The sequence below is a fragment of the Amycolatopsis sp. NPDC051371 genome (genome assembly GCF_040682155.1).
Lineage (GTDB): Bacteria > Actinomycetota > Actinomycetes > Mycobacteriales > Pseudonocardiaceae > Amycolatopsis.
The window spans coordinates 1-55,772 of the sequence record NZ_JBFBAG010000051.1; the positions used below are offsets into that span (position 1 = coordinate 1).

General features: G+C 71.4%; 55 protein-coding genes (1 of these 55 running past the window's edge). 23 read left to right on the plus strand and 32 right to left on the minus strand.

What is annotated here, in order from left to right:
• The 7 genes from AB0M59_RS42930 to AB0M59_RS42960 all read right to left on the minus strand — a co-directional run.
• Positions 1-1,025 (minus strand): IS630 family transposase (locus AB0M59_RS42930; RefSeq protein ID WP_364627321.1); only part of this gene is annotated, 1,025 nt, incomplete at its 3' end.
• A gap of 95 nt (positions 1,026-1,120) precedes the next feature.
• Entirely contained in the window at positions 1,121-1,717 is a 597-nt protein-coding gene (locus AB0M59_RS42935) for a hypothetical protein (RefSeq protein WP_364627323.1), read from the minus strand.
• A gap of 408 nt (positions 1,718-2,125) precedes the next feature.
• Complete coding sequence (locus AB0M59_RS42940) at positions 2,126-2,440, minus strand: DUF2637 domain-containing protein (RefSeq protein ID WP_364627324.1); 315 nt, start codon at positions 2,438-2,440, stop codon at positions 2,126-2,128.
• A gap of 653 nt (positions 2,441-3,093) precedes the next feature.
• Positions 3,094-4,254, minus strand: coding sequence for a tyrosine-type recombinase/integrase (locus AB0M59_RS42945; protein WP_364627326.1), 1,161 nt, complete (start codon positions 4,252-4,254; stop codon positions 3,094-3,096).
• Positions 4,251-4,643, minus strand: a complete 393-nt coding sequence (locus tag AB0M59_RS42950; RefSeq protein ID WP_364627328.1) for a hypothetical protein — start codon at positions 4,641-4,643, stop codon at positions 4,251-4,253. Before AB0M59_RS42950 ends, AB0M59_RS42945 begins: the two co-directional genes overlap by 4 nt.
• 459 nt (positions 4,644-5,102) lie before the next feature.
• A complete protein-coding gene (locus AB0M59_RS42955) occupies positions 5,103-6,125 on the minus strand; it encodes an aldehyde reductase (RefSeq protein ID WP_364627329.1) in 1,023 nt (340 codons plus the stop codon).
• A gap of 50 nt (positions 6,126-6,175) precedes the next feature.
• Positions 6,176-7,225 carry an aldo/keto reductase gene (locus tag AB0M59_RS42960; protein ID WP_364627331.1) on the minus strand — a complete coding sequence of 350 codons (1,050 nt, stop codon included), beginning with the start codon at positions 7,223-7,225 and terminating at the stop codon, positions 6,176-6,178.
• Positions 7,226-7,298: 73 nt separating this feature from the next.
• On the opposite strand from AB0M59_RS42960, the gene AB0M59_RS42965 reads away from it, so the two are divergent.
• Positions 7,299-7,841: a TetR/AcrR family transcriptional regulator gene (locus AB0M59_RS42965; RefSeq protein WP_364627332.1), complete on the plus strand. Its 543-nt coding sequence runs from the start codon at positions 7,299-7,301 to the stop codon at positions 7,839-7,841.
• On the opposite strand, the gene AB0M59_RS42970 is transcribed toward AB0M59_RS42965, so the two are convergent.
• The gene (locus tag AB0M59_RS42970) at positions 7,804-8,343 is read right to left on the minus strand and encodes a M50 family metallopeptidase (RefSeq protein WP_364627333.1); all 540 of its coding nucleotides are present in this window, start codon (positions 8,341-8,343) and stop codon (positions 7,804-7,806) included. The two genes, AB0M59_RS42965 and AB0M59_RS42970, sit on opposite strands and share 38 nt — an antisense overlap.
• Before the next feature lie 36 nt (positions 8,344-8,379).
• Positions 8,380-8,910 (minus strand): hypothetical protein, encoded by a 531-nt coding sequence (locus AB0M59_RS42975; RefSeq protein ID WP_364627334.1) that lies wholly within the window; start codon positions 8,908-8,910, stop codon positions 8,380-8,382.
• A 430-nt stretch (positions 8,911-9,340) separates the two neighbouring features.
• Here AB0M59_RS42975 and AB0M59_RS42980 point away from each other — a divergent pair, with 430 nt between their 5' ends.
• From AB0M59_RS42980 to AB0M59_RS42990, 3 genes are read left to right on the plus strand one after another with little or no spacing between them, the layout of a single operon-like run.
• Positions 9,341-12,115: a ricin-type beta-trefoil lectin domain protein gene (locus tag AB0M59_RS42980; protein ID WP_364627336.1), complete on the plus strand. Its 2,775-nt coding sequence runs from the start codon at positions 9,341-9,343 to the stop codon at positions 12,113-12,115.
• 36 nt (positions 12,116-12,151) lie between these two features.
• Positions 12,152-13,891 carry an SGNH/GDSL hydrolase family protein gene (locus tag AB0M59_RS42985; RefSeq protein ID WP_364627337.1) on the plus strand — a complete coding sequence of 580 codons (1,740 nt, stop codon included), beginning with the start codon at positions 12,152-12,154 and terminating at the stop codon, positions 13,889-13,891.
• A 35-nt stretch (positions 13,892-13,926) separates the two neighbouring features.
• Positions 13,927-16,308 (plus strand): glycoside hydrolase family 32 protein, encoded by a 2,382-nt coding sequence (locus AB0M59_RS42990; protein WP_364627339.1) that lies wholly within the window; start codon positions 13,927-13,929, stop codon positions 16,306-16,308.
• A gap of 46 nt (positions 16,309-16,354) precedes the next feature.
• Here AB0M59_RS42990 and AB0M59_RS42995 read toward each other — a convergent pair whose 3' ends face one another.
• The 4 genes from AB0M59_RS42995 to acnA are packed head-to-tail and all read right to left on the minus strand — an operon-like array spanning position 16,355 to position 22,432.
• Positions 16,355-17,020 carry a GntR family transcriptional regulator gene (locus tag AB0M59_RS42995; RefSeq protein WP_364627340.1) on the minus strand — a complete coding sequence of 222 codons (666 nt, stop codon included), beginning with the start codon at positions 17,018-17,020 and terminating at the stop codon, positions 16,355-16,357.
• A 9-nt stretch (positions 17,021-17,029) separates the two neighbouring features.
• Positions 17,030-19,240, minus strand: a complete 2,211-nt coding sequence (locus AB0M59_RS43000; RefSeq protein WP_364627342.1) for an aminotransferase class III-fold pyridoxal phosphate-dependent enzyme — start codon at positions 19,238-19,240, stop codon at positions 17,030-17,032.
• Positions 19,237-19,875: an MBL fold metallo-hydrolase gene (locus tag AB0M59_RS43005; RefSeq protein WP_364627344.1), complete on the minus strand. Its 639-nt coding sequence runs from the start codon at positions 19,873-19,875 to the stop codon at positions 19,237-19,239. The genes AB0M59_RS43000 and AB0M59_RS43005 overlap by 4 nt, the downstream gene beginning before the upstream one ends.
• Positions 19,868-22,432, minus strand: a complete 2,565-nt coding sequence (gene acnA / locus AB0M59_RS43010) for an aconitate hydratase AcnA (RefSeq protein ID WP_364627345.1) — start codon at positions 22,430-22,432, stop codon at positions 19,868-19,870. The genes AB0M59_RS43005 and acnA overlap by 8 nt, the downstream gene beginning before the upstream one ends.
• A gap of 40 nt (positions 22,433-22,472) precedes the next feature.
• Here acnA and AB0M59_RS43015 point away from each other — a divergent pair, with 40 nt between their 5' ends.
• From AB0M59_RS43015 to AB0M59_RS43025, 3 genes are read left to right on the plus strand one after another with little or no spacing between them, the layout of a single operon-like run.
• Positions 22,473-23,432: a threonine/serine dehydratase gene (locus AB0M59_RS43015; RefSeq protein WP_364627347.1), complete on the plus strand. Its 960-nt coding sequence runs from the start codon at positions 22,473-22,475 to the stop codon at positions 23,430-23,432.
• Position 23,433: 1 nt separating this feature from the next.
• The gene (locus AB0M59_RS43020) at positions 23,434-24,249 is read left to right on the plus strand and encodes an SIS domain-containing protein (RefSeq protein ID WP_364627349.1); all 816 of its coding nucleotides are present in this window, start codon (positions 23,434-23,436) and stop codon (positions 24,247-24,249) included.
• On the plus strand, positions 24,246-25,172 hold the full coding sequence (locus tag AB0M59_RS43025; RefSeq protein ID WP_364627351.1) for a hypothetical protein: 927 nt from the start codon (positions 24,246-24,248) through the stop codon (positions 25,170-25,172). The genes AB0M59_RS43020 and AB0M59_RS43025 overlap by 4 nt, the downstream gene beginning before the upstream one ends.
• Positions 25,173-25,237: 65 nt before the next feature.
• Here AB0M59_RS43025 and AB0M59_RS43030 read toward each other — a convergent pair whose 3' ends face one another.
• The 4 genes from AB0M59_RS43030 to AB0M59_RS43045 are packed head-to-tail and all read right to left on the minus strand — an operon-like array spanning position 25,238 to position 28,460.
• Positions 25,238-26,095, minus strand: coding sequence for an amino acid ABC transporter permease (locus tag AB0M59_RS43030; protein ID WP_364627353.1), 858 nt, complete (start codon positions 26,093-26,095; stop codon positions 25,238-25,240).
• Positions 26,092-26,736, minus strand: a complete 645-nt coding sequence (locus AB0M59_RS43035; protein WP_364627355.1) for an amino acid ABC transporter permease — start codon at positions 26,734-26,736, stop codon at positions 26,092-26,094. The genes AB0M59_RS43030 and AB0M59_RS43035 overlap by 4 nt, the downstream gene beginning before the upstream one ends.
• Positions 26,737-26,748: 12 nt before the next feature.
• Positions 26,749-27,690, minus strand: a complete 942-nt coding sequence (locus AB0M59_RS43040) for a transporter substrate-binding domain-containing protein (RefSeq protein ID WP_364627357.1) — start codon at positions 27,688-27,690, stop codon at positions 26,749-26,751.
• A gap of 32 nt (positions 27,691-27,722) precedes the next feature.
• Positions 27,723-28,460 (minus strand): amino acid ABC transporter ATP-binding protein, encoded by a 738-nt coding sequence (locus AB0M59_RS43045; protein ID WP_364627358.1) that lies wholly within the window; start codon positions 28,458-28,460, stop codon positions 27,723-27,725.
• Positions 28,461-28,607: 147 nt separating this feature from the next.
• Here AB0M59_RS43045 and AB0M59_RS43050 point away from each other — a divergent pair, with 147 nt between their 5' ends.
• The 8 genes from AB0M59_RS43050 (at position 28,608) to proC (ending at position 36,688) form a co-directional block, all read left to right on the plus strand.
• The gene (locus AB0M59_RS43050; protein ID WP_364627360.1) at positions 28,608-29,435 is read left to right on the plus strand and encodes an alpha/beta hydrolase; all 828 of its coding nucleotides are present in this window, start codon (positions 28,608-28,610) and stop codon (positions 29,433-29,435) included.
• Between the two features lie 34 nt (positions 29,436-29,469).
• On the plus strand, positions 29,470-30,372 hold the full coding sequence (locus AB0M59_RS43055; RefSeq protein WP_364627362.1) for a MurR/RpiR family transcriptional regulator: 903 nt from the start codon (positions 29,470-29,472) through the stop codon (positions 30,370-30,372).
• Positions 30,373-30,547: 175 nt separating this feature from the next.
• Positions 30,548-31,753, plus strand: a complete 1,206-nt coding sequence (locus AB0M59_RS43060) for a DUF4149 domain-containing protein (RefSeq protein WP_364627364.1) — start codon at positions 30,548-30,550, stop codon at positions 31,751-31,753.
• 32 nt (positions 31,754-31,785) lie between these two features.
• The gene (locus AB0M59_RS43065; RefSeq protein WP_364627366.1) at positions 31,786-32,628 is read left to right on the plus strand and encodes a PHB depolymerase family esterase; all 843 of its coding nucleotides are present in this window, start codon (positions 31,786-31,788) and stop codon (positions 32,626-32,628) included.
• Positions 32,625-34,028 (plus strand): serine hydrolase, encoded by a 1,404-nt coding sequence (locus AB0M59_RS43070; RefSeq protein ID WP_364627367.1) that lies wholly within the window; start codon positions 32,625-32,627, stop codon positions 34,026-34,028. Before AB0M59_RS43065 ends, AB0M59_RS43070 begins: the two co-directional genes overlap by 4 nt.
• The gene (locus tag AB0M59_RS43075) at positions 34,021-34,947 is read left to right on the plus strand and encodes a pyridoxal-phosphate dependent enzyme (protein WP_364627369.1); all 927 of its coding nucleotides are present in this window, start codon (positions 34,021-34,023) and stop codon (positions 34,945-34,947) included. The genes AB0M59_RS43070 and AB0M59_RS43075 overlap by 8 nt, the downstream gene beginning before the upstream one ends.
• Positions 34,944-35,918 carry a proline racemase family protein gene (locus AB0M59_RS43080; protein WP_364627371.1) on the plus strand — a complete coding sequence of 325 codons (975 nt, stop codon included), beginning with the start codon at positions 34,944-34,946 and terminating at the stop codon, positions 35,916-35,918. The genes AB0M59_RS43075 and AB0M59_RS43080 overlap by 4 nt, the downstream gene beginning before the upstream one ends.
• Complete coding sequence (gene proC, locus AB0M59_RS43085) at positions 35,915-36,688, plus strand: pyrroline-5-carboxylate reductase (protein WP_364627373.1); 774 nt, start codon at positions 35,915-35,917, stop codon at positions 36,686-36,688. The genes AB0M59_RS43080 and proC overlap by 4 nt, the downstream gene beginning before the upstream one ends.
• A 596-nt stretch (positions 36,689-37,284) precedes the next feature.
• On the opposite strand, the gene AB0M59_RS43090 is transcribed toward proC, so the two are convergent.
• Both AB0M59_RS43090 and AB0M59_RS43095 read right to left on the minus strand, forming a co-directional pair.
• Positions 37,285-38,172 carry a MurR/RpiR family transcriptional regulator gene (locus AB0M59_RS43090; protein ID WP_364627374.1) on the minus strand — a complete coding sequence of 296 codons (888 nt, stop codon included), beginning with the start codon at positions 38,170-38,172 and terminating at the stop codon, positions 37,285-37,287.
• Between the two features lie 19 nt (positions 38,173-38,191).
• Positions 38,192-39,193 (minus strand): NAD-dependent epimerase/dehydratase family protein, encoded by a 1,002-nt coding sequence (locus tag AB0M59_RS43095; RefSeq protein ID WP_364627376.1) that lies wholly within the window; start codon positions 39,191-39,193, stop codon positions 38,192-38,194.
• Positions 39,194-39,257: 64 nt separating this feature from the next.
• Between AB0M59_RS43095 and AB0M59_RS43100 the strand changes: the two genes are divergently transcribed.
• The gene (locus AB0M59_RS43100) at positions 39,258-39,815 is read left to right on the plus strand and encodes a helix-turn-helix domain-containing protein (RefSeq protein WP_364627378.1); all 558 of its coding nucleotides are present in this window, start codon (positions 39,258-39,260) and stop codon (positions 39,813-39,815) included.
• Between the two features lie 107 nt (positions 39,816-39,922).
• On the opposite strand, the gene AB0M59_RS43105 is transcribed toward AB0M59_RS43100, so the two are convergent.
• Entirely contained in the window at positions 39,923-40,252 is a 330-nt protein-coding gene (locus AB0M59_RS43105; protein ID WP_364627380.1) for a hypothetical protein, read from the minus strand.
• Positions 40,253-40,365: 113 nt separating this feature from the next.
• Here AB0M59_RS43105 and AB0M59_RS43110 point away from each other — a divergent pair, with 113 nt between their 5' ends.
• Both AB0M59_RS43110 and AB0M59_RS43115 read left to right on the plus strand, forming a co-directional pair.
• On the plus strand, positions 40,366-41,874 hold the full coding sequence (locus tag AB0M59_RS43110; protein WP_364627381.1) for an MFS transporter: 1,509 nt from the start codon (positions 40,366-40,368) through the stop codon (positions 41,872-41,874).
• Between the two features lie 67 nt (positions 41,875-41,941).
• Positions 41,942-42,265 (plus strand): hypothetical protein, encoded by a 324-nt coding sequence (locus AB0M59_RS43115; protein ID WP_364627383.1) that lies wholly within the window; start codon positions 41,942-41,944, stop codon positions 42,263-42,265.
• 45 nt (positions 42,266-42,310) lie between these two features.
• Here AB0M59_RS43115 and AB0M59_RS43120 read toward each other — a convergent pair whose 3' ends face one another.
• Genes AB0M59_RS43120 through AB0M59_RS43130 form a run of 3 tightly spaced genes read right to left on the minus strand, consistent with a single transcriptional unit; the run spans position 42,311 to position 44,270 of the window.
• Entirely contained in the window at positions 42,311-42,487 is a 177-nt protein-coding gene (locus AB0M59_RS43120) for a hypothetical protein (RefSeq protein ID WP_364627384.1), read from the minus strand.
• Positions 42,460-43,311, minus strand: coding sequence for a helix-turn-helix domain-containing protein (locus AB0M59_RS43125; RefSeq protein WP_364627386.1), 852 nt, complete (start codon positions 43,309-43,311; stop codon positions 42,460-42,462). The genes AB0M59_RS43120 and AB0M59_RS43125 overlap by 28 nt, the downstream gene beginning before the upstream one ends.
• A 56-nt stretch (positions 43,312-43,367) precedes the next feature.
• A complete protein-coding gene (locus AB0M59_RS43130) occupies positions 43,368-44,270 on the minus strand; it encodes a LysR family transcriptional regulator (protein WP_364627387.1) in 903 nt (300 codons plus the stop codon).
• A gap of 87 nt (positions 44,271-44,357) precedes the next feature.
• Here AB0M59_RS43130 and AB0M59_RS43135 point away from each other — a divergent pair, with 87 nt between their 5' ends.
• Positions 44,358-45,146 carry an SDR family NAD(P)-dependent oxidoreductase gene (locus tag AB0M59_RS43135; protein ID WP_364627389.1) on the plus strand — a complete coding sequence of 263 codons (789 nt, stop codon included), beginning with the start codon at positions 44,358-44,360 and terminating at the stop codon, positions 45,144-45,146.
• Here AB0M59_RS43135 and AB0M59_RS43140 read toward each other — a convergent pair.
• Positions 45,073-46,047, minus strand: a complete 975-nt coding sequence (locus AB0M59_RS43140; RefSeq protein WP_364627391.1) for a LysR family transcriptional regulator — start codon at positions 46,045-46,047, stop codon at positions 45,073-45,075. The genes AB0M59_RS43135 and AB0M59_RS43140 overlap by 74 nt on opposite strands.
• 117 nt (positions 46,048-46,164) lie before the next feature.
• On the opposite strand from AB0M59_RS43140, the gene AB0M59_RS43145 reads away from it, so the two are divergent.
• Genes AB0M59_RS43145 through AB0M59_RS43155 form a run of 3 tightly spaced genes read left to right on the plus strand, consistent with a single transcriptional unit; the run spans position 46,165 to position 47,538 of the window.
• A complete protein-coding gene (locus AB0M59_RS43145; RefSeq protein WP_364627392.1) occupies positions 46,165-46,872 on the plus strand; it encodes an SDR family oxidoreductase in 708 nt (235 codons plus the stop codon).
• 5 nt (positions 46,873-46,877) lie between these two features.
• Entirely contained in the window at positions 46,878-47,225 is a 348-nt protein-coding gene (locus tag AB0M59_RS43150; protein ID WP_364627394.1) for an SgcJ/EcaC family oxidoreductase, read from the plus strand.
• A 13-nt stretch (positions 47,226-47,238) separates the two neighbouring features.
• Entirely contained in the window at positions 47,239-47,538 is a 300-nt protein-coding gene (locus AB0M59_RS43155; RefSeq protein WP_364627396.1) for a muconolactone Delta-isomerase family protein, read from the plus strand.
• Between the two features lie 155 nt (positions 47,539-47,693).
• Here AB0M59_RS43155 and AB0M59_RS43160 read toward each other — a convergent pair whose 3' ends face one another.
• The 7 genes from AB0M59_RS43160 to AB0M59_RS43190 are packed head-to-tail and all read right to left on the minus strand — an operon-like array spanning position 47,694 to position 54,103.
• Positions 47,694-49,199 carry an FAD-dependent oxidoreductase gene (locus AB0M59_RS43160; protein ID WP_364627398.1) on the minus strand — a complete coding sequence of 502 codons (1,506 nt, stop codon included), beginning with the start codon at positions 49,197-49,199 and terminating at the stop codon, positions 47,694-47,696.
• Entirely contained in the window at positions 49,196-49,903 is a 708-nt protein-coding gene (locus AB0M59_RS43165; protein WP_364627400.1) for a class I SAM-dependent methyltransferase, read from the minus strand. The genes AB0M59_RS43160 and AB0M59_RS43165 overlap by 4 nt, the downstream gene beginning before the upstream one ends.
• Entirely contained in the window at positions 49,900-50,220 is a 321-nt protein-coding gene (locus AB0M59_RS43170) for a lycopene cyclase domain-containing protein (protein WP_364627456.1), read from the minus strand. Before AB0M59_RS43170 ends, AB0M59_RS43165 begins: the two co-directional genes overlap by 4 nt.
• Complete coding sequence (locus tag AB0M59_RS43175) at positions 50,217-50,573, minus strand: lycopene cyclase domain-containing protein (protein ID WP_364627402.1); 357 nt, start codon at positions 50,571-50,573, stop codon at positions 50,217-50,219. The genes AB0M59_RS43170 and AB0M59_RS43175 overlap by 4 nt, the downstream gene beginning before the upstream one ends.
• A 1-nt stretch (position 50,574) precedes the next feature.
• Positions 50,575-51,519, minus strand: coding sequence for a phytoene/squalene synthase family protein (locus AB0M59_RS43180; protein WP_364627403.1), 945 nt, complete (start codon positions 51,517-51,519; stop codon positions 50,575-50,577).
• Positions 51,516-52,988 (minus strand): phytoene desaturase family protein, encoded by a 1,473-nt coding sequence (crtI, locus tag AB0M59_RS43185; protein WP_364627405.1) that lies wholly within the window; start codon positions 52,986-52,988, stop codon positions 51,516-51,518. The genes AB0M59_RS43180 and crtI overlap by 4 nt, the downstream gene beginning before the upstream one ends.
• Positions 52,985-54,103 (minus strand): polyprenyl synthetase family protein, encoded by a 1,119-nt coding sequence (locus AB0M59_RS43190; protein ID WP_364627407.1) that lies wholly within the window; start codon positions 54,101-54,103, stop codon positions 52,985-52,987. Before AB0M59_RS43190 ends, crtI begins: the two co-directional genes overlap by 4 nt.
• 178 nt (positions 54,104-54,281) lie before the next feature.
• Between AB0M59_RS43190 and AB0M59_RS43195 the strand changes: the two genes are divergently transcribed.
• Positions 54,282-55,292 (plus strand): DUF5914 domain-containing protein, encoded by a 1,011-nt coding sequence (locus AB0M59_RS43195; protein ID WP_364627409.1) that lies wholly within the window; start codon positions 54,282-54,284, stop codon positions 55,290-55,292.
• A gap of 166 nt (positions 55,293-55,458) precedes the next feature.
• Here the strand turns inward: AB0M59_RS43195 and AB0M59_RS43200 are convergent, their stop codons facing one another.
• On the minus strand, positions 55,459-55,772 hold the 3' portion of the coding sequence (locus AB0M59_RS43200; RefSeq protein WP_364627411.1) for a hypothetical protein. 49 nt of this gene lie beyond the right edge of the window; 314 of the gene's 363 nt are visible here — the last part of the coding sequence; its start codon lies beyond the right edge, outside the window — the gene reads right to left on this strand; the stop codon is at positions 55,459-55,461.

The following is a 55,772-nucleotide window of genomic DNA, read 5'->3' on the forward strand; positions in this document are numbered from 1 at the left end:
GGGTGGCAGTGGCGGTTGCGCCAGCGGAGGTAGCCGGCGATGGCGGCTTCCTGAGCAGCGTGGCTGGGGTAGTCGCTGCCGTCGAGGGTGAAGTAGCGGATCGCGGTGAACTCGCACTCGATCCAGTTCAGCCACGACGCGTTGGTGGGTGTGTAGACCAGCTCGATGTCGTTGGCCGCGCACCAGGCCCTGACCTCCGCCTTGCCGTGGGGACCGTAGTTGTCGCAGATCAGATACAGCTTCCCAGCGGGGAAGCGGCGGCGGGGTTGCTTGCAGAAGTCGAGGAACTGCGGCCGGCGTTTGCGGTCACGGAACCGGTGGAACATCTGACCGGAGGCCAGGTCGAGCGCGGCGAGCATCTGCCGGACCCCCTTGGTGCGGGTGTAAGTCGCGCGCTGCCGGGCCGGGCGGCCGGTGGGGAACCAGCCGCGGCCGGGTCGGGGTTGCAGGTTCAGTGGCCCGAACTCGTCGACACAGATCACTCGCCCATCTTTCGGCGGGTTGTCGTAGAGGTCGAGGATGCGAGTCTTCTTGGCCACGAAGTCCGGATCCTTGCTGGCTTTCCAGGTCTTCGTCGTCTGCCAGGACACGCCCGCCTTGCGCAGGATCTGCCGGACGGTCTCGGTGCTCAGCACCAGCCGCGCATGCTTGGCCAGGTGGTCGACCAGCTTGGTCAGGCTCCAGGTCGTGAACGGCAACCCCAGCTCAGTCGGTTTGCAGGCGGCGATGCGACAGATCTGATCACGGGCGGCCGGCCCGAACTTAGCTGGTCGGCCGCCCCTCCATTTTGGGGACAACGCCGCGAACCCGGACTCGTTGAACGCGTGGATCACCTCCCGCACATACCCTTCCGTCGCCGCGAACATCACCGCGATCTCACCCGCGGGCCGGCCCTGCGACGAGGCCAGCACGATCCCGGACCGTCGCAGCCGCACCCGATCCTTCGCCGACCTCGTGATCTTGACCAGCCGCTGCGCCTCCTCCGGCTCCAACGACCGCGCGAACACCTCCGGCTGACGCGCCATCGGCCTCACCTCCACAGCCAGCCTCGCGATCACCAGCCCGGATGTCCACGCGACACGATGACAACGTCAACGTTTCTTGATGCGGCACTAGCAAACTAATCTCGACGCCGTCGAGCTGCATGCTGTTGGCGTATAGTGAACCACTTTCGAACCTGCCGCGGTCGAGCTTTGTTGCTATTGCGGGGTGTCCTCGTTTTTAGCTCAGGTTCTTCCGTTGTGGGCGAGTCCGTATTGAATGTCTGGGCAAGTATCTTCCGTTCCGAGACTTGGTTCTGCCTCCGGATTGCCGACACGTTCTCATGGAACGTGTCGAATCTGGTTGCGGGGTCTTTGTAGGGCGGCACGGCGGCCACGTATCTTCGATGTTCGAGCAGTAAGGCATCTGCCTTCAGGTTCTGGGCGATCGCGTGCTCCCCTGGCTTTATGGTGCGGATGGCGACCTCAGCGAGGAAGACTGCGGCGCCCGTAAAGGCGGTTACAAGACGCTGCGCTTCGTACAGTGCGAGCACGGGTACGATAGCTGAACCGCTCAATGCAACGATCCGGCATATCAAGAAGAAGTAGTAGAGCGCGCTGGCGAAAACATGGGTAAATCGGGCGTCCAAGCCGACAATTCGAATAAATCGCCCCCTTGATTGCAGGATTTTCACTCTCGTTTCGTTGATTTCGTCGGGTGCCTGGATCTGGGTCATCTGTCATGATGGCCAGATCTCAACGTCAAGTGCAAGACAATTTTGGAAGTCTCATGAATAGGCGATCTTCGTGGCAAAGTCTGCCCTTCGGGTGGCAGTAGGTGCAATGCCGACCTTGTCGCCCAGTTGATCAGGCGGGCTGCCGGTAGTACGTAGAGCAGAAATAGCCTGGAGGGTGGGAGACAGCGACCTCGCCTGGGAGATCGGCGGCTACGACTCGGCCTGGTTCGAGCCTCACGTCTGGGACGAGGATGTTGTCGGCATGCCCGACGGGAGGCCGGATCTGACTTCGGCTGATTGACCGTCACTGGGATCATGCTCGAAGCCGCTCGATGACGTTTGTGTCCGCAGGTCGGGACCTGGTGGTGGGTGCGGTGGCACGCGCCGCCGCACCCACCAGCTACAGCGTCAGTTCGTGACCTTCGCGGCCTGGTTCCCGTCGTAGCTGAGCTTGGCGGTGAGGAGGGCGAAGCCGCTGATGGTCATCAGCCCGTCGAGGACGAGCGGGCCGATGGCGGCGGCGATCGGGTCGTAGTGCCATGCGATGAGGACCGCGTGGATGTGGCCGTAGGAGATCGCGAAGGACCCGATAGCGACGATGCTGCCGATGCCGTAGCGGACCGTGTTCCAGAACCAGGCTCGTCGCCAGTTCACTCTAGTGAGCACCTCGACCGTGACGATCAGGGCGATCGGCCACACGCCGGCGCCGATCTGGGGGCCCAAACCTGGCGGCTGCGAGCTGGCGGGCAGCCAGGTGTGGAGGACGTTCGCGGCGATCGAGGTGACCGAGCCGAAGGCGAAGCCCAGCCAGCTGACGGCGGTTCCGCCGGGCTGTACCCCTTCTCGTGGTGAGGCGGTGGGCTCGCGGGACGGACTTCTCGGGGCGCTGGAGCCTGGTGACGGTTGAAGTGCGCTGGCCGCAGACGCTGTGGTCCGGCGTGTTGGCGAACCACCGCCGCCAGCAGGCCGACCTGGCGCACCCTGGCGTTCGCCAGCTCCAACGTGGTGCTGGCGGCGGTCGTAGGCACCTGGAGGCCAGCTGGCGGAGCTGGTCGGCGTCCCTGGTGCCTGAGTCAGGCCAGCTGGCGAACCAGCTGCGGTCGCCGTCCAGGGTCCGGTTTTGCCAGCGACTGTCGCTGCTCGACTGGCAATCTGGTGATCGTCGGCGGTGTGCCCGGGGTTGGCGCGTGGCGACGGCGGAGCTGGTTCTGGCGCGCTAGCGGCATTGATCTTGTCGATAGCTTGGCGGACATGGTGCGGACTGAGCCCGGTAGCTTCGGCCAACTTGCCGCGCCCGGGCTTCGGCGCACGTTGCTGTCGTGCGATCTCGTACTGCGCCAGAACCTGCTCAACGGCGTCGAGGTCCGCGGGGGCAGTCATCGGTCACCTCGAAGCCGAGCGGACCCGTCGGCGCGCTTGCTCGTGCCGCCCGCGACTGCGAGAAGCGGCCCGGCCTGACGCGTGCCGAGGTCGACCACCTCGGCCTCGTGGGTCGCGAGCTCGGCTAGGGGATGCGGCTCGCCGGTGAGCGCGGACAGGGCAGCCGCAACTTCGTGGATCGTTGCCGAGGTGTAGGTCAGCGTCGCGCCGCCGCGATCGCTCGATGCGCTGGGGCCGGAGTGTCCGGCATACGCTGCCGCGACCGCGTAGCCGAAGGAGCGTTCGACCCAGGTCAGCGTCGTGTACCGCAGCCAGTGCGACGTGACGCCGAGCGCTTTGGCCCACGGCAGGATCCGCCAGATCCGGTTCCAGAACGTTTGGTAGTTGTGGTAGCGGAACGGTCCGCCGTTGCGCAGGCGCAGTACCTGGTCGTTCGGCTCACGACCGGGTACACGGGAGCCGACGTGCTCCAGCAGCGCGTTGAATAGAGTCGGTGAGACAGGTTGGCGGCGGCTCTTATCTCCCTTCTCTCGCAGCAAAATGGTGACGTCCATCGGGTTGAGGTCCCGCCGCCGCAAGCTGAGCGCGCCGCCGGCCCGGCACGCTGTCTCGCTGTGCAGCCGCAGCAAGAGGCTGTCGAGGAGCGGGTCAGGACCGAAGCCGGCGGCGACTGTGTTGATCTCGGCGAGCTCGTGCGGTGTGAGGGCACGTCGGCTGGTGCTTCGGTGTTTGACGTTCTTGATCGCGGCGACCGGGCTCTCCGCCAAAGTGATCAGCTTGTCTCCGGCGGCGCACCGGTAGAGGCACTTCACGGCGTCGATGAAAAGCGACCTTGCTCCCCGGCCGGTGGAGGACTGAGGTTTCGCGGCGGCCCGCTGTTGAACCAGGTTGGCCAGCTGGTTGATCTCCGAGGCGCGGGGCTCGTCGATCGGCCGGTCACCCCATTCGTCGACCAGCACCTGCCAGTAGTACCTCCAGGTCTTGCTCGAACTCTCGGGCATGGTCTTCGCGACCTGGGGTACGTACTCGGCAAAGGTCGGCATCACCCGGGTCTTGCTCAAGCCGGCGATCTGGTCCAAGGACAAGCCGAGCTTCGCCAGCACGATCTCGGCCGCCGCGGCGACGGCTCGCTCGTCGAGGGAGGGTTGCTCGTTCACGAAAGACCTCCCTGCAGGTTCGCATCGTGATGAGGCGCGAGCAGGCGATCGAGTTCGGGCATCGTGTAGATGACGAGCGCGTCGTGGACGCTGCTGGCGGCCAGCAAGAGGCGGTCGCCCCGGGTGATTCCGCAGCGTGCGCGCATGGGGCCGGGGATGCGGATCTCGCGCCGGGGTGTGAGGCGGTACCAGCCGGACGCCGCGCGGCGATAGGTCCCGACGCCCGCGCCGACCGTGGTGAGGGCGAGGGCGTCGTCGACGGTCCAGCCGAGTGTGTCGACGATCGACTGCTCGGAGACCCGGCCCGACCGATCGACGCGCGCGATCGCGTAGGTCCAGGTGGCCTCGACCGGCAGAGACGGTACTTGCACGAGCGTGGGGGCAGGCACAGACCCTCGACGGTGAAGTTCGGCGCGAGGAGGGTCGAGGGCGGGAACGACGTGCTCAGACATGGGCCCACCGCCGCAGCCCCTCGGAGCGCGCGACGCCGCGCGCATGACCGTCGGCGATCAGACGGTCGCAGGCAGGGAGCGAAACACCGCTTCGTTGGTGATGTGTCGCGCAAAATGCAGGCTTAACGGTCGGTCACCCGACGATACGCGGTATCAGACCCCGAAGTGGTGACACCATGCGCAGGATCATAGCGATGGCTGACGGCAGGGAACTGGCTGCTCCACTTGGGTGAACCGCTTCAGGTAGTCCGGCCCACTGGGCTCTTGACCTGTCGCGGCAGGCTGCAGTATGAGGGACCCGCGGAGCGGCGGAGAGTTGTGGCCGGCCGGTTTCCGCGTGATGCGCCCTATGCCTTCTCCTGGAGCGGAACGCGACGGGGTCCGCCCGGCGAGGGATCAGACGGTCACGGTGTGCAGCGCGAGCAGGCTTTCCGCGGTGTCGGCGATGGTGTCCTCGATCGGCCGCGGTGACCAGCCGAGCAGGTGGTGCGCCTTCTCCGAGGTGGCGTCGTAGTTCCGGCCCAGCTGGGGGCGCAGGATGCGCAGTCCCGGGTTGACGCGCGCGAGGGCGCGCGCGGTCCACACCGGCAGTTCGCGGGTGGGGACCTTCGAGGCGCGGTCGCCGAGGCGGGCGCGCAGGACGTCGGCGATCTCCCGCACCCACAGGCTGTGCCCGGAGATCGCGAGGAACCGTTCGCCCGCCGCGGCCGGGTCGGTCATCGCGCGCAGGTGCAGGTCCGCGACGTCGCGGACGTCGACGTACCCCATCGCGAACTTCGGCAGCGCGGGCAGTTCGCCGTCCAGCATCCGCTGCACCAGCCCCAGCGACGGCGAGTAGTCCGGGCCGAGAACCGGTCCGAGCACGCCCACCGGGTTCACCACCGCCAGCTCGAGCCCCTCGTGCTCGGCGACGAACTCCCACGCGGCCTTCTCCGCCAGCGTCTTGGACTTCTGGTACGGCGCGATCCCACCGTCCACATTGCTCCAGTCGGCTTCGGTGAACACCCGCGACTTCTCGGGGTGTCCCATCCCGACCGCTCCGAACGCCGAAGTCAGCACGACCCTCTTCACCCCGGCTTCGCGGGCGGCCCGCAATACGCGCAGCACCCCGTCCCGGGCGGGTACGACCATTTCGTCGTCGTTCTTGGGCAGGCTGGTGAGGGTCGGCGAGGCGACGTGCAGCACGTAGTCGCACCCCTCGACCGCTTCGCGCCAGCCGGCGTCGTGCTGGAGGTCCGCTTGCACCACGGTCAGGTTCGCGTCCTCGGGCGCTCCTCCGGCGCGCAGCATCGCCCGCACCGCGGGTTCTTTCTTCAGGTCCCGCACCGTGGTGAGGACCGTGTACCCCTGTGTCAGCAGGGCGAGAACGCACCAGCTGCCGATGTATCCGGAGCCGCCGGTGACCAGTACTTTCGTCATTGGAGCTACCTCGCGAATTCTGAGCGGAGCGATGTCGTCTTTTCCGGGAATCAGGCGTTCGCGTAGCCGGGAACGCTTTCCCGGATCCGCTGCATCTCGGCTTCGTCGGAAACGCCTTGGAAGTCGTAGCGGGGGGTGTACGGCCGCTCGAGGGCGGCGAGTTCGGCGTCGGTGAGCTCGATGTCGAGCGACGCGACCGCGTCGTCGATCTGGGCGGTCGTGTTGGCGCCGACCAGGGGAGCGGTGACGACCGGCTTGCCGTGCAGCCAGGCCAGGGCGACCTGGGCGCGGGTGACGCCGCGCTGTTCGGCGACCGCGCCGACGGCGTCGATGATCGCGTGGTCGCTGTCGGCGGTGAGCGGGCTGTAGAGCATGTCTGCGTATCCGCCGTCGGTTTCCGAGCGGGCGGTCGACTTCGCCTCGTCCCAGGCGCGGGCGAGCCGGCCGCGGGCGAGCGGGCTCCAGATGATCGTGCCGACGCCCTCGTCGAGGCAGAGCGGGATCATTTCGCGTTCTTCTTCGCGGGCGAGCAGGTTGTAGTGGTCCTGCATCGAGACGAATCGGGCCCAGCCGTGCCGCTTCTGCAGGTGCAGGGCTTTGGCGAACTCCCAGGCGTGCATCGAGGACGCGCCGAGGTAGCGGACCTTGCCGGACTTGACGAGGTCGTGCAGGGCTTCGAGGGTCTCCTCGAGCGGCGTGGTGTTGTCGTTGCGGTGGATTTGGTAGAGGTCGATGTAGTCGGTCCCGAGCCGTCGCAGGCTGTGCTCGGCTTCGGTCATGATCGCCTTGCGGGACAGGCCTTTGCCGTTCGGTCCCGACCGCATCGGGTGCCGCAGCTTGGTGGCGATGACGACGTCGTCGCGGTCGGCGAAGTCCTTGAGCGCGCGGCCGAGGATCTCTTCGCTGGAGCCGTAGGAGTACATGTTCGCGGTGTCGAAGAAGTTGATGCCCGCCTCGAGCGCGTGCCGGACGAGCGGACGGCTGGCCTCTTCGTCCAGCGACCAGACGGGGTGTCCGCGGTGCGGATCGCCGTAGGTCATCGCCCCGATGGCGATCGGCGAGACGTCGAGACCGGTGGTGCCGAGCTTGATAGAGCGCACGATGCTCCTCTAAGGTTGTGGAGAGGTCTCCGCTTACTGTAGTGGAGACCTCTCCGGATAGCAAGGAGGGCATGTGGTCCGCTCGGACGCCCGGGAAAACCGGGCTCGCATCCTGCAGGTCGCTCGCGAGGCTTTCGGCGAGAGTGGTGACATCTCGATGAACCAGATCGCGCAACGCGCCGGCGTGGGGCCCGGCACCCTGTACCGCAACTTCCCGACCCGCGAGGCTCTCGTCCTGGCCATCTACCAGCACGAGGTCGACCGGCTCATCGAGTCCGTCCCGGTGCTGCTCGCGGAGCTGGCGCCGCTGGAGGCGCTGCGGCAGTGGACCGTCGACCTGGTGGCCGCCATGCGGAAGAAGCACGGCCTCGGCGACGCGCTCAGCCCCGGCGCGCACCAAGTGATCACCGAGCAGACCTACGGCCCGGTGATCGCCGCCATCACGCAGCTGCTCGACGCGGGTAAGCGCGACGGCGTGATCCGCGCGGACGCCGATCCCCGCGACTTCCTCCAGCTCACCGGCGCACTGTGGCGGGCCGCCTCGGGGCCGGAAGACCGGTCGCCGTTCATGCTCGCACTCATCCTCGACGGGTTGAGTGCTCGTTCGCCTCGCTGAACGGCCGCGCTACTGCAGCGAGCCCCCAGGGGTGAGCAGCCGTATCCGGGTGAACTGCTGAACTGTCCCGATCGGGGGAGGTGCCGGCATCCGTGGTCCGCCCACCTGCGGATCTCGGCGTCGACGGCCGAGCGCCCGGCGGCGACCAGGCACAGCGCGTCGGAGCCGAGCCCCCGAGCCCGGCCAGCGACGGCATCGCGTAACCGGCTGCGGAGGTGAGGATCGAGGAGAGCCGCGAGGGGACCCAGGACCACGTCACGCCGGAGTCCGGGCTGAAGATCGCGACCCGGTACACCCCGCCGCCGGTCAGCACGCTCATCAGCGCGTGGCCGCCTTCGTGCACGAACGTTCCCAGCACGGTGAACCGCGTGAGCAGGCGCGGTTGTCCGGTCATCAGCATGGACACCGAGGCCAGCGCCACGGCGACGGCGGCCAGTCCGGTCGCGGCGACCAGCCACCAGCTGGGCGCCGGCACGATCTCGTCGAGTTTGCCGCGCTTCACGCCGCGGCAAGCCGTTGGCGGCCAACTCCTTGGGCGTCAGGCGTTCAGATCGAAACCCGTGACGTACCAGGATCCTGCGTGCTTCTCCACCTTGAAGCTGAGGCTGAACGAGCCGGTGTCGCCGGTGGCACCGATGAGTTCGAGACTGCGCAAGGTGCGGCCGTCGAGCTTGACCGCCGTGTCCGGCACCGTGACCTTGTCGCCCTTCGCCGTCACGGTGGCGACTTCGACCTTTCCCCCGGGCGGCAGTTCGACGCCCGGCTTCGCCCAAGCCTCGCGCAGCGACTTGGCGCTCGCCGAGGCTTCGGACCTTTTGCACAGGGACTCGGCGTCTTGACCGGCGGGCATTGCCGGAGCGCTGGACAGGCACGCCTCGGTGTACTGCTCCTGCAGGATCTGGGTGACCCAGCGCTCGACGGCGGTGGCAGGGGTCTTGGCGCCGGAAGTGGGCTGCGCCGCGGATGTCGGGGCCGTGACGCTCGCAGCCGAGGTGACCGGGCTGATCGTGGCCGGCTTCGCCGATCCGGCCACGCGCGCCGAACCACACGACGCCACGAGCAGAAGCATCGGCGGCACCAGCGGGAAAAGCCACCGCGCCGGCCGCCGAACGGTCACCATCGGAACGCTTGTTCCAGCAGGCAAAGACTTTCTCCTCGTTCAGCCGGTGTGTTCCGGCTTCGGGCCTCGTCGGCGGCATCTTCGTGTCCGGCGCCTGTCGACGTCAACCGACGACGGGGAAGTCTGCCTCTTCGGCCACTTTCAGGCGGCGTCGACGCTTCCGCGCCGGGCTTCTCGCCGGAAACAAGACCAATGACGAGACATGATCGCCACTGTGTCTTGACTCCACGCCAGGCCGGGGACTGTGCTGGTACTGCCTTTGCGCTGGGGACCGGCCGGGCTCGCCCGGTCCGCGCACTCGTCCCGGGCCTGTGGAGCGCCGGCGGCCCCGGCCGTCGTCCTGAGCACCTTTCTCCGACGAGACCGAAGGAGACCTTCCATGTGCCCGCGACGCCGCGACTCGACGCTCCATCGGCTTTTCCTCCTGTTCTTGTCGGCTCTGCTCGCCACCGCGGCGCTGGTGGTGACCGCGCTGCCCGCCGGCGCGGCCACCACCACGATCGCCGTCAACGGCGGCAGCACCGACCGGACCTTCGATGGCGTCGGGGCGATCAGTGGCGGTGGCGGGAACTCCCGGCTGCTGATCGACTACCCGCCCGCGCAACGGGCTCAGCTCCTCGACTACCTGTTCAAGCCGGGGTACGGGGCCGCCGTGCAGTTGCTGAAACTGGAGATCGGCGGGGACGCGAACTCCACCGACGGTTCCGAACCGAGCCACCAGCACGTGCGCGGCGAGATCAACTGCAGCGTCGGCTACGAGTTCTGGCTCGGCGAGCAGGCGGTCGCCCGCAACCCGGCGATCAAGCTGGTGGCGCTGCCCTGGGCCGCGCCGGGCTGGGTCGGTGGCGGGAACTTCTGGTCCCAGGACATGATCGACTACGACATTTCCTGGCTGGACTGCGCGAAGCAGCACGGCCTGACCATCAGCTACCTCGGCGGCTGGAACGAACGCGGCCACGACAAGACCTGGTACGAGAACCTGCGTTCCGCCCTGAACGCCCGCGGTTACAGCGCCGTGCAGATCGTCGGCGACGACACCGGCTGGAACACCGCCGATGACATGCTGGCCGACAGCCGCTTCAACGCGGCCGTCGGCGTCGTCGGCTCCCACTACCCGTGCGGCTACCTCTCGGAGGCGACCACCTGCGCTTCGTCCGCGAACGCCGTCGCCACCGGGAAACCGCTGTGGGCCAGCGAATCCGGCTCCCAGGACTTCACCACCGGCGCCGGCGCCTACATCCGCACCATCACCCGGGGCTACCTCGACGGCCTGCTGACCGGCTTCATGAACTGGCCGCTGGTGGCCGCGCTGTACTCGAACCTGCCCTACAGCACGGTCGGCCTCGCCACCGCGAACACGCCGTGGTCCGGCACCTACCAGCTCGGAAAGAACCTGTGGGCCAACGCGCAGGTGGCCCAGTTCACCCAGCCCGGCTGGAAGTTCCTCGCCGGCTCGGCGAGCGGCTACCTCGGCGGGAACCGCACAGGAGGCAGCTACATCTCTTTGAAGTCCACCAACGGCACCGACTACTCGACCATCTACGAAACCACCGGCGCGACGGCCGCCCAGACGGTCGACGTCACCGTTTCCGGCAATCTCGACGGCGGCACCGCGCACGTCTGGTCCACCGACCTGGGCTCCTCCAACGCCGCCGACTACTTCGTGCGGCAGGCCGACGTCATCCCTTCGTCGGGGAAGTACTCGTTGACGCTGCAGCCGAACCGGATCTACACGGTCACCACGACCACCGGCCAGGGCAAGGGCACCGCGACGAGCCCGGCGGCCGGGACGCTGAGCCTGCCCTACTCCGACAACTTCGAGAGCTACCCGGCGCACAGCGCCGCGAAGTACTTCTCCGACATGCAGGGCTCGTTCGAGGTTCGCCCGTGCGCCGCCGGCCGCGGCGGGCAGTGCCTGCAGCAGGTCGCTCCGGTCCGGCCGATCAACTGGCAGGACGACAGCGACGCCTTCACCCTCGCGGGCGATCCGCACTGGAGCAACTACACCGTCAGCGCCGACATCGACCTGCAGCAGACCGGCACGGTGACCCTGCTGGGGCGAGCGAACACGCAGAACCGGCCGCAGAGCCGGCAAGCCGCCTACCAGCTGCGCATCGCCGACACCGGCTCGTGGTCGATCGCCAGGAACAGCAGCGGTGGGGTGCTCACCACCCTCGCGTCCGGCGCCCGCGCGGCGCTGGGCCTGAACACCTGGCACACGGTGAAGCTGGGCTTCAGCGGCAACCGGATCACCGCGAGCCTCGACGGCGCCGTGCTCGGCACCGTGACCGATACGACGTTCACCACCGGGCTCGTCGGCGTGGGTGTCGTCGGCTACCAGACGAACCTCTTCGACAACGTCTCCGTCACCCCGAACGCCGACGGCGACTTCGGTGGCATCCTCAAGGGTCAGGAGTCGGGGCTGTGCGCCGACGTCCCCGCGGCGAGCCAAGCCAACGGCACCGCCGTCGCCTTGTGGGACTGCACCGGCGGCGCCAACCAGAGCTGGACCGCGACCCCGGCCAAGCAGCTGATGGTCTACGGCAGCAAGTGCCTGTCCGGCGGCACGGCGAACGGAACACCGGTTCAGATCGACGACTGCGACAACTCCGCCGCGCAGCAGTGGACCGTCAACGCCGACGGCTCGGTCGTCAACGCCGGATCGGGCCGGTGCCTCGACGCGAACGCACACGGCACGGCCGGCGGCACCGCGCTGGTGCTCTGGGACTGCAACGGGGGCGCCAATCAGAAGTGGGCACGCGGCGACACCGTCGGCATCCTCAAGTCCGCGGAGTCGGGCAAGTGCGCCGACGTTCCGGCGGCGAACCAGGCCAACGGCACGGTGCCGGCGCTGTGGGGCTGCAACAACGGCAGCAACCAGACGTGGACCTCGACCACGACGAATCAGCTCAAGGTGTTCGACACCAAGTGCCTCGAGACCGCCGCCGGCGGAACGGCCGACGGCACCCCGGTGCAGATCTACGACTGCACCGGGGCCGCCACGCAGCAGTGGCGGGTCCAGTCCGGTGGCGCGGTCGTCAACGTCGGGTCCGGCAAGTGCCTCGACGTGAAAGGCCACGGCACCGCCGACGGCACACCGTTCGTCATCTGGCCCTGCGACGGCGCGGCGAACCAGCGGTGGTCACGTGGCTGAGCGCGCGAGTCTCGCGGGGACCCCTGGGAGGACCTCGTGAAACGGATCCTGCCGGCCGCCGTGCTGGCCGCCGGGCTGCTCGTCCCGGCCGGGCCGGCGGACGCGGCGGTCACCTACCCCGGCCTCGCGGCCGCGTTCGACAACGCCGGCACCAGCCCGGCCGGCGCGCCGGCGTCGGCGAACCTGGACGGCAGCGGGCACAGCCTCGTCGCCGAGGACCTCACCGCCGCCGGCTGGGACCGCAGCCGGGTCATCACGGTCGACGGCGCGCCGCTGCGGCTGCCCGCCGCCGCGCCGGGGACACCCGACAACGTGGTCGCCGACGGCCAGCGCATCGGCGGCCGGTTCGGCGGCGCCGCCTTGTCGTTCCTCGTGACCAGCACCGGGACGGCGACCGAGGGCACCGGGCAGCTCGAGTACGCCGACGGGCACGTCCAGGACTTCCGGCTGGGCGCACCGGACTGGATCGTCGGGCCGAGCAGCCGGCTGACCGTGGCGTTCCCGCACTGGAACACCCCGGACGGCCCGAGCGCGCTTTCCGCCAAGCTCTACACCGCCTCGGTGCCGCTCGACCCCGGCTTCCCGGTCACCGCCGTCACCCTGCCGAAGACGACTTCGGGCGGGGCCCTGCACGTCTTCTCGATCGGCACCCGGCCCGCGGCCGGACAGTGGACGGCGACGTGGGCCACCGCCACGGACGACGGCCTCGCCGCCGGCCCGTGGATTGAACGCACCCTGCGGATGGTCGAGCACACCAGCCGCGGCGGCTCCCAGGTGCGGATCCGGCTGGACAACGCCTACGACCCCGGCCCGCTGGTCGTCGGCCACGCGACCATCGCCGTCCGGGGCGCGGGCGCGGTCCCGACGCGCTCACCGGTGACGCTGACCTTCGGCGGACAGCGTGAAGCGGCGCTCCCGGCGGGCGGGCAGGCCGTCAGCGACCCCGTGCCGTTCGCCGTGCCCGCCGGCGCGGACCTGCTGGTCAGCCTGTACCTGAAGGGCACCGTCACCAACGCGCCCATGCACAGCGTCGCCGTGCAGGACATGTACACCACGGCGGACGGCACCGGGGACCACACGGCGGACGTCGCCGAGTTCCCGTCCGCGGGCACCTTCGGCTTCTGGACGATCCTCTCCGGCATCGACGTGACCGGGCCGGGCGGCACCGGCACCACAGTCGCGTTCGGCGACTCGATCACCGACGGCTATCTGTCCACCCCGAACACGAACAGCCGCTGGCCGGACTTCCTGGCCCGGCGCCTGCCGGGCCGCGCCGTCGTCAACGAAGGCATCTCCGGCAACCGGATCCTGCAGGACGCCTTCAGCGGTGTGCCCGACGGCCGCACGGCCGGCGTCAGCGCCCTGGCCCGGCTGAACCACGACCTGATCAGCCGGCCGGGCGTGCGGACCGCGATCGTCCTCGAAGGCATCAACGACATCAACAGCGGCGCGAGCGCCGCCGACGTCATCGCCGGGTTGAAGGAGATCGCCGCCGAGCTGCACGCGGCCCGCATCCGGGTGCTGGCCGGCACGCTCACCCCGATCAAGGGGTGCACCTGCAGCAGTGACGCGCACCTGGCGGCGCGCGATGAGGTCAACGCCTTCATCCGCGACACCGGCGGGGTGTTCGACGGCTGGGCCGACTTCGACGCCGCCATCCGCAACCCGGCCGACCCGGAGACGATGCTCGCGGGCTACGACTCCGGCGACCACCTCCACCCCGGCGACGCGGGCTACCGCGCGATGGCCGCGGCCGTCCCGCTCGACCGTCTGTGAACGTCCACTTCGGAGTGTCGTGAAAGGGTGATCCCATGATCCGCCGGATCCTCGCCGTCGTGCTCCTGGCCGCCTCGGCGGTCCTGGCCATCGGAGCTCCGGCGAGCGCCGGAACCGCCTGGGACTACCCGGAGTTCCCCTACCCGGCCACCACCTACTCGGAGCCGTTCCGGGGTCAGTTCCACTTCAGCTCGCAGTCGGGGTGGATGAACGACCCCACCGGACTGGTCTACGCGAACGGGCACTACCACTTCTTCTACCAGCACAACCCGCACGGCCTCGAATGGGACACGATGCACTGGGGCCACGCGACGAGCCCTGACCTTGTGCAGTGGACGCAGAAACCGGTCGCGCTGGAGCCCGGTGTGCACCCGGGCACGCTGTTTTCCGGCGGGGGAGTGGTCGACAAGGCGAACACGTCGGGACTCAAGACCGGCTCGCTCGACCCGATCGTGGTGTTCTCCAACACCAACGGCGTCAGCGTGTTCTACAGCAACGACGACGGCCGCAGCTTCCAGGCCTACGACCAGGGGCGCAAGCAGATCGACATCCCGGAGGAGAGCCGCGACCCGAAAGTGGTGTGGGACGCCGCCCGCAACCAGTGGGTGATGGTCGTCTGGTCGAACCGGGGCGGCAACGGCGTCGACCTCTACACGTCGCCGAACCTGCTGAAGTGGACGTTCGCCAGCCGGTACGCGGCCGACTGGCTTTTCGAGTGTCCCGATCTGTACCCGCTGGGCGGGCAATGGGTGCTGACGTCGGCGTCGAGTGACTACGTCGTCGGCACGTTCGACGGCCGCACGTTCCGCACCGACCGGCCGCAACCGAAGAAGATGAACCTCGGGACCACGTACGCGGGCGGCACGTTCTACGCCGCGGAGACGTTCACCGGCACGCCTGACGGTCGCGTCGTGCAGATGGCGTGGCAGGGCGGAAACCGTGGCAGCACCTGGACCGGCAACGCGACCTTCCCGGTCACGCTCGGCCTCGTCGACTCGCCGGACGGTCCGGTGGTGACGCGCACGCCGGTCACCGAGTTGAGCGCGCTGCGCGCCGACAGCCGGACGTGGCGCAACGAGACGGTCCGGGACGGGCGCAACCTCTTCGACGGGATCCGCGCCGACACCTACGAGATCACCGCCACGTTCGACCTGGCCGGGGCGACCGCGAGCCAGTTCGGGTTCGCGCTGCACAGCCGCTCCGACGGCACGGCCGACCGGGTTGTGGCCTACGACCGCGCCGCCGGCACGCTCTACGGCAAACCACTGGCTACCGGCGGGAACGAGGTGAGCGTGCGACTGCTGGTCGACCGCGGGCAGCTCGAGGTGTTCGCCGACGGCGGGAAGTTCTCGCTGGCCGACAACGTCAACTTCGACTCCGCCGCGGTGAGCCAGGGAATCCGGCTGTTCGCCACCGGTGGCCAGGTACGTCTCAAGAACGCGACGTTCACGCGGCTGAGCACCAGCTGGGGCACCGACCAGTCCACTTTGGAAAGCACCCTCGCCGGTCCGTGGCACGCCGCCGGCGGCGCGTGGACCGACACGAGCGGCGGCAAGCGGGCGCAGACCACCGGAGACGCGTTCTACCTGAGCGCGAGCAGCGCGTCCGACGGCGTTTACCAGGGCGATGTCCGGCTCGACACCGCCCAGGCGGCGGGCCTGACGTTCCGCGCCGGCTCCGAAGGCGCCGGCTACACGGCGAACATCGACAGCAGCGGCGTGGTCAAGCTCTGGCGACCGGGACGTGACATCGCGACGTACGCGACACCGATCGCCAAGGGGCAGACCCACCACCTGCGAGTGGAGACCACCGGCTCGCACATCCGGGTCTGGTTCGACCACGGGGGCGACCCGGTCATCGACGCCACGGATACCGCGTACGCGTCGGGACTGTTCGGCGCGAACGCTTACGGGGGAGCGGCGACCGTCCAGAACCTGAACACCGGCCCAGGCGGTTTCACCGCCTTTCCCTCGGGGCCTTGGACAGCGCCGAGCGGCACGTGGACCACGACGCCGGCCGGCCTGCGCGGGAACGCGGCCGGTGACGGCTTCTTCCTCAGCGACCGCACCGGAACGGACTTCACCTACCAAGGCGACCTGTCGGTCACCAACGGGACCGCGGCGGGCCTGACCTTCCGGGCGGCGGCCGACGGAGCCGGCTACACGGCGGCCATCGACACCAGCGGCCTGGTCAAGCTGTGGCGGCCGGGCAAGGACATCGCGATCCACGCGACGCCGATCGTCGAGGGCCGCACTTACGATGTGAGGGTTGAGACCGCGGGATCGCGGATCCGGGTCTGGCTGGGCGACGGCGCCGACCCGCTCATCGACACGACCGACACCGCCTACGCGTCCGGGCGGCTCGGTGTGAACGCCTACGCGGGCAACGTGATCGCGCAGAATCTCAAGCTTGGCTGAACCATCGTCGCCCGGCTTCTCGTGCGGACGGGTGGGAACCGGGCGCTCAGCTCTCCAGCGCGGCGATGGCCCGGCGGCCGAGGCTTCCCCGCACATGGTTTTTCATCGCCCGCTCCGCCGCCTGCGCGTCCCCCGCGATGACCGTCTCCGCGATCTCCACGTGCTCGCGGCGCACTCGCTCGCGGTCCTCGTCCGAATCCGGAGTGGACCGCAACCCCACCAGGCGGTACCGGTCGGCCTTGTCCCAGAGCCCTTCCAGCAACGACGACAGGAGCGGGTTGTGCGACGCCGTGTACACACTGCGGTGGAATGCCCGGTGCACCAGCAGCGCGTCGAAGCCCGTCGACGTGCTGAGGGGCTCGAGACCGCGAAGCGCCGCTTCGATGGTCGCGATGTCGGTGTCCGTGCGGCGGCCGGCGGCGAGCTTCGCGGCCAGCGGGTCGAGGTTCTCGCGGAGCTCGAACAGGCTGCGCGCCTCCGCGGCGTCGAGCTCGGTGACCCGCGCGTCGCGGTGGGACGCCAGCGTCACCAGGCCCTCCGCGTCCAAGCGCCGGAGCGCCTCGCGCAGCGGCGTCGTGCTGACCCCCAGCTCGACGGCGAGCTGCTCCTGGGAGATGGTCTGCCCGGCGGCCAGCTCGCCGGCGAGGATCCGGCGGCGCAGCTCCTCGTAGGCGTACGCGTTCTTGGTGAGGGCTGGACGGGGGCTGGTCATCCGGCCAGCCTATAGCCCATAGTCCCGCGTCGCGTCCGCGAGCCGCGAGACGAACTCGTCCGCGTGGGCCGTGTCCCAGACCAGCGGCGGGCGCACCTTCAGCACGTCACCGCCGGGACCGGTCAGGCCTGCGAGCACACCCCGGCCGACCAGGTCGTCCAGCAGCTTCCGCGCCACCTCGCGGGACGTCGACCCGCCGGACGGCAGCACGTCGACGCCCGCCAGCAACCCCGTGCCCCGCACCGAACCCAGCACCGGCGAACTGTCCGTCAGCGAGCGCAGGCCGCGACGCAGGTGCTCGCCGACCGTCACCGCCTGGGCCGGGAGACCCGTCAGCTCCAGGACGTCGAGCACCGCATGGCCCGCGGCCGCGGCGGCGGGGGTCGCCGCGAACGTCGAGAAGTACTCGTACTTGTCCGCCAGCACGTCGGCGATCTCGCGCCGCGTCACCAGCGCGCCGATCGGGTAGCCCGCGCCCATCGGCTTCCCCAGCGTCACCAGGTCCGGCGTGATCCCCGCCAGCGCGAACCGCCACAGCTGCGGCCCGCTGCGTCCGTAGCCCGACTGGACTTCGTCGGCCAGGTACAGCGCGCCGGCCGCGTGGGCGCCCTCGACCAGCCCGGCCAGGAACTCGGCGGGCACGTCGAGAATGCCCTCCGACGTGAACTGCGAGTCGGCGAGCACCAGCGCCGGACGCAGGCCCGCGGCCTCGATCCGCGGCACCGCACCGGGTTCGCGCGGCGCGGCGAACGTCCCCACGCCCGCGGGCCGGTACCCCGGCGGCCACTCGTTCGAGCTGAGGTCCGCCATCCACTTCGACGAACCGTGGTAGGCGTGCTCGGCGATGATCGCCGCGTCGCCGCCGGTGTACTCGGTCGCCAGCCGCCAGGCCAGCTCGTTCGCCTCGGTGCCCGAGGTCGTGAACAGGCACGTGTCCAGCTCCGGCGGCATCGTGGCCAGGATCCGCTCGGCCAGCCCGACGATCCCGCCGTGCAGGTACCGCGAGTGCGTGTTCAGCTCCGCCAGCTGCCGCCCGACGGCCCGGGTGACGGCCGGGTGCGCGTGCCCGATGACCGCCACGTTGTTGTACGCGTCGAGATAACGAGCGCCGTCGCGGGCGTAGAGCCAGGCGCCTTCGCCGCGGACCAGCTCCAGGGGCCGCCGGTAGAACAGCGGGGACAGCCCGCCGCCCATCGCCGCCGTGCGCCGGGACGGCAGCTCATCGGCCGGGATGGCCGCGGCGAGGTCGCGGGTGCCGGCCAGGCGGGCCAGCCGTTCGCCCAGTTCACTCGGGTTGAGCGCGCCGAGGAGGTCCAGCACACGCTCGCTGGTGTCGTCGTACTGCGTGATGTAGCGCTCGTTGTCGCTGTGTGCCTCGCGCCGTGTCGCGGACACCGCCAGCGTCGTGAGCAGCCGGGCGATCACCAGCTCGCCGAGCACGGCGACCTCGGCCGCGCTCAGCTCGCGGTGGCGCTGGTAGCCGCGCAGCACGGCCTCGGTCGCGCGCCAGACGTCCTCGGCCCGGCGCAGCACCGAGGTGAGCGTGACGGCCAGGTCGGTGACGGCGGCCGTGTGGTGCATGTCGCCGAAGTCGATCACGCCGGTGACCGCGCCGGCTTCGGCCAGCACGTTGGTGAGCGTGACGTCCGCGTGCTGCACCCCCGCCGGCAGGGTCGCCGTCGCGGCCAGCGCCGGGGCGACGCGCGCGACCAGTCCGTCGAAGCCGGCGAGACCCGAAGCGGCCACCACGGCCGGCATCCGGCGGACGTCCCACAGCAGCTCCCGGCCCGCCGCGGGGTGGAAGAACCCTTGCAGTGCCACGGAAACCCGTGCGGCGACGGCGCCCACCCGCGTAGCTGTCGCGTCGTCGACCCAGCCTCCCTCCAAGGGAGCGCCGGGCAGGAGCGTGATCAGCCGGGCGAGGCACGAGCGGCCCGTGTCGTCCGTGAGCCGCGCGATGTCCCCGACCGACTCCGGCACCGGCAGGCCGGGGTCCGCGACGTGCACGTGCTCCAGCGCGCGGACCTCCATGTCGACGACGTCGGCGCGCTCGGCGGGGTTGGAGATCTTGAGCACGAACCGGTCGTCGACGAGGATGTTGAGGTCGCGCTCGCTGTCCAGGGGTTTCAGCACCGGGTTCGTCAGCCGCCAGTGCTCGCGCAGCGCGGTGCGCAGGCTCTCGGCGGAGAAGGCCGGGGCCGGTTCGATGAAGGTGCTCATGCGGGGAGATCCTTTCCGGGGGTGCCGGCTTCCAGGGTGAACGGCTCGTCGTGGCCGGGGTAGACGACATCGGCGCGGGTGCGGACCAGGGCCATCGAACGCGCCGCCGCCTCGTCGTCGACGGCGCTGCTGCAGCGTCCCCGCCGCAGGGCACCGGCGGACCGCACGGCATCGCCGGTCAGCAGCGCGGTGCCGTCGGCGGTGGCGACGGTCAGTCCGATCGAGCCCGCGGTGTGCCCGGGCAGCGCGGTGACCGTGACGCCGGGGGCGAGCTCGAGCCCGTCCGACGCGGGCGACAACGACAGTCCACTGAGGATGGCCGCCGTCCACGGTGGCAGGACGGGGTTTCCTCGTGGCGAGAGGTCTTCGTCCGGGTGGATCAGGACTTCCGGGAAGAGGTCCGCGTTCTGGATGTGGTCCCAGTGTGCGTGGGAGAGCACCAGGAGGTCGATGTCGCGCGGAGTCAGCCCGCGGTGGTCGAGGGCGCGCAGCAGGGCCCGCCGCCGCCCGGTGTGGCCGCAGTCGAAGAGGATCCGCCGTCCCGGGGCGTGCACCAGGTACACCCCGCAGAACCCGGTGCTGCCCTGGTCCGAGCTTTGCCCCTGGCCGCGGAGCACGGGATCGACGTCAGGCACGGAACCGGCCGAGCGTGTAGGGGAGGACGCCACCGTGGGCGTAATAGACCGCCTCCTGCGGGGTGTCCAGCCGCGCGCGGACCTCGAACTCGAACGCGGGTGCCGCGCGCGGCCGGACTCGCACGGTGACCGGCCGCGTCGGATCGTCGACGGCTTCGGGGATGCCGAGCAGGTCGAACTCCTCGGTGCCCTCCAGCCCCAGCGAGTCCGCGCTCTGCCCGTCGGCGAACTGCAGCGGCAGCACGCCCAGCTGCACGAGGTTCGAGCGGTGGATCCGTTCGAACGACTCGGCCAGCACGACCCGCACCTTCAGCAGCGCGGTGGCCTTCGCGGCCCAGTCGCGCGAAGAACCGGTGCCGTACTCGCGGCCCGCGATGACCAGCAGGGGAGTGCCGGCGTAGGACCTCGCGGCTTCGTACACCGGGACGGTGGCGCCCTCGGCGTCGACGGTCGTGCCGCCGGGCGCGAGCCGGTTCTTCAGGCGCGGGTTGGCGAACCCGCCCCGCACCATCACCTCGAAGTTGCCGCGGCGGGAGGCGTAGGTGTTCAGGTCCTTCTCGCCGAGCCCGGTCAGGTACTTCCCGGCGCAGCTCGTTTTCGGGATCCGCCCGGCCGGGCTGATGTGGTCCGTGGTCACCGAATCGCCGAGGAGCAGGAGCGCCCGGGCCCCGAGGAGGTCCGCCGGCGCGGTCGCGACCTCGTCGAGGAACGGCGGCCGGCGCAGGTAGGTCGAGTCCGCCTGCCAGTCGAACCGCGCCCCGCCCGCCGCGGGCACACCGGCCCACAGATCGTCGCCGTCGAAGACGTCCGAGTAGGCGTCGCGGAACAGCTCCGGGGTGAGGTGGGCGGTCACGACGGCGTCGATCTCCGCGTCGTCCGGCCAGAGGTCGGCGAGGAAGACCGGCTCGCCGCCGGCGTCGCTGCCGAGCGGCTCGGTGGTGAGGTCGTGGGTGATGGACCCGGTCAGCGCGTAGGCGACGACCAGGGGCGGCGATGCGAGGTAGTTGAGCGAGACGTCGTTGTTGATCCGGCCGTCGAAGTTCCGGTTGCCGGAGAGGACCGAGGAGACGACCGTGCCGTCGGCGGCCGCCGCGGCGGCCGCCGGCAGCAGCGGCCCGGAGTTGCCGATGCACGTCATGCAGCCGTAGCCGACGAGCTGGAAGCCGAGTTCGTCGAGCGGCTCGGACAGCCCGGCCCGTCGCAGGTACTCCGTGACGGTCTTCGAGCCCGGCGCGAGACTGGTTTTCACCCACGGCTTGGCCGTCAGGCCGCGCGCGCGGGCGTTGCGGGCGAGCAGGCCCGCGGCGACCATCACGTGCGGGTTGGACGTGTTGGTGCACGAGGTGATCGCCGCGATGGCCACGGCACCGTCCGGAATCGTGCTGTCCGTTGTGGATCCGATGGCGGCCCGCGCGTTCGCCGGGACGTCGGCCAGCGCGACGCGGTCCTGCGGCCGCCGCGGCCCGGCGAGGGACGGGATCACGGCGGTGAGGTCGATCCGCACCCGCTCGTCGTAGTGGAGGCGGGCGCCGGGGTCGTGCCAGAGGCCCTGTTCCTTCGCGTACGTCTCGACCGCGCTGACGTGCCCGGGCGCGCGTCCGGTGAGCCGCAGGTAGCCGAGCGTCGCGTCGTCGATCGGGAACATCGCCGCGGTGGCGCCGAACTCGGGGCACATGTTCGAGATCGTCGCCCGGTGGGCGAGCGGGATCCGGGCGACCGCGGGCCCGGTGAATTCCACGAACTTCCCGACGACGCCGTGCGCGCGCAGCGTTTCGGCGATGGTGAGCACCAGGTCGGTCGCGGTGACGCCGGGGCCCAGCTCCCCGGTCAGCTCGACACCGACGACCGGCGGGACGAGCATGCTCAGCGGCTGCCCGAGCAGCGCGACCTCGGCCTCGACCCCGCCGACGCCCCAGGCCAGCACGCCCAGCGCGTTGACCATCGTGGTGTGGGAGTCGGTGCCGGCGCAGGTGTCCGGGAACGCCCAGCCGTCGCGGCGCTCGACCACGCCGGCGAGGTACTCGAGGTTGATCTGGTGCATGATGCCGGTGCCGGGCGGGATGACGTGCACGCCGTCGAGCCGCTCGCCCCACTTGAGGAAGCGGAACCTCTCCGCGTTGCGCGCGTACTCGATCTCCACGTTGCGGCGCAGCGCGTCCGGCCGGCCGGACACCTCGGTCGCGATCGAGTGGTCGACCGTCAGGTGGCTGGGGATCCGGGGCCGCACCGCCGCCGGGTCGCCGCCCGCCTCGGCCACGGCGTCGCGCAGCGCGGCGAGGTCGGTCAGCACCGGGACGCCGTTGGTGTCGTGCAGGAAGACCCGGGACGGCGAGAAGGCGACGACGTTTCTTTTCCCGTGCACGAGCGAGGCGATCTGCTCAGCTGTGACGGTGTGACCGTCTTCGTGGCGCAGCAGGTTTTCGAGGAGGATCTTGTGGCTCAGGGGCAGCCGCTCCGCGCCGGGGACGGCGTCCAGGCGGTGTATCCGGTACTGCTCCCCGGCCAGTTCGAGCCGGGCGAGGCTGGCGTAGCTGTCCGCCCTGCTTGTCGTCTTCACGCTGACCCCTTCCGTATAGCTTATAGGATATAATATCAGCATGGCTTCTCTTCTGGAACGGATCATGGACGCGCACCGCGGTATCCGCCCCGACGTGCCGGTGAGCACCCTCGAACGCAGCAGGCTGCTGTCGGACGAGCTGGGGGCCGACGTGTGGCTGAAGACCGAGCACCTGATGCCGACCGGCTCGTTCAAGGTGCGCGGTTCGGCGAACAAGATCCGCGTACTCGGGGAAGCGGCGAAGCGCACCGGAGTGTTCACGGCGTCGACGGGCAACCACGGCCAGGGCGTCGCGCGGGCCGGGAAGCTGGCCGGCGTCGCGGTGACGGTCTACGTCGGGGAGACGACGACGCGAGCGAAGATGGCGGCGATCGAGGCGCTGGGCGCGGAACTCGTCGTGGTCCCGGGCGGGGCGCTGGACGCGGAGGTGGAGGCGCGGCGGCAGGCTTCGTCGCAGGGTAAGCCTTACGTGGCGCCGTACAACGACCTCGACACGGTGGCGGGCCAGGGCACGCTGGGCGTCGAGCTGGCCGAGCAGGCGCCGGACCTGGACGCGGTGTTCATCTGCGTCGGCGGCGGCGGTCTGATCGGCGGCGTGGGGACGGCGCTGAAGGCGCTGAGTCCCCGCACGCAGGTGGTCGGCGTCTGGCCTTCGGCATCGACGTGCCTGCTGGATTCGTTGAAGGCGGGCGAGATCGTGGAGACGCCGGAGTTCCCGACGCTGTCGGACGGTTCGACGGGGGCGGTGGAGCCGGGGTCGGTGACGTTCCCGATCTGCCAGGACGTGATCGACGAGACCCTGACGGTGTCCGAGGACGAGATCGCGCGCGCGATGCGCCGGATCGCGGAGGGGGAGCGCTGGATGATCGAAGGCGCGGCGGGCGTGGCGGTCGCCGGGCTGGTCCAGACGGCGGAGCGCTACCGGGGGAAGAAGGTCGCGGTCGTCCTCTGTGGACGCAACGTCACGCTGGAGACCTTCCTGCGCGCCGTGGCCGTGTGACGTGGGTGCGCCGGAACCGCTGGTCAGCCGGGTCAACCACGCGTGGAGCCGGCTGAGCGAGCCGGAGCGGGCGGTCGCGGAATACCTCGTCACGTCACCTCCGCGCCAGGTGGTGCTCGCGACGGCGGACGACCTCGGCCGCCGGACCGGCACGAGCGACGAGACGGTCGTCCGCACCGCCCGCCGCCTCGGCTACGCCGGGTTGCCGGCGTTGAAGGCGTCGCTCGGCGGGGCCGGCGGCGCGCCGCAGGTCGGCTTCCGGCGGCAGGTGGCCCGGGACCTGCCGAGCGCGACGACGCACGTGGTGCGCGACGCGCTCGGCCGGATCAGCGCGTTCGGCCGCGGGCTCGACGTCGGCGAGCTGGCCGAGGCGCTGCGGATCGTCGGGTCGGCGTCGCGGGTGTTCTGCTACGGCTGGGGCGTCAACGAGCTGAGCGCGCGCTACCTGGCGCTGAAGCTGACCCGGGCCGGCAAGGCCGCCTCGGCGTCGGGGGCCACCGGGGTGGCGTTCGCGGACGACCTGGCGGACCTCTCGCCGCGGCACGCGGTCGTCGTCTTCGCGCCCGGCCGGCTGCTGCCCGAGCTGGAAGTGCTGGCGGCGCGGGCGAACCAGGTCGGTGCCGAGCTGGTCCTGGTCACCGAGCACCTCGCCGAAGCGCTCCCGGCGGACGCGGTCCTGCGCGACCCGGGCTCGCCCGGCAGCCTCACCGCCGAACCGCTGTGCGCCATGCTCGTCGCCGACCTGCTGGTGCTCGGCACCCTCGGCGACGGGGACACCTACGCCCTTTTGACAAAACTGCGTGAGGACCTTCAATGACTTTGTCCACTGTGGACCTGGCCCGCATCCGGGAGGTCGCTTCCCGGGACCTGGTGTTCACGGCGGTGCGCGACGCGCTCGTCGCGCACGCCGAAGGCCGTACCCAGCTCCCGCCGCCGATCGCCCTGGTGTTCCCGGCGGTGGAGGGTGACTGTCACGTCAAGGCCGGGCACGTGACCGGCTCGCCGTACTTCGGGGTGAAGGTGGCCGCGGGTTTCTACCGCAACGCCGAGCGCGGCCTGCCCAGCAACAGCGGTCTCATTCTCGTGCTGGACGCGGCGACCGGGGTCCCGGCCGCGGTGCTGGCCGACGAAGGCCGGCTGACGGCGTGGCGCACGGCCGCGGCGGGCGCGCTGGTCACCCACGCGCTGACTCCGCCCGACGTCGACGAGGTCGGCGTCCTCGGGACCGGGTTGCAGGCTCGGCTGCAGGTGGAATGGCTGCACGCGCTGCGGCCCCTGTCCCGGGTCCGGGTGTGGGGACGCCGCTCCGAGGCGGTGCGAGAGCTCTGCGCTTCGCTGGATCTCGACGCTCGTCCGGCGACGGTCGAGGAGGCGGCGGGATCGGCGTGCGTCATCACGGCGACGCCCTCGACGACCCCGCTGGCTCCCGCGTCGGCGTTCGCGGGCGCGCTGCACGTCACGGGGATCGGGACCGACCTGCCGGGCAAGGGGGAGCTGCCGCCGGAGCTGTTCGCGCGGGCACGGCTCGTGGTGACGGACGATCATGCGCAGTGCCTCGATCACGGTGACTTCGGGAACGCGGTCCGCGCCGGGATGATCGGGGCCGAGGTGGATGTGCCCGCGGGAGTGGTGCTGCGCGACGGTGTCGAGCGTCCGGGACTGTCCATTGCGGACTTGACCGGGGTGGGGGTCGCGGACGCCGCGGTAGCCTCGGCGGTCTTCCTGGCGCTGGACTTCTGAAGACTGGAAAACCTCGCCGGGGCGGGCGGTAGCGGCCGCCCCGGCGAGGTTGGTCTTGACGGGACTCAGGAAACGCTCTCGAGGGACGCAGGCGCCGGGGAATCCACCTCGGCCACCCGAGCCCGCCGGCGCCGCCGCGGCGGCCGGTCCAGCAGCTCCGCGATCCGCGACAACCCGAAGTTGATCACGATGTAGAACGCCGCCGTCAATGCGTACGCCTGGATGAAGTTCGCGTTGTACTCCCCGAGGACCTGCCCGTTGCGCAGCAGCTCGGGGTAGCTGACGACGTACCCGAGGCTCGACTCCTTGAGCGTCCGGATCACCTGTGTCACCAAAGCAGGCCGCAGCGCGCGGAACACCTGGGGCAGCACCACCAGGCGCAGGGCCTGGCCGCGCCGGAGGCCGATCGCCGCCGCCGCGTCGAACTGGCCGCGGTCCAGGGAGTTCACGCCCGCGCGGACGATCTCGGCGAACACCGAGCCCGCGTGCAGCACGATCGGGATCGACAGCACCCAGAACGGCGGCAGGTTCCAGCCGAACGCCGGCAGGCCGATCAGGAAGAAGTACACCAGCAGGATCAACGGGATCGCCCGGAACAGCTCGATCGCCGCCGCGGCGGGCACTGACAGCCAGCGGCGCGGCGAAAGCCGGCCGAGGCCGAACACCGTGCCGAACACCAGGGACATCGCCGCGCACGAGAGGCCGATGCGCAGCGTCATGCCCAGGCCGTCGAGCAGGTAGCGGATGTTGGGCCACGACGCCAGCGGCGACCACAGCCGGCCCGACAGCTGGCCGACGTGCTGGAGCTGCAGGACAATTCCCACGAGGGCGCCCAGCACGAGCACGGAGGCGACGATCGTCGCCACCCGGAGCCGCGCGTTGCCGCGCGGGCCGAGTTCGTCGAACAACACGGTGGTCTTCATCGGCGGATCCGGACCTTCCGTTCGATGACCCCGGTCAGCTGGCCCGCGGTGAGCGTGATCAGCAGGTAGCCGATCGCCGCCGCGATGAAGCTCGGGATGGGCTGGGCGTGGTCGAGGTTGAACTGCCGCGCGGAGCCGGTGAGCTCCTGCACGCCGACCGCCGCGCCGAGGGCCGACGCGAGGCAGACGTTGATGAAGATGGAACCCAGCGGCTGGGCCATGGACCGGAACGCCTGCGGCAGCACGACCTGCCGCAGGACGCCGGCGAAGGTCAGCCCGAGCGCGCGGGCCGCCTCGATTTGCCCGGTGGGGACGGCCGCGACACCCGAGCGGACCGTTTCGCAGACGTACGCGCCGAAATACAGCCCCAGGCCGAGGACGACCGAGCCGAACAACGGCACGGTCGCCCCGACGTAGGGCAGCCCGAACACCACCATGACCAGGACGAGCAGCAACGGCGAGTTGCGCAGGCACTGGACGTAGAACCCGGCCACCGCCCGCAGCGGGCCGATCGGGCCGACCCGGCAGACGCCGAGCACGGTGCCGATCAGCACGGCCAGCGGGAAGGCGAGCACGGCCAGCTCGAGGGTCACCAGCAGACCGGTGAGCAGGTCACCGATGTGATCGAACAGGACGGACATGGTGGTGGCCTCTCAGGAACCGGGCACGGAGCCGATCTGCGGCGGCTGCGGCGCGGCCGTCTTGACGAGCTTGCCGACCGTGGCCTGCCAGAGCTTGGCCCACGTGCCGTCGGTTTCGATCGTCTTCAGGAATCCGTTGACGACGTCCTTGAACGCCGGGTCGTCCTTCGGGAGGCCGATGCCGAACGGGTTCGACCCGAACGTCGAGTCGAGCAGCTTGACGTCGTTCTTCGTGGCGACCACGCCGTACAGCGAGGCGTTGTTGAGCGTCATCGCTTCGGCGCGGCCCTGCTCGACGGCGGCGACGCACTGCGCGGCGGTGTCGAACAGGACCGGCTGCGCGGTCGGCACCGCCTTCAGGAGCGCGTCCTTCGCGGCACCGGACTCGGTGGCCACCTTCTTGCCGGCGAGGTCGCTCGCCTGCTTCGTGGTGGTGTCACTCGTCTTCACGACGATGCCGCTGGCCGCCATGTAGTACGGCCCGGCGAAGTTGACGAGCTTCGCGCGGTCCTCCGTGATCGTGTAGGTCTGGACGGCGATGTCGATGGTGTGGTTGCCCAGCAACGCTTCCCGCGTGTCCGAGCCGCCGCTCTGCAGCTTCGCGCTCGGCTTGCCGAGCAGGTACTTCGCGAGCAGCTGGGCGATCCCGGCGTCGAAACCGGACAGCTTGCCGGACGCGGGGTCGAGCTGGGAGAAGCCGATCGTGTTGCGGCTGCCCGCGAACGACAGCTCGCCCTTCTGGCGGATCTTGTCGAGCATCGGTGTGCTGGGCAGGTTCTGCCCGACCGGGCCCGCGTCCACCACGGACGTCTGGTCGATCTGGCCCGCGATCTCCGCGCCGGCCGGCTTGGCGGCGGCGCCGGGGGCCTGGTTGGGGGCGCTGCCGCACGCGGTCAGCGCCGCGAGCAGGGCGGTGGTGACCACCGCGGTGCCTGCCGTGGTGCGCATTCTCATGGTCGCTCCTGGATCTTGCTTCGTTGCACGGATCAGTGCTGGAGAACTTTGGACAGGAAGTCCCGCGCCCGGGCGGTGCCGGTGCGGTCGAAGAACTCTTCGGGCGTGCCCTGCTCGGCGATCCGGCCGTCGCTCATGAACACGACGCGGTTGGCGGCCTTGCGGGCGAAGCCCATTTCGTGGGTGACGACGACCATGGTGGTGCCGTCGGCGGCGAGTGCGGTCATCACGTCGAGGACCTCGTGCACCATTTCCGGGTCCAGCGCGCTGGTCGGTTCGTCGAACAGCACGAGCTTGGGGTTCATCGCCAGCGCGCGGGCGATCGCGACGCGCTGCTGCTGGCCGCCGGAGAGCTCGGCGGGCCGTTTCTCCGCCTGGTCGCCGACGCCCACGCGGTCGAGCAGGCGCCGCGCTTCGGTCTGGGCGTCGCGGGTCGACAACCCGCGGACCTGGATCGGGCCGAGGGTGACGTTGTCGAGGATCGTGCGGTGGGCGAAGAGGTTGAACGACTGGAAGACCATCCCCACGTCGGCCCGCAGCTGCGCGAGCCGGCGGCCCTCGGCGGGCAGGGGCTCCCCGTCGAGGGTGATGGTCCCCGAGTTGATCTGTTCGAGGCGGTTGATGCACCGGCAGAGGGTCGACTTCCCCGAGCCGGACGGCCCGACGACGACGACCACTTCGCCGTGGTGGATGTCGAGATCGACGTCGTGCAGGACTTCGACGTCACCGAAGCTCTTGCACAGGCCGCGGATGCTCACCAGCGGGGTCATCGGCTTCCTCCGGGTTTTTGGAAGCGTTCGCTACAGTTAACAAGTTGTTGTAGCATCAGCTACCGATAAGATAGACGGTGCTACCGAGATGTCAACACTTGTCGTCGTCGCTACACCGCGTCGCTACACCACAGCCGAGGAGCCGTCATGTCGAGTCCGCGCCCGAGTGCCGACGCGCGCGTCCTGGATCCGGTCGAGTACTACCACTCGGGCCCGACCGCCTTCTTCGCCTCGCAGCGCGACCAGCGCTTCTCGTACTGCCTCTACGTGCCCGGCGTGCACCGCACGACGTCGAAGCCGCTCCCGCTGACCGTCGTGGTCCACGGGACGCAGCGGATGGCCGAGCGCTACCGGGACGCCTACCGCGGCTTCGCCGAAGAGAACGAGACGGTCGTGCTCGCCCCGCTCTTCCCGGCCGGCATCGGCGAGCCGGGCGACCTGCACGGCTTCAAGCGGCTCAGCTTCCGCGGCGTCCGGTTCGACCGCGTGCTGCTCGACATCGTCGACGAGGTGGCGCAGCGGTACCGGGTCGACGGGACGCGGTTCGCGCTCCACGGCTTCTCCGGCGGCGGCCAGTTCGTCCACCGCTTCGCGTACCTGCACGCGCGCCGGCTGTCCGCGCTGTCGATCGGGGCGCCGGGGCGCGTCACCCGGATCGACCCGCGGGTGCCGTGGTGGCCGGGCACGGCCGACCTGCGCGAGCGGTTCGGCACCGACCTGGACCTCGACGCGCTGCGGGCGGTGCCCGTGCAGATGATCGTCGGCGCCGAGGACACGGAGACGTGGGAGATCGCCGAGCCGGGTGTCGAGGCCGGCGGCGACACCCGCGTCGAGCGGCTCACCTCCCTGCGGGACAACTTCGAAGCGCACGGCATCGGCGTGCGCATGGACGTCGTGCCCGGGCTCGCGCACCGCGGCCTCCAGTTGCAGCCGGTCGTCCAGGACTTCTTCGCCGGCGTGCTCGCCGGCCGGTGACCACTACGATGCGGTCGTGCCGAGGGGAGAGCAGATGACCGAGCCGGACGGCGAAGACCTGTCGCTGAGCGCCCGGATCAACCGCAACCTGGCCGGGATGTCCCGGGCGGAGCGGATCGTGGCCGAGTACCTGCGCGACCACGCCCGGCACGCGATCTTCGCGACCGCCGAGCAGATCGGCAGTGCGACCAAGACCAGTGACGCGACCGTCGTCCGCACGGCGAAGTCCCTCGGGTTCAGCGGGCTGCTCGACCTGCGGCGCACGCTGGCCGCGGAGGTCGTGGTCGAAACCAGCCCGGTCCGGCAGTTCCACGACGAGCGGGAGAACGGCGGTTCGGCGGTCGCCCGGGTGTTCGCCGAAGCTACCGAACGACTCGCGGCGACCTGGCGCCTGGTCGAGGACGACGAGTTCGCCGCCGCGGTCGGCCTGCTCGACGAAGCCCGCGAGGTGCTCGCCTTCGGACTCGGCGGGTCCGGACTGCTCGCCCGCTACCTCGCGCTGCGGCTGACGCGCATGGGCCGGCGCGCCCGCGCGAGCTGGGCCACCGGGTTCCAGCTCGCCGACGACCTGCTGGGCCTGCGCGCCGACGACGTCGTCGTGCTCTACACCCCGGCCCGCCTGCTGGCCGAGATCGAGGTCGTGCTCGACCACGCGCACGCCGTGGGCGCCCGGGTGCTGCTGGTCTCCAGCTCGCTGGGGGCGCAGTTCGCCGACCGTGTGGACGTCACGCTCGCCGCGCCGCAGTCGACGAGCAACTTCACCGGCGAGATGCTCAGCGCCGAGGTCCTGACCGACGCCTTGTTGCTGCAGCTGGGTTCCGGCGACGAGACCCGCGCGACCCGGGCCGCGGAGCTGCTGACCTCGCTGCGTTCGGAGCTGGTCCAGGGCGACGAGCGCTCGGCCGTGCCGAAACGCCGGCGCAAGCGCCGGGCCTGACGCCGGCTTCCGCACACCGCCGGGCGGCCGTCCGGCGGTGCGTCCGCCTGCGCCCGATCCACAGTGGACAAGCGAAGATCGTTGCCTGCCAACGATGTAGTGGATACTTCATACTTCCAATTCTGGAAGTTTCAGCTACGATCGGATCACCCCAGCCCCAGCCGAGGAGATCGCCGTGCTGTCGTCCCTGCTCGCGCAAGTCCCGGCCGCCGTCGCCAATCCCGCTCCCGCCGCATGGCGGATCATCACGAAGATGGCCTACTTCGCCGGCCTCATCGGGACGATCGGCGCCACCATGCTCCACCTGCTCGTACTGCGTCCCGTCCTCAAGCGGCCGTCCGTCGACGAGGCGGACCGCGCGGTGCTCCACCGCCGGACGAGCTTGCTGCTCGCGGTCGCCGGAACCTGGTTCCTCGTCGCGCTGTACTTCCAGATCGCGGGCAAGGCCGCCCGCGTCAAGGGGGTCGAGATCCCCTACGGCCGGGCCCTGCAGCCGGGCACCATCTGGAACTACGTCACCGTGCCCGCCAAGAAGGGGGAGTGGCTCTCGACCGGCGCGCAGACGCTCACCCAGTACCTGCTCTGGGCAGCATCGGCGGTCGTGCTGATGCTCCTGTGGTCGCCGCGCGTGCGCGCGCACCTGACCGCGGTCGCCCTGGCCTCGCTCGTCCTCAACTTCGTCGCCTACCAGGTCACCCTGCTGCCGACCGACTTCTCGAAGGAGACGGCCGACACCCTGGTCGACGGCCTGCTGGACCACACGCACGTGTCCGCGGTGTCCACGTGGGTCGGCGGGATCGCCGCTCTCGTCGTGCTCGCGACGGCCCGCCGCCGGCTCACTCCCCGCGCCGGGGCCACGTGGGCGCAGATCTGGACGCGGTTCAGCACCGTCGCCCTGTGCGCCGTCGGCTGCCTGCTGATCAGCGGCCTCTACCTGGCCTGGAGCCTCGTCGGCAGCCCCGGTGAGCTGCTCACCACCAGCTTCGGCCGGTTCCTGCTGATCAAGGTCTGCCTGGTGGCGACCATGATCGGCGTCGGCGCGCTGAACGAGTTCCTCCTGATGCCCCGCATCGCGCGGGCCCGCACGGCCGGGGAGGAGGGCTCGGTGTTCCGGCTCGCCCTGCGCGTGTTCCCAGGCCTGGTCACCGTCGAGGTGGTCCTCGCGGTCGGCGTGCTCTTCGTCCTGTCGTTCCTGACCGGCTCGGCCCGCGTCGAGGCCGGCGAGCCCGACCCGACGCTCAGCGGCGGCATCGTCGGCATCGGCGTCCTGCTGGCCGTGCTGCTCGCGATCTCCTTCGTCACCACGGCGAAGGTGAGCGAACGGCTCTCCCGGTTGCCCGCCGCCCCGGCTCCGGCCGCCGAAGCGGTACCCGAGTACTGAGAAAACCCAACGTCCTGGGAGGACACTTCTCCATGACCGGCACGACCGACCTCGCCTCCGAGCGCGCCCACTTCGTCGGCGGCACGCCCTTCTTCGCCTCGCAGCACGACCAGCGCCTGTTCTACGCGCTGTACGTGCCCAAGGACCACACGCCGGACGCCGAACCGCTGCCGCTCGTGATCATCCAGCACGGCACCGGGCGGTCGGCCGAGCTCTACCGCGACCGCTGGAAGGAGTTCGCGATCGAGCACCGGTGCGTGATCCTCACGCCGCTGTTCCCGGCCGGCCTGATCGAACCCGGCGAGCTGCACAGCTTCAAGTTCCTGGAGTACCAGGGGATCCGCTTCGACGAGGAGCTGCTGCACATCGTCGACGAGGCCGCCGCCACGTTCAACGCGCGCGGCGACCGGTTCTACCTCCACGGCTTCTCCGGCGGTGGCCAGTTCGCGCACCGCTTCCTCTACGCGCACCCGGACCGGCTCGCCGGCGTGTCGATCGGCGCGCCGGGCCGGATCACCCAGCTCGACGACAGCCTGCCGTGGTGGCTGGGTACCGGCGGCTTCGAGGAGCGCTTCGGCATCCGCATCGACCTCGACGCGCTGCGCCGGGTGCCGGTGCAGATGGTCGTCGGCGCGGAAGACGTCGAATCCTGGGAGATCATGAACCCCGGCGGCCCGAACTGGATGGACGGCGTGGAGGCGACCGGTGACACCCGGGTCGCGCGGCTGGAGACCTTGCGAGACAACTTCGTCTCGCAGGGGATCCCGGTGCGGTTCGACGTCGTTCCCGGCGTCGCGCACCGCGGCACCGGCGTGGTGCCGGTGGTGCAGGACTTCCTCGGCGGCCTGCTGGCCGCAGCTCGGAGCGCGCGGTGACACCGATCGGGTCCTTTTTGGACACTCTCGCCGAGCGCGGCATGCGGGTGCACTCCCTGCTCGTGCACCGGCACGGCGAGCTGGTGCACGACCTGTGGCAGTGGCCGCACGAACCGTCGCTGCGGCACAAGCTGCACTCGGCCACCAAGAGCTTCACGGCCAGTGCCGTCGGGTTCGCCGAGGCCGAAGGCCTGCTGGACCTCGAAGACCCGGTCGTGGGCTTCTTTCCCGGCAGCGATCTCGACAGCCGGATGCGCGTGCGGGACCTGCTGACCATGCGCACCGGGCACGCGCGCGGGCTCTCCGGCGCGACGACCCGCCTGCGCAAGACCGGCTGGACCGGCGAGTTCCTGGAAGAGCCCGTCGTCGACCGGCCCGGCCGCGGGTTCCGCTACAGCAGCACGACGAGCCACGTCCTGGCGGCGATCGTGCAGGAGGTCGCGGGCGAACCCGTCGACGAATACCTGCGGCCGCGGCTGTTCGAGCCGCTGGGCATCACCGACTACACGTGGGAACGTGATCCGGCCGGCGTTTCCAGCGGCGGCAACGGGTTGTCGCTGCGCCCGCGGGACCTGCTGTCGTTCGGCGTCCTCTACCTGCAGGACGGCGTCTGGGACGGTCATCGCGTCCTGCCCGCCGGGTGGGTGCGCAAGGCGTCCGGCCTGCACGTCCGGAAGGCAGTGAGCGGGGAGTGGAACGGCACCGAGCTGCTCCCGCCGGGCCCGGACGCCGTCGCCGACTCCGGGTACGGCTACCAGTTCTGGGTCAGCGAGAACGGCGTCTACTCCGCATCGGGCTTGTTCGGGCAGGAGTGCATGGTGTTCCCGGACCACGGCGGGGTCGTCGTCGTCACCGGCGCGATGCCGGATCCGACCTATCACGACCTGCCGGGCATGCTGCGCGAAGCGTTCCGTGAGGCGTTCTCCTCGGACGAGGTCGAGCCGCTCGGGAAGTGGGTGACGCAAGCTCGCGAACCCGAGCTGCTTGAGTCTGTTGTGGACAATTCCTTGCCGTTGCGGGTGTTCGACTTCACGCCCAACGAGCAGGGCGTCGAGTCGCTGTCGGTCGAGGTCGGCGACGGCGTCGTGCGGCTCGGGATCGAAGACGACCGGGGCCCGCACAAGATCGAGCACGGCCTGGGGGAGTGGGTGCGGCAGAGCACGGGCGTGAGCGTCTGGCGGCTGCACCACTCCTACCAGGAGGACGCGGCGCCGATCCTGGCCGGGGCGCGGTGGGCCGAGGCCGACGTGCTGGAGCTGACCTGGCACTTCCTGGAGGGCCCGTTCATCGACCGGCTGACACTGCGGTTCGACGGCGACGACGTCGTCCTCGAACACCGGGTCAACTGCAACTCCGGCCCGACGGCGCTGCCGCCCGCGAAGGGGACCGTCCGTGCTTGACGCCGCCGTGCTCGACCAGGCTTGGGAAGTCGTGTCCCGACACCTGCCGCCGACGCCGCTCATCCCGTACCCGGAGGCCGGGCTCGACGTCCCGGTGTACCTGAAGTACGAGGGCGCCCAGCCGATCGGCGCCTTCAAGATCCGGGGCGCGCTGGCGGCTCTCACGGCGTACGCGGGCAAGCCGGTCGTCACGGCGTCGGCGGGCAACCACGCGCTCGGGATCGCCTACGGTTCCCGGCTGTTGTCCTCTGACGCGACCGTGGTGGTGCCGAAGACGGCGGCCGCCGTGAAGGTCGAGGCGCTGCGGCAGTACCCGGTCGACCTCGTCCTGGCGGGCGACGACTTCGACGGCGCCGAGCGGCACGCTCTCGCGTTGCCCGGACAGTACGTCTCGGCCTACAACGACCCGCACGTCATCGCGGGGCAGAGCACGCTCCTCACGGAGGTGGCTCGCGCGGTGGAAGAAGACTTCACGGTCGTCGTCCCGGCCGGCGCCGGCGGCCTGCTCTCCGGGGTGGCGCTCGGTGCGCGCCGCGCGTCGCAGGACGTCCGCGTCATCGGGGTGGAAGCCGAGGCGTGCCGCGCTTTGTCGACTGCCGTGGCGGCGGGACGCGTGGTGCCCGTGGAGATGGGGGAGACCATCGCCGACGGGCTGGCGGGCAACCTCGAACCGGAGTCACTGACGCCGGGCATCGTGCGCGACTGCGGGGTCACCATGGTCGCGGTGGCCGAGGCGGCGATCCGCCGGTCGGTCCGCGAGCTCGTGACGACCGCCGGGCTCGTGGCCGAGGGCGCCTCGGCGACGTCGCTGGCGGCGTTGCGCGACGGGCTCGTGCCGCTGGACCGGCCCGTAGTGTTGGTCGTTTCCGGCCGCAACATCGACCTGGGCCTGCTGACCACGATCCTGGGAGAGCGATGATCACCACGACCGACTACCACACCGCCGGCGAGCCCTTCCGGATCGTCACGGCGGGCGTGCCGGACATCCCGGGCGCGACCGTGCTCGAACGCCGGGCCGCCGCGCAGGCGTCCGCGGAAATCGACGCCGTCCGGCAGCTGCTGGTGCGGGAGCCGCGCGGGCACGCGGACATGTACGGCTGCTTCCTGGTCCCGCCCGACGACGACGGCGCCGGGTTCGGCGTCTTGTTCTGGCACAAGGACGGTTACTCGACGGCGTGCGGCCACGGCACGATCGCGCTGGGCGCGTGGGCGGTGCGCACCGGCCGCGTCCCGGCGGCGCGCGACGGCGACACCGAGGTGGTCATGGACGTCCCGTCCGGCCGGGTCACGGCGGTGGTGACGTGTGCGGGCGGCGTCGTGCGGCAGGTGGCTTTCCGGAACGTCGACGCGTACGTGATCGGCCGGGACATTCCGGTGGGCTCGGCGCGCGTCGACGTCAGTTATGGCGGGGCGATCTACGCGTCGGTGCCGGCTTCTTCGGTGGGGCTGACGGTTTCGCCTTCGCACTACACGGAGCTGATCGCCGCCGGGCGCGAAATCAAGGGGGCGCTGAACGCGACGTCGTGGGCGTCGCACGCGGACAGCCGCTTGAGTGGGATCTACGGCACGATCTTCTACGACGACCTGGGAGACACACCTGCGGGGCCGCACCAGCGCAGTGTCACGATTTTCGCGGACGGCCAGGTCGACCGGTCGCCGTGCGGTTCGGGGACTTCAGCGCGGCTCGCGCTGCTCGCGGCCGACGGACGACTTCCGTCCGGCGCGGTGCTGACGCACGATTCGATCATCGGGACCCGGTTCACCGGACGGGTCCGTTCCGGCGGCGCTGCGGTCGCCACGGAGGTGTCGGGAAACGCTTACCTGACCGGCGAGTGCGCGTTCAGCCTCGATCCGGACGACGAACTGGGAAGGGGGTTCGTGCTGCGATGAGCACGACCATCGTGGGTGGCGGGAACATGGGCGAGGCCCTGCTGGCGGGGCTCGCTCCGGACGTCACCGTCGTCGAGCAGAATCCTTCGCGGGCCGCGTACTTGAAGTCGCGGTACGACGTCGCGGTCACATCTCTGGAATCGGCAGTTGCTTCGGCTTCGACTGTTTTCGTCGTCGTGAAGCCGTATCACTTCGCGGCGCTGCTGGATTCTCTGGCTCCGCACGTGCGGCCGGGACAGCTGATCGTGTCGGCGGTGGGCGGGACGCCGATCGCGCGCATGGAGGCGAGCTTGCCGGACGTGGCGGTGGTCCGGACGATGCCGAACCTCCCGGTGTCGGTGGGGCTGGGCACGATCGCGATCTCCGGCGGCCGGCACACGGTCGCCGCGGACCTGGACCGCGTGCGCACGATGCTGGCACCGTTGGGTCGCGTAATCGAGGTGGCCGAGTCCCAGCTGGACGCGGTGACGGCGCTGTCCGGCGGCGGCCCGGCATACTTCGCACTGCTGGCGGAGGCGATGATCGACGCGGGAGTGCTCGCGGGTCTGCCCCGGCCGTTGGCGGAGGAACTGGTCTTGACAACGGCCGAGGGAACGGGCCGGATGCTGGGCGCTCCGGACGTGGACCCGGCGGGGTTGCGGGCAGCGGTGTGCAGCCCGGGAGGAACGACGATCGCGGCGATGCGGGAGCTGGAGGGCCGGGCGTTGCGGGCAGCGGTGATGGCCGCGGTGGTGGCGGCGCGGGACCGGTCGATCGAAATGGGCCGCTGAATCGCCGCGGCTGCTTGGGATTGGGTTCGCTCGGGCGGCGGGTTTGGCTTGGCGGTCGGTCTCCGCGCCTCGGCCCCGCCCCCGCCCTCCTCCTGGGGGGCGTGCCCAGGTCCAGTCTATCGGCCTGGGCCGACAAAACCGGCCGGAGAGCGTTGCGGTAGCCAGTTTGTCCACAACGAGCCTGCCCTGTGTACAGCGGTCGCAGGCTCGGGTTGCCTTACGTCCGGCAAGGTTTCCGCGAGGTCGCGAATGACTCATTCGGGACCTCCGGCGCCCCGAATGAGTCATTCGCAACGATGAACTCCCTGCCGCGCCTGGAAATTCGGCAGCGGCCGCCAGCTGTCGCCGCTCAGGTGCGCGGGGGAGTTTGCGACGTTGTGAACGACTCTTTGCTGTCGTCCAGCGTCATGAACGAGTCGTTCATGACATCTCGCCTCAGCGTTCACGCGCCTCGGCCCCGCCCCCGCCCTCCTCCTGGGGGCGTGCCCAGGTTCAGTCTATCGGCCTGGGCCGACAAAACCGGCCGGAAAGCCTTGCGGCAGCCGGTTTGTCCACAACAAGCCAACCCTGTGGAAGGCCGCGTCAGCCGAACCGCGTCACGTGCGCCGCGAGCGCATGTCCCTCGGCGCCAACCGGTCACGCAGCGCGGCCAGCAGCTCGTTGTTCGCCGACACCGCGCCCGGATCGCGCTTCGCCACCGCCAGCAGCAGGCAATCCAGCACGAGCGTAGTACTCAACCCCTCCTGCGTGAGCCCCGTCGAAGACCGCACCGCCGGCAGCGTGACATCCACCTGACTGTCCAAAGTGGCCCCCAACGAGTCCGTCAGCAGCAAGACACCCGCCCCCGCCGCCCGCGCGTGGCGGACCGCCGTCGTCATGTCCGGCAGGAGGCGCTCCGGGGCGTTCAGCACGAACACGTCGCCCGGCTCCAGCGGGAGCAGCTCGTCGGCGAGGCGGAACCCCGTCGCCGACGTGCTGCGCGCCCGGCGGCCGAGGCGCTGGAGCCGTGTTGCCAGGTAGCGCATCGGGAGCTCCGAGATTCCCAGGCCGTAGCCGAGCACCTCGCGCGCGCCGGCGAGGAGGCCGACCGCCTGGGTGAACGCCGGCTCGGTGAGCAGTCGTCGGGTCTCGGTCAGGCGGTCGACGGACTCCGCGAGCAGCTGGTCGAGCTGGGAGGCGGTGTCGTCGCCCGCCTCCTCGACGCGGTGCCGCAGGCGGGTGGCGGGCGTGTCGGACACGACCTGCCGCCCCACCGCGCGCTTGAGCTCGGGCAGTCCCGAATAGCCGAGGGACTTCACCGTGCGGATGACGGTGGCGTCGCTGGTGCCGCTCAGCTCCCCGAGCTCCCCGGCGGTCGACAGGACGATCATCCCGGGGTGCTTCCACAGGTATTCGGCCACCCTCCGCTCGGCGGCCGACAGCCCGCCGATCCGCTGCCCGATCCGCTCGGCCAGTGGGCCCTGGCTTTCCTCGTGACCGCTCACCCCGGAAGCCTACCCAGTGCTACCCCACGGCGTCGTGGTCGAGGAGACTCCGCCCGCAGTCCACGACGCTCGTCCGCGCCGGCCGCGGCGACCACCCGAGCACCGAACGCGCCTTCTCGATGCTGTGCCGGTTGCGCCGCCCGAGGCCCGGCATGATGTCGCGCAGCGAACGGTCGAACAGCGCCGCCGCCCGCACCGCGAGGTCCGGCAGCTGCCGCGTCGGAACCTTGCGGGCCGAAGCGCCCAAACCCTCGCGCAACGCGACAGCGACCTCGCGCATCCACAGGAACTCGCCCGTCGCCAGGAACCGCTCGCCGGCCGCCTCGGGTGCGGTCATCGCGCGCACGTGGACGTCGGCCAAGTCGCGGACGTCCACCACCTCCAGGCCGATGCGCGGCGTGCCGGGCATCGCCCCCGCGAGCAGCCGGGCGACGACCTGCGTCGAGCCCAGCGTGTCCGCGGACTGGATCGGGCCGAACACCGCGCCCGGCAAGATCGTGGCGAGGGTCATGGAGGATTCGGAAGCGATGAACTCCCACGCCGCGCGCTCGGCCGCGGTCTTCGAGCGGCGGTACGCGGGCAAGCCCGGGGTGTCGAGATCCGTCCACAGTGTCTCGTCGGTGACGCCGTCGGTCGCGTACGACGACGGGCTCGCCGCGTTGGCCGCCGACGTCATCACCACCCGCCGCACCCGCGCCGCCGCGGCGGCGCGCAGGACACGCAACGTCCCGTCGCGGGCCGGGCCGAGCATGTCCGCGCCGGCCAGCGGCGACGCCACGTGCAGCACGTACGCGCAGCCGTCGGCGGCTTCCTTCCAGCCGTCGTCGGACAGCAGGTCCGCGACCGCGAACTCCAGCCGGTCCGCCCTCGGCGACACCGACGCCACGGCCCGCCGGACCCGCTCGCCCCGGCTCGCGTCGCGGACCGTGGTGCGCACGTCGTAGCCGTCGTCCAGCAGTCGCGCTACGCACCAGCCCGCGACGTAGCCCGTACCCCCGGTGACCAGGACCGTCTCGGCCATGACCTTGCCTCCATTTCGTTAGCCGTACGGCTAACGAAACCAACGTAACAGGTAGCATGACGCCATGTCGACCCGGGCGGCCCAGGCCGAGAAGACGAGGCAGGCGGTCCTCGACACCGCGCGGAAGCTGTTCGTGGACCACGGGTTCGACGCGACTTCGCTGCAGCAGATCGCCGACGCGATGGGGGTCACCAAGGCGAACGTCTACTACTACTTCCGCACCAAGATCGCGATCCTCGAGGAGCTCCTGGCGCCCACGGTCGCGGCGCTCACCGCCCGCCTCGACGACGCCGAGCGCATCGCCGGCCGCGACGAGCGCGTCGAGCACCTCATCACCACGTGGGTCGAGCAGGTGGTGGTGGCCTACCGCACGATCGCGCCGATGAGCCGGCACGACCCGATCGTGCGCCGCCACGAAAGGATCGCCCGCGAGCTGGACGCGCTGGCCGAACGCGGGCTGCGCCTGATGTTCGGCCCGGCGCCGACCGTCGACCAGCAGGCCGCGTACTGGCTGATCAGCGATCTCGGCGTGGTGAACCGCCGGCTGGACCACCTGAGTGACGACGAGCTGCGCGAAACCCTGCTGCGGCTGTGCCGGGGTGTGGTCCGCGAAGCCGGCTGAGCGCCCGCGGCGGACGGCCTCCGCGGCTACCTGCGGGCGTTCGCGCGGTTCCTCTCGTCGAGGACGTGCTCAAGCCTCGTTCGAACTGACGGCGCCCGGGCCGGAGCTCACTGCCGTTCCCGGATACCGGTGTAGCGGCCGGGCATCACCATGGAGTACAGCCCGCCGGTCTCGTTCGTCATGCAGTAGACCGGCCGGGACGATGCGGAGTCGGTCGGGTCGTCCTGGTCGCCGATCTGCTGGACGGTGATGTGCTGCGGGTCCTTGGCCGGCTCCGGCGCCGGCTTGTCCCACGGGTGCCACGCCGGCAGGCCGCCCCCGATCCCGGCGAGCAGGATCGCGGTGGACAGGAGACCGGTGCCGGCCCGGGGCTTCGTGGTCGTCGCCTGCGGCTGGGGCGGGGACGGCTGCGGTGCGGGGCTTTCCGGCTGCGACATGCCGGACAGTCACCATCATCGTCTCCGGGAACCGAGACAGGACCCGGCCGCGAGTCTCGGTACCCGCACGTAGCGTCGGGGGAGACCGGTGCCGCGGACGAGGGGCTAGGTGCATGCGGGCGCAGTCCGAAGCCGTCGAGGAAGTGACGCTGTCGACCGGCCGCCGCGCGTGGACGGTCGGTGTGATGTGCACGGCGGTCGGCCTCGTGATCGCCATGGTGACGATCGTGAACGCCGCGCTGCCCGCGCTGGCCGCCGACACCGGGGCGAGCCAGGCCGAACAGACCTGGATCGTCGACGTCTACACGCTGGTGCTGGCCGCGCTCGTGTTGCCGGCCGGTGCGCTGGGGGACCGGCACGGGCGCCGCGGGGTGCTCGTCGCGGGCCTGCTCGTGTTCGCCGCCGGGTGCGCCGCGCCGGTCTTCCTCGACACGTCGGCGTGGATCATCGCGGCCCGGGCCGTCACCGGCCTCGGCGCGGCGATGATCATGCCCGCCACGCTGTCGATCATCACCGCGAGCTTCCCGCCGGAGCGCCGCGGCCGGGCCATCGGGACCTGGGCCGCGGTGGCCGGCGTCGGCGGGCTCGGCGGGCTGGTGCTCGCCGGGGTGCTGCTGCAGCACTTCTCGTGGCACTCGGTCTTCCTCGGGCCGGCGGTGCTGTCCGTGCTCCTGGTGGCCGCGAGCCTGACCGTGCCGACGTCGCGCGACCGCCGTCCGCACGCGTTCGACGTCCCCGGCGCGGTGCTCAGCGCCCTGGCGATCGGCGCGGTGGTGTTCGGCATCCTGCGCGTCGCCGATCTCGGCTGGGGCAACGGACTCGTGCTCGGGTCGATCGCGGGCGGGCTCGTGCTGGGCGCGCTGTTCGTCGCGTACGAGCTGCGGCGCGCGTTCCCGCTGCTGGACGTCCGGCTGTTCGGCGACGCGGCCTTCGCGGCCGGGTCGGTTTCGGTGACCGTGCAGTTCACCGCGGCGTTCGGGATGTTCTACGCGCTGGCGCAGTACCTGCAGCTGGTGCGGGGGTATTCGGCGCTGGACTCGGGGCTGGCGCTGTGGCCCGTCGCGGTGTCGCTGTTCCCGCTGTCGCTGGCCTCGGCGCCGCTGGTCCGCCGGTTCGGGCTGCGGGCGGTGACGTGCGCCGGGCTCGCCGTCGTCGTCATCGGGATGGTCCTCATCGGACAGCTGGACGCCGGAAGCGGTTATGCCGCCTTGGCGATCGCGGTGTGCGTGCTGGGCGCGGGGATCGGGGTGACGGCCCCGGCGGCGACGAGCGCGATCCTCGACAACGTGCCGCCGTCGCAGTACGGCGTGGCCTCGGCGGTCAACGACGCGACGCGCGAAGTCGGTGCGGCACTGGGGATCGCGCTCGTCGGCAGCGTGCTTTCCGCCGGCTACACGGACTCGGTCCGCTCGGCGACGGCGGTGCTCGCGCCGCCCGCGCGCGAGGCGGCGGAAGGCTCGCTGGCGGGCGCGCTCGCGGTGGCCGGAGGCAGCCCGGCGGGGGAGCAGCTGGCGACGGCCGCGCGTGCCGCTTTCGCGCACGGCATGGGGATCAGCATGCTGGCGCTGGCGGCCGTCGTGGTGGCGGGCATCGCCGCGGCGGCGGTGCTGGTGCGCCGGTAGGCGTGTATCTGGGGGCGGCCGCCGGTCCCTTTGTCTTCAGTACAACCACGATTGTCCTGGAGGGACCATGCCGGAGCTGCACATCAAGACCTTGAAGTGTGTCAAGAAGGACGACGTGATCGGGAAGGACGAAGCCAGCCTGCGGGTCAACGGCGTCACGATCTCGGGCCCGCACAAGCTGGGCAAGGGCGACTCCGTCGCGCTCAACGCCAAGCCCTCGTTCACGAACTCGATCAAGGTCACGCTCGTCGACGAGGACGGGGGCAAGGACGACACCCTCGGCTCGGTGACGATCACCGAGACGCAGGCCGGTCTCGGCGACCTGCAGGCGTTCTTCAACGCCCTGCCGGGCGCGGACTACCACATGACGTACCACGTGCACGGCAGCTGAGCTGGGCCACGCGGTGCGCCGGTCCGGCTCCGGACCGGCGCACCTTCACGAGCAGCGCTTCCACCGGTGCACCGCCAGTCTGCCGAGCAACCAGAGGACGGCGAGGACCAGCGCGGCGGCCACCGGGTCGAGCGCCCAAGCCCGTTCACGGTCTTCGACGCCGGCAGGGTTCGCCCGGTTCGTCGGCCTCGCGCTCACCGGCCGGCGGGCTCGGCCGTCCACGACGCCAGGATCCGCAGCCGCTCGTGCGCCGGTGAGCCCGGCTCCGCCGTCAGGACCATCAGCCGCTGCCCGCTGCCGTCCGGGCTTTCCCACATGTCGCAGTCCAGCGTCAGGTCGCCGACCACCGGGTGGTGGTACCGCTTCACGCCGTAGCCCGCGCTCGTCACGTGGTGAGCCGCCCACCACGTGCGGAACTCCGGGTGGTGCACCGCGAGCTCGCCGACGAGGTCCGCCAGCTCCGGTGCGTCCGGGTCGTGCGCGGCCTCCAGGTGCAGGGCCGCCACCGCCGTGCGGGCCGCTTCTTCCCAGTCGGTGTGGAGCGCGCGCACCTGTGGGTCGGCGAAGAGCAGGTACACGTAGTTGCGGCGGTTCGCCGGGTAGCGCGCGAAGTCGGTGAACAGCGCCGCCGCCGACTCGTTCCACGCCACGACGTCCAGCCGGCGGCCCAGCACCATCGCGGGCGTTTCGGCCAGCTGGTCGAGCAGCCTTTTCATGGCGGGGCGCAGTTTTTCGCCCGCGCGGCGCCGCGGCCGGCGGAAGGGCTTGCCCGCCAGTTCGTACACATAGGACTGCTGGTCGTCGCTCAGCCGGAGCGCGCGGGCCAGCGTGGCGAGGACCGACGACGAGGCCTGCACGCGCCCCTGTTCGAGCCGCGTCAGGTAGTCGACGCTGATCGCGGCGAGCTGCGCCACCTCCTCGCGGCGGAGCCCGGCCACGCGCCGCGGCGAAGCGGGTTCCGGCAGGCCGACGTCGCGCGGGCTCAGCTGCGCGCGGCGCGCCTTGAGGAAGTCGCCGAGCTCCTTCGGCTGACCGGTGGGCTCCATGGCACCGATTGTGCCCCGGGCCCGGCGGCACTGGGAGGGCAGAGTTCTTCCCCCGATCAGCCGCGCAGCTCGGCCGCCTGCTCGCGAAGGGCGTCGACCACCGCGGTCGCGCCCGCCGAGCGGCCGTGCCGGGTGACGACCACCGCGGCCCGGCCGCGCCACGACGGGTCCTCGACGGAGACCACCGCGACGCCGGCCGGGACGGACGCGGCCGCCACGCCCGGCAGCAGTGCGACGCCCAGCCCCGCCGCGACCAGGCCCAGGCGGGTCGTCCAGCTGCGGACCGCGTGGCCGATGCGGGGCTCGTCCAGCGTCGGCCAGGCACCGAACTGCGGCTCTCCGCGTCCGCCGTGGCCGACGATCCACGTCTCGTCGCGCAGGTCGGCGACGTCCACCGGCCGCCGGTGGGCGAGCCGGTGCCCGGCCGGCACCGCGACGCGCAGGTCGTCCTCGGTCAGGACGTCCTGGTGCAGGCCCGCGAGGTCGTAGCCGGGCAGCCCGGCGCCGACGCCGATCACCACGACCTCGGTGCGCCCGCCGCGCAGCCGGGCGAGCAGCGCCGGGGTCGCCCCCTCCTCGAGCGTGACGGCCAGTCCGGGGTGGCGGGTGCGCAGGACGGCCAGCGCCCGGGGGACGAGGACCGCCGCCGCGGCCGGGAACACGCCGATCGACAGGCGCCCCGCCAGCCGGTCGCGCAGGCCCGCCAGTTCCTGCTCCGCGGTGTCGACGACGGCCAGCGCGGTGGTGGCGTGCCGGGCCAGGAGCGCTCCGGCCGGGCTCGGCCGCACCCCGCGGGCGTGCCGCTCGAACAGCGCCGTGCCCGCGGCGGCCTCCATCATCGCCACCTGCCGCGAGATGGCGGACTGCGTGTAGCCGAGGAACGCGGCCGCCGCGGTGAACGAGCCCGTGGCCGCCACTTCGCGGATCACCCGCAGGCCGGTCAGCGTCACTTCTGCCATGCCGCCAGCTTAGCCATGAGCGATGCGCACAGGTGGAGTGCGAAGACATCGCTGGTGCTCATGCCTGAAGAGGCACAGCATGGAAGCATGATTTGGTTCATCACAGGATCCTCGAAGGGCTTCGGCCGTCACTGGGCCGAGGCCGCCCTCGACCGCGGCGACCGGGTCGCCGCCACCGCACGTACTCCCGCCCAGCTGGACGACCTCGTCGAGCGCTACGGCGACGCGGTCCTCCCGCTCGAGCTCGACGTCACCGACCGCGACGCCGCGTTCGCCGCGGTCCGGCGCGCCGCGGAGCACTTCGGGGGCCTGGACGTGGTGGTCAACAACGCCGGCTACGGCCACTTCGGCCGGGTCGAGGAACTGAGCGAAGCCGACGTCCGCGCTCAGCTGGAGACGAACTTCTTCGGCGCGCTCTGGGTCACGCAGGCGGCGCTGCCGATCCTGCGGGCGCAGCGTCGCGGGCACATCATCCAGGTCACCAGCGAGGGCGGGGTCCTCGCGTTCCCGGGCATCGGCGCCTACCACGCGTCGAAGTGGGCGCTGGAAGGCCTTTCCCAATCCCTGGCCCAAGAAGTCGCCGAGTTCGGCATCCACGTGACCAACCTGGAGCCGGGTCCTTACGCGACGGACTGGCTGAGCGTGGGCTCGCGGCGGAGCACGGTCAATCCGGACTACCCGGCAGTCGGCGAAGGCCAGTGGGCCGTCGGCGACCCGTACGCCACCCGGGCGGCGATCCTCGACCTCGTCGACGCCGCCGACCCGCCGTTGCGGTTGTTCCTCGGCAAGTCCCTCGCCGCGGTCACCGAGGAGTACCAGGAGCGGCTGAAGACGTGGACCGGCTGGCAGGACGTGGCGGTGCGGGCGTTCGGCTGAGTGCCGCGTGCGGGTCGTCGGCGGGCACCCACCCGGTGTCGAGGTCCAGCGGGCCGACGTCCCGGGTCAGTGCCGTGATCGTCGCCAGGACCGGGGCGCGGGTCTCGTCGCGGCGGGACACCAGCGACCACGTCCACAACGGTGCCGGGCCGGTCACCGGCCGGCGCGCGAGGTCCGGCGGGACGGGCGCCGTCTGGCCCTTCGGGGAGTTGAGCACCGGGCGCCGCAGCCGGCGGACGTGGTCGAAGAACGCCGGGCCGGTGACGCCGCCGTCGTGGGTGTGCACGACATCGGCGCCGGTGACCTGCGCGAACTCCTCGGCGTAGACGTTCCAGGACGCCCAGCTGGCGGTGTCGTCGTCGACGAGCACGACGACGTCCTTCGCCGCCACCTCGGCGCTGCCGGTGCCGATCGCGTGGAGCCGGTCCGCCCCGAGGAGGTGGGCTTCGAGGTCGTGCTCGGCCAGATCGGCGGCTCGCGCCCAGCAGATCGCCAGGTCGATGCTCTGGTCGGCGACCCGGCGCAGCTGGGCGTGCGAGGGCAGCACCCACGTGTCGACGTGCAGGTGCGCGACGCCCGCGACGCGGTCGAGCAGGTCGGCGGGGTGCCAGTTGACGTACCCCAGCCGCACCGGCTCGCGCGCGGCGATCCCCGCGGCCGAGCGGCGCAGCTCGTCCGCCTGCTCCAGTAGCGCGAGCACCCGCGGCAGCAGCGACTCGCCGCACTCGGTGAGCGTCACCGAGCGGCGGTCGCGGTCGAAGAGGCGGACGCCGAGGTCGCGTTCGAGCGCCTTGATCTGCTGGGACAGCGAAGGCCCGGCGATGCGCAACCGCTCCGCGGCCCGGCCGAAGTTCAGCTCTGTGGCGACGGCCACGAAGTACCGAAGCTGGCGTAGCTCCATACCGGGAGCTTAGTGCGGTGGGAGTCCGGGCCTTCCAGCTGGAAGCGAACCGGTCGTGGCGAACCCCGTCCACCCGGCACATCCTCGGCTCAGGAGGAACACCCACAAGGAGGACTCATGAGCATCCAGAAGGTCGCGGTCGTCACCGGCGCCTCGCAGGGCATCGGCGCCGCGGTGGTCGAGGCGTACCGCAAGCTCGGCTACGCCGTCGTCGCGAATTCGCGCTCCATCACCCAGTCGGGCGACGCCGGGCTCCTGGCCGTCGCGGGCGACATCGCCGACCCGGCCGTCGGCGCCCGCGTGATCGAGCAGGCGCTGGCGACGTTCGGCCGCGTCGACACGCTCGTCAACAACGCCGGCGTCTTCACCGCGAAGCCGTTCACCGACTACACCGGCGACGACTTCGACCTCGTGACCGGCGTCAACCTGCGCGGCTTCTTCGAGGTCACCCAGCGCGCGATCGCCGCGATGCTGGAGGTCGGCGGCGGGCACGTCGTCAACGTCACGACCAGCCTGACCGACCACGCGAACAGCGCGGTGCCCTCGGCGCTGGCGTCGTTGACCAAGGGCGGCCTGAACTCGGTGACGAAGTCCCTGGCGATCGAGTACGCCACGCGCGGCGTGCGCGTGAACGCCGTGTCGCCCGGCATCATCCGCACCCCGATGCACCCGGCTTCGACGCACGACGCGCTCGCCGGCCTGCACCCGGTCGGGCGGATCGGCGACACCGGCGACATCGTCGACGCGGTCGTCTACCTGGAGGGCGCGCCGTTCGTCACCGGCGAGATCCTGCACGTCGACGGCGGCCAGAGCGCGGGACACTGACCGTCATGGACATCCTCACCGGAGTGCTGGACGCCTGGAAGTCCGCCGTCGACGCGCACGATCCCGAGCGCGTCGCGGCGATCTTCACCGAAGACGCGATCTTCCAGGGCCTGCACCCGTACAGCGTGGGCCGGGACGGCGTGGCCGCGTACTACGACTCCCAGCCGCTCGGGATGACGGCGGAGTACCGGATCGCCGAGACCCGGCGGCTGGCCGAGGACGTGCTCCTCGGGTATTCCAGTGTGGACTTCGCCTTCACCGACCGGCCGACGATCTCGGTGCACCTGAGCGTGATCGTCCGCCGCGTCGGGGACGCGTGGCAGATCGCCCACTACCAGGTCTCGCGCCTCTGAAGGGAGCACGACGATGGAGTTCCTCGTCGACATGAGGACGACCGTGCCGCCGGGCACGTCGGACGAAGCGGTGGCAGACACGCGACGGCGCGAGGCCGCGCGGAGCGGGGAACTGGCGGCGCAGGGGCACATCCTGCGGCTGTGGAAGCCGCCGGAGGGCCCGGGGGAGTGGCACACGATCGGGTTGTTCGCCGCGGCGGACGAGGCGGAGCTGGGGCAGGTGCTCGAGTCGATGCCGCTGCACGTGTGGATGGCGGTGACGGTGACACCGCTGAAGCCGCACCCGAGCGACCCCGGAGTGGGGCGCCCCTGACTCCGGCCGGCTCGCCGAAAGGTCTTGAATGAGTCATTCAGGACCTCCGGCGTCCTGAATGACTCATTCAGGACGCGCGGCGCCCGGCTGAGAGCGCCCCGACCGTCATGAAAGGGTCGTTCATGTCGCCAGACGACATGAACGACCCTTTCATGTCATCGCGGGAGCCGTGACCCACCCGCGGCGAGCCGGTCGAGCCAGCGGAGGCGACCGCGGTTGGGGACCGACCGCAGCGGGTGCCCGGCCAGGCCCCAGCCCGTCAGCAGCTCGTTCGCCGCCGCCCAGCCGGTTGTCGCCGCGCGTTCCATCAGGGCCACCGGGAGGTCGATGCGGATCGCGTCGCCCGCCAGGACCAGGCCCGGCTCCGGGGTGACCACGCCCGGCCGGGAAGCGAACCCGCCCACCGGGAACAGCGGGCAATCCTCCCGCGTCACCGTGACCTCGCCCAGCACGCGCGCGTCGGCGGTCTCCGGGTACAGCTCGTGCAGGCGCTTGTCCAGCCCGACCCCGTCGGACGCGTACGCGTGCAGCTCGACCACCGACCCACCGGTGCGCGCGGCCCAGCGGCGGGCCTCGCCCTCGTACCGGTCCAAGACGCTGATGTTGTCCAGCGGCGGCAAACCGCCCGTGCCGAGGAACGCCGGCCGGTGCGCGGCGACCGGCCGGTCGAGCCACAGCCGCCGGACCACGAACGGCGGCGCCGTGCGCAGCCCCTCGATCGCCGCCCGCCACGACGGTGTGCCCAGCTCCGGTGAGGCCGCGACGATCCGGCGCAGCCCCGCCACGTCGCACGCGAGCACGACCGCGTCGAACCGCGAACCGTCGACCTGGAACCCCTCGGCGTCGCGGGAGACACGGGAGACGGCCGTTCCGCAGCGGATGTCGGTGCGCCGCCCGGAAAGGTAGTCGCCCAACGGGTTCCACAGCGCCTGCGGGAACGGCTCGCCGGGCACGTCGAAGAGCAAGCCTTCGGACGAACCCAGGAAGTACAGGTGGAACATCGTCGCCAGCTCGGCCGCCGAAAGCTCGCCCGGGTCGGCGAAGAAGCTGCGGGAGAACACTTCGAACGCCAGGTGCCGCGCCGCCGCGGGGAAGTTGATCGCGCTGAGGAACGACGCCGCGTCGAGGTGGTCGAGCTGCTCGTAGACGCGGGGGACGCTGACGGCCGCCAGCGGCAGCGCCTGCCGCCCGTCGAGGCGGAGCAGGTCGCGGGCGCGGAACGTCGGGCTGCGCAAGGCGAACGCCAGGGCGTTCACCGGCGGCGTCCGCGGCAGCCCGGCGAACGTGTCGGTGCGTCCGTGCGGATCGATCAGCGGGTAGTCGGGCACCGGGACGAGCCGCTCCAGGCCAGGGTCGGTGCGCGAGAGCAGGGCGCGCAGGTTGTAGTACTGCCGGAAGAACGCGTGGAAGCCGCGGCTCATCGTGACGCCGGTGCCGTCCGGCAGCCGCTCGGGCCAGCCGCCCGCGCGGCCGCCCAGAAAGCTTTCCCGCTCGAACACCGTGACGTCGGCGCCGCGTTCGGCGAGGCCGGTCGCCGCGCTGAGCCCGGCGATGCCACCTCCGACGACGGCCGCGCGCGGACGGCGGCCGAGCAGTCCGGCGTCGGGGAGCCCGCCGGGTGCCGGGTGGGTCTCCGCCCGGCGGTCGCGTCCGGCGATCACGGCGCCGTGCCCAGGACCGTGTGGACGATCCCGCGCGACCAGCCCGGCATCGTGCCGGTGCGGACGTCGGTGAACCCGGCGCGGGTCAGCCGGTCGCAGAGGTCGCGGACGCCGTCGAAGGCCACGACGCTGCGGCGTAGGTGCCGGTAGAGCGTGGCGTCGCCGGTGGTGACCCGGCCGAGCGGGATGACGATCGCGCCGCACACCGCGTTCCACACCCAGCGCGCGCGGCGGGAATCGCGCACGGAGTACTCGTGCAGGGCGAGGTGCCCGCCGGGGCGCAGCGACCCGCGCAGGGCCCGCAGGGTCGCGTCGGGGTCGGCGACGTTGCGCAGCAGGTACGCGGCGAGGATCGCGTCGAACGGGCCCGCCACCCCGGCCAGGTCTTCGACCGGGGTGTGCCGGAAGTCCACTGTGGATGGCCAGGACTTCGCGCGGGCCCGGTCGAGCATCGCGGCCGACGCGTCGATCGCGGTGATGCGCGCGTCCGGGGCGATCGCCAGCAGCGCCGCTGTCGACGCGCCCGTGCCGCAGCCCGCGTCGAGGATCCGCAGCCCGGAGTGGCCGGGCCGGACGAGCCGGCGCGCCGAAAGGCGCAGGTCGCGGTGGTAGCCGGGGTTCATCCCGACCAGCCGGTCGTACGACGCGGCCCCGGCGTCGAACGCCGCGGGCACCTCGGCGCGGGGGAGCCCGTTGCCTTTCATGCACTGTCCTTTCGCGGCTTCCCGCGTTCCCACAGGAGCAGGACCGCGGTGACGAGGGCATAGCCGAACAGGAAATCCTCCACCGGGATGTCCCACGGGAACCGCCAGCCGGTGATGCCGTCGGGGGAGTAGCGGACGATCGGCGCGGACAGCTTGGTCAGCCACCCGTCCATCGGGATCTGGAAGGCGATCACGATCACCATCGTGACCCAGTAACCGGCCCGCCGGAACAGCCCGGTGCGCAGCAGGAAGACCTCCGCCGCGACCACCGCGACCACGGCGGCGATCGCGGGAACCGTGTAACCCCAGGGCATCAGCGGCGCACCCGCCGCCGGTCGAGCAGCGGCCGGACGAGCCGGCGCAGCAGCTGCCCGGTCAGGCCGACCGCCTCGTACGTCAGGACCCCGCAGACCGGGACCACGACGAAGAAGAGCACCTCTTCGAGCGGAATCCCGAACGGCAGGCCCAGCCCGGTGACGAACGCCGGGTCGAAGTCCCAGACGCCGGCGGCGATGGCGAGGGCGTCCCACACCAGGAACACCAGGGCCACCGGCAGCACCGCGCGCGCCAGCCGCCCCGGCCGGCGGTACACCCGGGCGCCGGCCAGCTCGAGCGGCAGCGTCACCAGGACGCACGCGCCGAGGACGAGCAGGTACTCCCCGCGCCCCACCTCAGGTCACCGCCGGGTGCCGGCGCCGGGCCCACTGCGCCCGCACGAGCGCGTCGCAGGCCGCGACCAGCCGCCGGTGGCGGGGCACGCGGGCCCGGCCGGCGAAGACGTTGAAGCCCGCGGCTTCGATGCGGTCGAGGATCCCGCCGTAGAGGACGTACGCGGTCGCGACGCACGGCCGCGACACCGGGTGCAGCATGGCGATGCCGGGCCGGGCCTCCGCGTAGACGCGGCGGGTGGCCGCGACCTGGTCGGCGAGCGCGCGCCGCACCGGCGGGTCGATCCGGCGGGTGCGGGCGCACCAGCCGAGCCGGTCGCGGTCGACGCCGGCCGCGGCGAGCTCGTCGGCCGGCAGGTAGACCCGGCCGCGCTCGAGGTCCTCGGCGACGTCGCGCAGGAAGTTGGTCAGCTGGAAGGCCTTGCCGAGGGCCGCGGCGCGCGGCGCGGCCTCCGCACGCGGGATGACGGTGCCGAGGATGGGCAGCACCTGCAGCCCGATGACCTCGGCCGAGCCGTGCACGTACTCGTCGAGCGCGGCGCGGGTCGGGTAGCCGGTCACGGTGAGGTCCATCCGCATCGAAGCGAAGAACGCGCGGAAGTACGGCTCCGGGATGGCGTACCGGGTCGCGGTGTCGATGACGGCGGTGCGCAGCGGGTCGTCGCTGTGCCCGGCGGCGAGCTCCTTCAGGAACCCTTCTTCGACGTCCAGCAGCGCCGCGGCGATCGAGTCGGGGGTGGCGCCGGGTTCCGGCTCGTCGACGAGGTCGTCGAGGCGGCGGGCGAACCCGTAGAGGGCGTGGACGGCGGGGCGCTGCGCGGGCGTGAGCATGCGGGTGGCGAGGAAGTACGTGCGGCCGTGCCGGGCGTTGAGCTCGCGGCACTGCCCGTACGCATCGCGCAGCTCGGGGCGGGTGATCCCGGCGGCGTCGAGTTCGCGGCGGGTCATCGGGCTCCTTCCCCGGTGATCCGGTCGGCGGCGAGCCGGCCGGAGAGCAGCACGGTGGGCACGCCGACACCCGGCACGGTCCCGCCGCCCGCGAGCACGACGTTCTCCGTGCCCGGCGGCAGGTTCCGCGGCCGGAACGGTCCGGTTTGGACGAACGAGTGCGCGTAGCTGAACGGCGTCCCCGCGACCATCCCGCGGCGCGCCCAGTCGGCCGGGCCGAGGACGTGCCACGCCTCCGGTTCGAAGCCGGGCAGCAGATCGGCGCGGACCCGGTCGAGGATCTCCTTGGCGTACGGGTCCGCCTCGCTGTCCCAGTCCCGCGGTCCCCGCTGGAGGTTCGGGACCGGCGCCAGGATCGAGAACAGCTGCCGCCCGGCCGGGGCCAGCCCGGGGTCGGTCGCCGTCGGACGGGTGATCAGCAGGGAGGGGTCGCTCATCAGGCTGCCCTCGGTGATGAGCTCGCGGAAGGTCGACGCCCAGCCGTCGCCGAACGAGATCGTGTGGTGCCCCACCGGCCAGTCCCCGGGACCACCCGCGTGCAGCACCACGGCCGAGGGCGCCGGGCGCAACGGGATCGGGCGGCGCGGAGTCCGGCCCAGCAGCCGGTAGCTCTCGTGCGGCTCCGCGGTCAGCACGACGGCGTCACAGGGGATGCGTTGGTCACCGCACAGGACGGCGGTGATCCGCGCGCCCCGGCGTTCGAGCGCCGTCACCGCTTCGCCGTACCGGAACTCCACCCCGGTCTCCGCCGCGACGCGGGCCATGGCCCGGGGCACCGCGGCCATGCCGCCGTCGGGGAAGTACACGCCGCCGACGGTGTCCATGTAGGAGATGACCGCGTAGAGCGCGAGCGCCCGCATCGGCGACTCGCCGGCGTACAGCGCCTGGAAGGTGAAGACCCGCTTGAGGCGCTCGTCGCGCAGGAACGCGCCGATCCGGGCGTCCAGGCGCCGGAACCCGCCGAGCGCGACGAGCCGGGCGAGGTCGCCCGAGAGCAGGCCGAGCGGCGAGTCGATGTTGCCGGCGACGAACCGGTCGAACTCCGCCGCGTACAGCCGGGTCAGCCACGCGCGCAGCCGCCGGTACCCGGCCGCCTCGTCCGGGCCGGCGAACTCGCGGACGGCGTCGGTCATGCGGTCCGCGTCGGAGTGCACCGGCAGCACCGACCCGTCGGCGAAACGCGCGGTGTAGGCCGGATCGAGCCGCGTCAGCCGGAGGTGGTCGGTCATTTCCGCGCCCGCGGCGGCGAACGTCTCGGCGAGGATCGAGGGCATCGTCAGCACGGTCGGCCCGGTGTCGAGGTGGTAGCCGCCGGTCTCGACCCGCCCGGTCCGGCCGCCCGGCTCGGGATCGCGTTCCACAACGGTGACCTGACGGCCCCGGCCCGCCAGGTGCAGCGCGGCGGACAACCCGGCCAGCCCGGCGCCGACGACCACGACGTGGCCGGTGCGCCCGGTGACCGTCCTCATCGGACGCGCTCGGTGCAGCGGTTCGCGAGGACCGTGAGCGCGGAAGCCGCTTGCCGCGGCAGGGAAACCAGGTCGATCGCTTCGAGCGCCCGCCGGACGCGGTCGTCGATGAACTTCTCCAGCTGGTCGCGCGCGCCGGTCGCGGTGATCAGGTCCCGCCAGCCGGCCACGGCCGCGTCGTCGACATCGGGCAGGGCGAGCAGGCCGGCGAACTCGGTGCGCTGCCGGCGGTCGGCGAGGTCGCGGGCGAGCACGACCACGCTGGACGCCTTGCGCTCGCGCAGGTCGTCGCCCGCGGGCTTCCCGGTGACCGCCGGGTCGCCGAACACGCCCAGCAGGTCGTCGCGGAACTGGAACGCTTCGCCGAGCAGGCCGCCGTACGTGCCGAGCGCGGTGATGACGTCCTCGGGGCAGCCGGCCAGGGCGGCGCCGAACTCCAGCGGACGGCGGACGGTGTAGTTGCCGGACTTGCGGCGGATCACGTCGAGGACGTCGTCCCAGGACGGCAGGGCGCGGGCGTCGTTGACCAGGTCGCCCAGCTGGCCCACGGCCAGTTCGGACCGCAGCAGGTCGTAACCCGGCCGGCCGCGGGCGAGCGCGTCGGCGTCGAGCCCGCTTTCGTGCAGCAGCTGCTCGGACCAGACGAGGAACAGGTCGCCCATCAGCACCGCGGCGGACTCGCCGAACCGGGCCGCCGATCCGCTCAGCCCCTGCTCTTCGTGCCACCGGGCGAAGCGGACGTGCATCGACGGCCGGCCGCGCCGCCGTGCCGAACCGTCCATGACGTCGTCCTGCGCGAGCGCGAAGCAGTGCAGCAGTTCAAGGCCGGCCGCGGCTCTCAGCGCGGCCGCGCTTTCGGGGCCGCCGCAGCGCCAGCCGGTGTAGGCGAACATCGGGCGCAGGAACTTGCCCCCGGTGACGAACTCCGGCAAGGCGGTGGGGGCCGGGGTGTCCGCCGCGCGGCCGGTGAAGTGCTCCCGCACCCGCTCGGTGACGAAGGCGTGGACGTCGGTCGCGCACCGCCGGCGCACGGCGTCGAGCCACGCCACCGTTCCGGCGGCACCGGCAGTGGTGGGATCGGCGGTGGTGGGATCGGCGGTGGGAAGCGCCGTCATCGGACTCCTCTCGCCGTGTCGCGATGCACAATCGATGCACGAACTCGGCGAGTGTCGACGACCACGCCGGAACTCCTCGGCTGTTACCCGGACTGTACTGAGGTAAACGTCGAGGCGCTCGGTGGAGAAGAAAGCCCGCTGCGTTGCGGGTGCGATGCGGATCGGCCACGATGGACCGATGAACGTCACCCGCCGGATCGCCGCGCGGTGGCCGCGGCGCTGGCCCGTCCAGCCGTTCGCCGAACCCCGGTGGGCGAAGCAGGAACCGACCTACCGCGACTGCTCGCCCGCACTGATCGAAGCGGCGGGCAAGCGCGCCTCGGCCCGGCCGTCCGGCAACTGGTACGTCGTCGCGTCGAGCCGGGAGGTGCGCGCCGACCGGCCGTTCGGTGTCACGGTCGGCGGTCGCGAGCTCGTCGCGTGGCGCGATCGCGACGGCGCGGTCCGGATCGGCCCGGGCGCCTGCCCGCACCTGGGCGCGCCGCTCGCCGACGCGCGGGTCGACGGCGGTGATCTCCTTTGCCGGTGGCACGGCCTGCGCATCGACGGCTCGAAGCGCGGGACGTGGTCACCGGTGCCGGCGCACGACGACGGCGTGCTCGTCTGGGCGCGCCTCGACAACCTCGGCGGGGAGCCGCCGACCGAGGCGCCCGTGGTGCCGGCGCGCCCCGGCGGCGCGGCCGTCCTCGACGCCGTCGCCACGGTGACCGGGACGTGCGAACCCGAGGACGTCGTCGCGAACCGGCTCGACCCGTGGCACGGCGCGTGGTTCCACCCGTACTCGTTCAGCCGCCTGCGGGTGCTCGAAGCGCCGCAGGGGATCGACGTGCCCGACGCCGACGACCGCTTCCTCGTCGAGGTCACCTTCCGGCTCGCCGGCCGCTGGGGCGTACCGGTGCTCGCGGAGTTCACCTGCCCCGAGCCGCGCACGGTGGTGATGCGCATCGTCGAAGGCGAAGGCGTCGGCAGTGTCGTCGAGACGCACGCGACCCCGCTGGGCCCGGGACCGGACGGCCGCCCGCGCACGGCCGTCATCGAGGCGACGATCGCCGCGTCCGAGCGGCACGGGTTCGCCGTCGCCGCGAAGCTGGCCCCGGCGATCCGCCCGCTCGTGCGCCACACCGCGACCCGGCTGTGGCGCGACGACCTGGCCTACGCCGAACGCCGCTACGCCCTGCGCGCCGGCTGAGTTTGTGGCCTGGCGAACCGGTATTCCGGTCGCGGCGGTGCCCCGCCCGTGTTCGAGCTCAGCCCGCGACCCTGATCCGGGCAGTCGGGCGGGTACCGCTGTTCCTTTCCCGTGGCGCCGCGCCCCGGCGGCCGAAGACGCGGCGGAAGGCGGGCGGGCGCCGCCGTCAAAGGCCGGCCGCCGCCATGATCGGGTGCCACGGGGTGGCGTCGAAGATCAGCGTGATGGCCGTGATCTTGCCGTCCCGCAACCGGAAGTGCTCGGCCGTGCGCTGGGTGCCGACCGGGGTCGCGGTGTGGACGTCGTACACGAGCGTCGCCTCCGATTCGCCGTACAGCTCGCTGAGCATGTCCACTCCGGTGACCACACTGACGAACCCGCCGAGCCCGGCGAGGTGGCCGCGGGCGTCATCGGAGCTGATCAGCGGGCTGCGGAAGGTGAACGTGCCGGCGAGCTGCTCGGCCGCGGCGGTCACGTCGC

Coding starts and splice junctions, on each gene's coding strand:
- AB0M59_RS43080 (WP_364627371.1), top strand. CDS start 34,944: ATGATCACCACGACCGACTACCACACCGCCGGCGAGCCCTTCCGGATC.
- AB0M59_RS43115 (WP_364627383.1), top strand. CDS start 41,942: ATGCCGGAGCTGCACATCAAGACCTTGAAGTGTGTCAAGAAGGACGAC.
- AB0M59_RS43105 (WP_364627380.1), bottom strand. CDS start 40,252: ATGTCGCAGCCGGAAAGCCCCGCACCGCAGCCGTCCCCGCCCCAGCCG.
- crtI (WP_364627405.1), bottom strand. CDS start 52,988: ATGAGGACGGTCACCGGGCGCACCGGCCACGTCGTGGTCGTCGGCGCC.
- AB0M59_RS42935 (WP_364627323.1), bottom strand. CDS start 1,717: ATGACCCAGATCCAGGCACCCGACGAAATCAACGAAACGAGAGTGAAA.
- AB0M59_RS43015 (WP_364627347.1), top strand. CDS start 22,473: ATGGCTTCTCTTCTGGAACGGATCATGGACGCGCACCGCGGTATCCGC.
- AB0M59_RS43040 (WP_364627357.1), bottom strand. CDS start 27,690: ATGAGAATGCGCACCACGGCAGGCACCGCGGTGGTCACCACCGCCCTG.
- AB0M59_RS43050 (WP_364627360.1), top strand. CDS start 28,608: ATGTCGAGTCCGCGCCCGAGTGCCGACGCGCGCGTCCTGGATCCGGTC.
- AB0M59_RS43195 (WP_364627409.1), top strand. CDS start 54,282: ATGAACGTCACCCGCCGGATCGCCGCGCGGTGGCCGCGGCGCTGGCCC.
- AB0M59_RS43150 (WP_364627394.1), top strand. CDS start 46,878: ATGGACATCCTCACCGGAGTGCTGGACGCCTGGAAGTCCGCCGTCGAC.
- AB0M59_RS42955 (WP_364627329.1), bottom strand. CDS start 6,125: ATGACGAAAGTACTGGTCACCGGCGGCTCCGGATACATCGGCAGCTGG.
- AB0M59_RS43125 (WP_364627386.1), bottom strand. CDS start 43,311: ATGGAGCCCACCGGTCAGCCGAAGGAGCTCGGCGACTTCCTCAAGGCG.
- AB0M59_RS43100 (WP_364627378.1), top strand. CDS start 39,258: ATGTCGACCCGGGCGGCCCAGGCCGAGAAGACGAGGCAGGCGGTCCTC.
- AB0M59_RS42990 (WP_364627339.1), top strand. CDS start 13,927: ATGATCCGCCGGATCCTCGCCGTCGTGCTCCTGGCCGCCTCGGCGGTC.
- AB0M59_RS43155 (WP_364627396.1), top strand. CDS start 47,239: ATGGAGTTCCTCGTCGACATGAGGACGACCGTGCCGCCGGGCACGTCG.
- AB0M59_RS42980 (WP_364627336.1), top strand. CDS start 9,341: ATGTGCCCGCGACGCCGCGACTCGACGCTCCATCGGCTTTTCCTCCTG.
- AB0M59_RS43140 (WP_364627391.1), bottom strand. CDS start 46,047: ATGGAGCTACGCCAGCTTCGGTACTTCGTGGCCGTCGCCACAGAGCTG.
- AB0M59_RS43135 (WP_364627389.1), top strand. CDS start 44,358: ATGATTTGGTTCATCACAGGATCCTCGAAGGGCTTCGGCCGTCACTGG.
- AB0M59_RS43045 (WP_364627358.1), bottom strand. CDS start 28,460: ATGACCCCGCTGGTGAGCATCCGCGGCCTGTGCAAGAGCTTCGGTGAC.
- AB0M59_RS43025 (WP_364627351.1), top strand. CDS start 24,246: ATGACTTTGTCCACTGTGGACCTGGCCCGCATCCGGGAGGTCGCTTCC.
- AB0M59_RS43110 (WP_364627381.1), top strand. CDS start 40,366: ATGCGGGCGCAGTCCGAAGCCGTCGAGGAAGTGACGCTGTCGACCGGC.
- AB0M59_RS43030 (WP_364627353.1), bottom strand. CDS start 26,095: ATGAAGACCACCGTGTTGTTCGACGAACTCGGCCCGCGCGGCAACGCG.
- AB0M59_RS42995 (WP_364627340.1), bottom strand. CDS start 17,020: ATGACCAGCCCCCGTCCAGCCCTCACCAAGAACGCGTACGCCTACGAG.
- AB0M59_RS43065 (WP_364627366.1), top strand. CDS start 31,786: ATGACCGGCACGACCGACCTCGCCTCCGAGCGCGCCCACTTCGTCGGC.
- AB0M59_RS43165 (WP_364627400.1), bottom strand. CDS start 49,903: ATGAAAGGCAACGGGCTCCCCCGCGCCGAGGTGCCCGCGGCGTTCGAC.
- AB0M59_RS43095 (WP_364627376.1), bottom strand. CDS start 39,193: ATGGCCGAGACGGTCCTGGTCACCGGGGGTACGGGCTACGTCGCGGGC.
- proC (WP_364627373.1), top strand. CDS start 35,915: ATGAGCACGACCATCGTGGGTGGCGGGAACATGGGCGAGGCCCTGCTG.
- AB0M59_RS43130 (WP_364627387.1), bottom strand. CDS start 44,270: ATGGCAGAAGTGACGCTGACCGGCCTGCGGGTGATCCGCGAAGTGGCG.
- AB0M59_RS42975 (WP_364627334.1), bottom strand. CDS start 8,910: ATGCTTCTGCTCGTGGCGTCGTGTGGTTCGGCGCGCGTGGCCGGATCG.
- AB0M59_RS43145 (WP_364627392.1), top strand. CDS start 46,165: ATGAGCATCCAGAAGGTCGCGGTCGTCACCGGCGCCTCGCAGGGCATC.
- AB0M59_RS43035 (WP_364627355.1), bottom strand. CDS start 26,736: ATGTCCGTCCTGTTCGATCACATCGGTGACCTGCTCACCGGTCTGCTG.
- AB0M59_RS43190 (WP_364627407.1), bottom strand. CDS start 54,103: ATGACGGCGCTTCCCACCGCCGATCCCACCACCGCCGATCCCACCACT.
- AB0M59_RS43180 (WP_364627403.1), bottom strand. CDS start 51,519: ATGACCCGCCGCGAACTCGACGCCGCCGGGATCACCCGCCCCGAGCTG.
- AB0M59_RS43055 (WP_364627362.1), top strand. CDS start 29,470: ATGACCGAGCCGGACGGCGAAGACCTGTCGCTGAGCGCCCGGATCAAC.
- AB0M59_RS43000 (WP_364627342.1), bottom strand. CDS start 19,240: ATGAGCACCTTCATCGAACCGGCCCCGGCCTTCTCCGCCGAGAGCCTG.